Raw genomic sequence first — 56229 nt, forward strand, 5'->3', positions numbered from 1 at the left:
CTGCGGTGCGCGAGGCGGACCTGCCGAACAAGGGCCCGAACGCGGTCATCGTCGTCAAGGACGCCGCGGGCGAACTGCGGGACCTGTCCTGGGTGCCCGAGTTCGACACCGAGGTCGAGGTCGTCACCGCCGACTCCCCGGACGGGCGCAATGTGATCCGCCATTCGGCCGCACACGTCCTGGCCCAGGCCGTGCAGCAGGAGTTCCCGAACGCCAAGCTCGGTATCGGCCCGTACATCAAGGACGGCTTCTACTACGACTTCCAGGTGGACAAGCCGTTCACCCCGGAGGATCTGACCAAGCTCGAATCCCGGATGAAGAAGATCATCAAAGGCGCGCAGCGGTTTTCGCGCCGGGTGGTCGACATCGACGAGGCCCGCATCGAGCTGGAGAAGGAGCCGTTCAAGCTCGAGCTCATCTCCGACAAGTCCGGCATCGACGATCCGGAGGTCATGGAAGTCGGCGGCAAAGAGCTGACCATCTACGACAACCTGGACCCGCGCTCGGGCGAGAAGATCTGGGGCGATCTGTGCCGCGGCCCGCACTGCCCGACCACCAAGTACATCCCGGCCTTCAAGCTGACCCGCTCCTCGGCCGCCTACTGGCGCGGTGACCAGTCCCGCGAGGACCTGCAGCGCATCTACGGCACCGCCTGGGAATCCACCGAGGCGCAGGACGAATACCTGCGGCTGCTGGAGGAAGCCGAGAAGCGTGACCATCGCAAGCTCGGCCTCGAACTCGACCTGTTCTCCTTCCCGGACGAGCTGGGCTCGGGCCTGCCGGTGTTCCACCCCAAGGGCGGCATCATCCGCAAGGAGCTCGAGGACTACTCGCGCCGCCGCCACATCGCGGCCGGATACGAGTTCGTGAACACCCCGCACATCACCAAGGGCCACCTGTTCGAGGTCTCCGGCCACCTGGACTGGTACCGCGAGGGCATGTTCCCGGCCATGCACCTCGATGCCGAACACAACGAGGACGGCACCGTGCGCAAGCCGGGCCAGGACTACTACGTCAAGCCGATGAACTGCCCGATGCACAACCTGATCTTCCGGTCCCGCGGCCGGTCGTACCGGGAACTGCCGTTGCGCATGTTCGAGTTCGGCTCGGTCTACCGCTACGAGAAGTCCGGCGTCGTACACGGCCTGACCCGGGTGCGCGGCATGACCCAGGACGACGCGCACATCTACTGCACCAAGGAGCAGATGCACGCGGAGCTGACCACCACGCTCCAGTTCGTGCTGTCGCTGCTGCGCGACTACGGTCTCGACGACTTCTACCTGGAGCTGTCCACCAAGGACCCGAAGAAGTTCGTGGGTTCGGACGAGCTGTGGGAGGAGGCCACCGAAACCCTGCGCAAGGTGGCCACCGACTCCGGACTGGACCTGGTGCCGGATCCGGGCGGCGCGGCCTTCTACGGCCCGAAGATCTCCGTGCAGGCCAAGGACGCCCTCGGCCGCACCTGGCAGATGTCGACCATTCAGCTCGACTTCAATCTGCCCGAGCGGTTCGAGCTGGAGTACACCGGCTCCGACGGCGCCAAGCACCGCCCGGTCATGATCCACCGCGCGCTGTTCGGTTCCATCGAGCGCTTCTTCGGGGTGCTCACCGAGCACTACGCGGGCGCGTTCCCGGCCTGGCTGTCGCCGGTGCAGGTGGTCGGCATCCCGGTCGCGGAGGCCTTCGCCGAGCACCTGGACAAGGTGATCGAGCAGTTGCGCGACAACGATATTCGCGCCGAGGTGGATCGCAGCGACGACCGCATGCAGAAGAAGATCTTCAACCAGACCGCGCAGAAGATCCCCTTCATGCTGCTGGCCGGCGCGCGCGACGTGGAGAACGACGCGGTGTCCTTCCGCTTCCGGGACGGTACTCAGGTCAACGGAGTGCCTGTGGCGGAAGCGGTTTCGATCATCACGGACTGGATCAAGCGCCGTGAGAACGCATCTCCGACCGCGGAGCGCTTCGAGAAGACGAACGGGTAGGGCATGACTGAACGTACGGCGTCCGGCGGTCTCACCGAAGCTGCTGCCGGGCAAGAGATTCCGGCGCAGCAGATCGTGGACAACGGTGCGGGCGAACCCGATCGCCTGCAGCGGCTGTGGACGCCGTACCGGATGTCCTACATCACCGGCGCGGTCGAGGAGCGGAAGCCGGACGCGCCCAAGACCACCGGGCATCCCTTCACCGACATCCCGCTGATGTCGGACGAGGACGGCCTGGTGCTGGCGCGCGGGCAGTGGGTGTACGCGGTGCTGAATCTGTACCCGTACAACCCCGGCCACATGATGGTGGTGCCCTACCGCCGGGTGGCGAATCTGGAGGACCTGACGCCCGAGGAGAGCGCCGAGCTGATGGCGTTCACCCAGCAGGCCATCCGGGTGATGAAAAGCGTTTCGCGGCCCGAGGGATTCAATGTCGGATTGAATCTCGGGGGCGTCGCCGGCGGTTCACTTGCCGATCACCTGCATCAACACATCGTGCCGCGCTGGAGTGGAGACGCGAACTTCATTACCGTCGTCGGCGGAGTGAAGGTGATGCCGCAGCTGCTCCGGGAAACCCGGGCGCTACTGGCGCAGGCATGGAAGGAATCCGAATAGCGTGCTGAGCTTCTTCGGTCGCGAAACGTTCGCCAAAGCGACTGCGCCCCTGGGCAAAGCGCTGGTGAGCACCGGGCTGACCCCGGACGCGATGACGCTCATCGGCACCACCGCCTCGATCGCCGCGGCGGTGACCCTGTTCCCCACGGATCATCTGTTCTGGGGAACCATGGTGATCTGGCTGTTCGTCATGTTCGACATGCTCGACGGGGCGATGGCGCGGGCGCGCGGCGGCGGCACGAAGTACGGTGCGGTGCTGGACGCCACCTGTGACCGGGTGGCCGACGGCGCCATCTTCGGCGGGCTGGCCTGGTGGGCGGTCTACCACCAGAACTCCAAGGAGCTGTTCGCGGCGACCCTGGTGGTGCTGGTGACCTCGCAGGTCATCTCCTACGCCAAGGCGCGCGCCGAGGCCAGTGGCCTGTCGGCCGACGGCGGGCTCATCGAACGGCCGGACCGGTTGATCATCGTGCTGGTCGGCGCGGGCTTCACCGGCATCGGCCAGTACTACGGCATCGAATGGCTCTCCTACGCGGTGTACGCGGCCATGTACGCGCTCGCCGTGCTCAGCATCATCACCGTTTTCCAGCGGGTGCTGGCGGTGCGCAATTCCCCGGGTGCGCGCGATGTGCTCGCGCCCGCGGTGAAAGCTCCGGAGGAACCGCAGCGGTGAATACCGATTTCACGTCCGCGTTGACCGACAAGGCGTACGCGGCCGGGTGGGCGCTCGTCCGCGCACTGCCGGAGAAGCTGGCGCGCAAGGCTTTCGACGCCGGGGCCGACGCGGGTGCGCGCAAGGCGAATCGCGCTTCGCAGGCGGGGCAGCCGAATCAGTTGCGGCGCAATCTGGCCCGGGTGCTCGGCACCACGCCCGAGCAGGTGCCGGACGCGCTGATCCAGGCCAGCATGCGGTCCTACGCGCGCTACTGGCGCGAAGCGTTCCGGCTGCCGACCATGGACCATGTGGCACTGGGCAAGTCGCTGCGGGTCGAGGGCACCGAATACCTGGAGGCCGGGCTCGCGGCCGGGCGCGGCGTGCTGCTGGTGCTGCCGCATTCCGGGAACTGGGATATGGCCGGGGTCTGGCTGGTGCAGAACCACGGCGGGCTGTCCACGGTCGCCGAGCGTTTGAAGCCGGAAGCGCTGTTCGAGCGGTTCATGGCCTATCGCGAGAGCCTCGGGTTCGAGGTCTTCCCGCTCACCGGCGGCGAGCAGCCGCCGTTCCCGCAGCTGGCGGAGCGGCTGCGCGCCAACAAGGTGGTGTGCCTGATGGGCGAGCGCGACCTCACCGGCAAGGGCGTGCCGGTCACCTTCTTCGGCGAGACCACCTGGCTGCCCGCCGGCGCCGCCAAGCTGGCCATCGACACCGGGGCGGTGCTGCTGCCCGTGCACTGCTGGTTCACCGACGAGGCGGGCCGGGAGGACTGGGGTATGCAGGTCTTCGCGCCCATCGACGTTTCCCGGGGCGTGCAACCGGCTACCCAGGCGCTGGCGGATGTCTTCGCGGCCAATATCGCCGCCCATCCCGCCGACTGGCACATGTTGCAACCGCTGTGGGAAGGTGACTTGTCGCAAGCGCGACTGGACCGCATCGCCGCGGCGCAACAGCAACTGGGGTATTCGGCCGCGGCGGAGCCTGCCGCGGCCGAGGGGGATACGGGAGACGGCGCACTATGAGAATCGGCATGGTCTGCCCGTATTCGTTCGACGTTCCGGGCGGGGTGCAGTCGCATGTCGTGGAATTGGCGCAGGTATTGATCGAACGCGGGCACAAGGTGAGCGTGCTCGCTCCCGCCGCCGACGACACGCCGCTGCCGGATTTCGTGGTGTCGGCGGGTAAAGCGGTCGCCATTCCCTATAACGGGTCGGTGGCGCGTTTGTCGTTCGGGCCCACCGCCTATACGCGTATTCGCAAGTGGATCGCCGAGAACGATTTCGACGTGCTGCATATTCACGAGCCGAACGCGCCGAGCCTTTCCATGCTGGCGTTGAAGATCGCCGAGGGACCGATCGTCGCGACCTTCCATACTTCGACGACGAAATCCTTGGTGCTCAGTACTTTCCAGGGTGTGCTGCGGCCGTATCACGAGAAGATCAGCGGGCGGATCGCGGTGAGCGAACTGGCGCGGCGCTGGCAGGTGGAGGCGCTGGGCGGGGACGCTGTCGAGATCCCGAACGGGGTGGACGTGCCGGCCTTCGCGCACGCGCCGTTGCTGGACGGGTACCCGCGCGCCGGGAAGACCGTGCTGTTCCTGGGCCGTTTCGACGAACCGCGCAAGGGCATGGACGTGCTGCTGGGCGCACTGCCCGAGCTGGTGCGCCATCACCCCGGGCTCGAGGTGCTGATCGTGGGCCGCGGCGACGAGGACCGTTTGCGCCGCGAGGCCGGTGAACACGCTTCACACCTGCGATTCCTCGGCCAGGTCACCGACGCCGAGAAGGCGTCGGCCATGCGCAGCGCCGACGTGTACTGCGCACCCAACCTCGGCGGCGAGAGCTTCGGCATCGTCCTGGTGGAGGCCATGGCCGCCGGAACCGCCGTGGTGGCAAGCGATCTCGACGCCTTCCGCCGGGTGCTGCGCGACGGCACCGCCGGCATGCTGGTCCCGGTCGGCGACTCCGGCCGCCTCGCCGAGGCCCTGAACACCATGCTCACCGACGACGCCAAGCGTGAGGACTACATCCGCACCGCCAATCAGGTTGTCGGCGAATACGATTGGCCGGTCGTAGCCGAGCAGATCCTGCGCGTCTACGAGACCGTGACGGTCGGCGACGTGAGAGTACGGACCGCCGGATGAGCGCGCAGCTCGACTCGGCGGCTCGCCTGAGTCACCGCTTCGGTGCCACTGCGGCCCGCCGGAGCTGCGGCGTCCGCGTGGCAGCGGCATGGCCGAACCACAGCGCCCGCGCCGCTGCATCCGCTTCGAGCGGCTGTGACGTCGTCGTGAGGACGAACCGATGATCACTTTTTCCGCGACCACCATTCTGGTTCTCGCGCTCATCGCCGCCGTGGTCATCACGATCGGCGTCTGGGCGTACACCACCGCCAATCGTCTCGACCGCCTGCACGTGCGCACCGATCAGGCCCGCCATGCGCTGGACGCGGCACTGGCACGCCGGGCGGTGGTGGCGCGTTCGGTCGCCACCACGTTGTCCGGTCTCTACGATCCGGCGCTGGTCGAGCAGGCGCGGCGGCTCTCGGCGCTGGCCGATCGGGCCGAACGGTCCAACTGGCGTGACCGGGAGACCATCGAGAATCAGCTCGCTTCGGCGCTGTCCGCGGTCGATATCGGTTTGCTGCCACCGCAATTGGTGGCCGAGCTGGCCGATGCCGAGGCTAGGGTGCTGATCGCGCGGCGCTTCCACAACGACGCGGTTCGCGACACCCTGGCGCTGCGCACCCGCCGGCTTGTGCGGATCCTGCACCTGGGCGGTACCGCGCCGATGCCGACCTATTTCGAGATCGCCGAGCGGGTGACCCCGGCCGCTTCGACGGGGCTGGAAGTGGATACGGTCCGCACTTCGGCGCGGGTGGTGCTGCTCGACGAGCAGGATCGCGTGCTGCTGCTGCGCGGCTGCGACCCCAAGGTCCCCGATGTGCCGTTCTGGTTCACCATCGGCGGCGGCGTGAATCCGGGAGAAACCCTGCGTGAGGCCGCGATCCGCGAGCTGTGGGAGGAGACCGGCCTGACCGCCGACTCCTCGCTGCTGCGCGGACCGCTCTGGCGGCGCGTGGCGGTGTTCCCCTTCAACGGCGAACTCATCCGCTCCGAAGAACTGTTCTTCGCGCTGCGCACCAAGAACTTCGAGCCCGAGCCCGGCAATCTCGACTACATCGAGCGCCGCTCCATCAACGGCAACAAGTGGTGCACCCCCACCGATATCGCCCACCTCGACCATTCGGGCGAAACGGTCTACCCCTACCACCTGGATCATCTGCTCGCCGAAGCCGTCGCGGCCGCCGACACCGACACCGATCCCGAAGTCCGCTCCATCCGCTGACCTGTCCGCTGGATGGGATGGAACTGCCGTACCACTCCCGGCCCGGCGGCGACGCCGTTACCGTGGGCCCGTCAACGGCGATCTGCGGCAAGGATTTCGGTATGAAGCTGATGTACGCCCTCTGGGGTGACGGTCTGGACGAGCGACTGCACGACGCGGACCTGCGCGACCGCCTGGCCGCCGCGGGCGCGACCGAGTTGCAGGTGAACGTGTCCGATAAGGACGTGGCCGAGGCCCAGGTCAAGCACACCACCTACGACGCCCCGATCGCCGCGATCGTCACCGTGCGCACCGAGGGCGCGCACGAGCCCGTCACCGCCGCGCTCGGTGCGGTGGCCGCCGACGTGAACGGCTGGATCGTGGACGAACGCACCCCGATCGTCCCGCCCCCGGTCGAAAACGGCGTCCGCACCGAAGCCCTCGCGAACTTCGCCCTGCTGCGCATCCCGGCGGACCTCACCCGCGAGGAATGGCTGCACCGCTGGCACGACCTGCACACCACGGTCGCCATCGAAACCCAGGACACCTTCGGCTACGTCCAGAACACCGTCCGCGAGCCGATCACCCCCGGCAATCGCGTCGACGCCCTCGTCGAGGAACTCTTCCCGATGGCGGCCATGTCCAGCCCGCACGCCTTCTACGGCAGCGGCGGCGACGACGCCGAGTTGCAGCGCCGGGTGACCCGAATGATGGAGAGCGTGGTCAGCTTCGGCGCCCACCTCGATCTGGATCTCGTACCGACCAGCCGCTATGTCTATCGGCTGGTCTGAGCGATAACCCTGGGCCGGCGCGCTATCGGGGCAGGTTGCGGTCGAACAGGTCCAGCAGTTCGCGATAGTGCCGTTCGGCGGATTCGCGATCGTAGGCGGCGGTGTCGGCTTGGGTGTAGCCGTGCTGCGCGCCCGGGTAGACCTCGGTGCGGAATCGGACGCCGGCGGCGTCGAGGGCCTTGTCGAAGGCAGCGATGTGTTCCGCGGTCATATGGTGGTCCTCGCCCGCGTGCGCGAAATACAGTTCCGCGGTGATGTTTCCGACGGTGAGATGCGGGCTGTCGGGGGTGTCGGTGACGAGGGGGCCGCCGTGGAACCCGGCCACCGCTCCGACGCGATCGGGGAACATGGCGGCGGTGAGGACCGCGAGCCGCGCGCCCATGCAGTAGCCGGTCACGCCCACTTTGCCCGCCGTGACCTGTGGTGAGGCCGCCAGCCAGGCCAGATACGCACCGGCGTCGGCGCGCAGGGCTTCCGGGGGGAGCGCCCGGATCAACGGGATCACCTGCTGGAAGATCTCCGGGCGGGCGGCCGGGTCGATGTACTCCGGCATCTCGACCACCGGTGCGCGGCCGCTGCGGTAGAAAGCGTTCGGCAGGAGCACGGAATAGCCGTGGGCGGCGATCCGGTCCGCCATGGCGCGCAGGCTGGGGCGCACGCCGAAACCGTCCTGGATCAGCAGTACGCCCGGGTGGGCGGCGCCGTCATCGGGGTGGGTGAAGTACGAGTCGGCGACGCCATCGGGGGTCGTAATGTCCACGGAGGTGCCGTGTACTGCGGTCATGGTCGAATCCTTCTGTCGTAGTTGAGGTTCTGTGTTCAACACAACGAAGGTGGCGCTCGCGGAATACCGCGGTGCGCTCGAGCCGGCGGCGGGCGATGTTCTGCCCGCGCGGTGCTCAGCAGCGCACCGGGTAGCCAATCCGTGTGTGGCGCAAAGCCGTCCCGGTAGTCATCGCCTCACACCGTACCCGACGAGGCGGCGGGTCAGAGGAATCGGGAGCTGCGGACCGGGCCGGGGGAGCGGGCCGGGCTGCGCGGACCCTGCAGCCAGCTGTCACGGGTAGCGGTGACGAAGGCGGCGAGCGCGCTGTCCGGGTCGTCGGGCGTTTCGCCGTCGCCCGGGTCGGGGGTGGTGTCGGCGGCCACGATCTCGGCGGCCAGTTCGGCCTCCGGGCGGTCGTCGCCGGGGACGTCCTCGGGGCCGTTGTCGCCGATGCGGAAGCGCGGGCCCCACGGTTCGACGACGGTTTGTGCGAGCAGGCCGTGCACATCGGCGCTGACCTGGGTGGGATCGGTCCAGCAGGAGGCGTGTTCGTGCAGGATCTGGCCGTCGGCGCGGTGCAGCAGCGAGGTCTGCAGTTCGCTGGGCAGGGCGTTGAGGTGGTAGGCGATCACCGCGGTGTCGGTGCGGTCGGGGTCGTACTCGACGGTGGGCAGGTCGAGCAGCCGCGCGGCGGCCAGGCCCAGGATGCGGTCGGAACGGTTGGGCAGCAGCGACACCGAGCGCGGGGTGCGGCCGGCGGCGGTGAGGATCAGCGCCAGCCGGTCCAGGCCGCGCCGGCAGTTCTCGACGCTGTCGCCCAGATAGGCCCAGCGGCCGGTCATTCCGGCATCGAAACCGTAGGGGGAGTAGGTGGCGAGGTAGCCGCCGTTGAGGGCGAAGTGCCAGCCGCGCAGATCGTGGTGATCCAGCGGCGAGACCGTGGCGGCCCGGTCGGCGCGGGACAGCATGCGGCCGACCCGGTCCCGGGCGTAGAACCAGCGCTCGTCTTCCGGATCGGGCAGCGCGTCGAATTCGGTGCGCGCCGCCGCGACCTGGCCCGACAGCAGCAGGTTGTAGGTCAGCAGATAGCGTTCGGGCCACGGCCGCAGGATGGGCGTGTGGGCGGTCAGCGCCGCCACCGCCTCCCCGTGCCGGTACTCGTCTTCGAGGGCGGTGGTCAGCTCGTTGAGAGCCAGTTGCGAATCCGGTTGCCGGCGCAGCGCTTCCCGGAGCACCGGCACCGCCAGGAAGGAAATGCCGCGTTCGATGCATTCGTACCCGAACACGACCAAAGCCTGCGCGTCCTCGGGTGCGCCGATGACCGCGCGGGCGGCCTGGACGAGCTCGCCGAAATCGACGGCCGCCGCCAATTCCGCGGTGAACGCGGCCAGTTCGGTGATCGGGGCGGTTTCGGCGAGCGGGCGCAGGGCGCGCACCGCGCCGGGCACATCGCCGTCGGTGAGCAGGGTGCGGGCCTGATCGAGTGCATTCGTCATCGCCGAAAATCCTGAACCAGGACCGCGCCCGCCGCAAACGAGTTTCGGGCTGGGACCCGTCGAGCAACCGAGTTCGGGGTGGGGTCGCCGTGAGCGAGTTTCGGGCTGGGACCCGTCGAGCAACCGAGTTCGGGGTGGGGTCGCCGTGAGCGAGTTTCGGGCTGGGACCCGTCGAGCAACCGAGTTCGGGGTGGGGTCGCCGTGAACGAGTTTCGGGCTGGGACCCGTCGAGCAACCGAGTTCGGGGTGGGGTCGCCGTGAGCGAGATTCGGGTTGGGACCGTCGCAACCGAGTTCGGCGAGGGATTGCCGTAAGCGAGTTGGGGCCGGGACCGCCGCCTATGGGAAGCGGTACCGCCGCATCCATTTGGTCATGATCCACTTCTCGCCCGAGAGCACCGGCGCGCCGGCGTGCTTCGTCGCCGGGTCGAGCTGGCCGCGGGCGTTGAAATACCGGAAGTAGACGGCTTGCCCGCGGCGCGGCGACACCGTCACGCCCGCGTCGGCGAAGACGGTTTCGCCGCCGGCCGCCACATCGTTGAGGTAGACGATGAGGGTCGCGGTGCGCTGGCCGCCGACGGTGATCTGGGTGGTGTGACCGGGCTGGTCGGGCGGGAAATAGTCGAAGTGCGAACGGAATTCCTCGCCGACGCCGTAGCGCAGGATCTGCAGGCCCTCGCCGTTTTCCAGCGGCCAGTTCATCAGCGCCGACAGCCGCCGGTCCAGCCGATCGATCAGCGGGGTCTCGGAAATCCGGAACGAGGTGTTGGCGCTGGAGCGATGCGCCACGATGGCCGGCTGCCCGGTGTCCGGATCGACGACTGTCGAGGGCTGTAGCTTCCCCTCGGACAGCGCGATGACCTCATCGCATTCCGCACTGGAGAGCACATTGTCGAACAGGATCACCTGTGGGCGTTCCAGCCGCAGCAGCGCATAGACCTCACGGTCGTAGGCCTGCACGACGCGGCCGTCGGCGACCGGCCACGGGTCGTACCGGTACGCCGATTCGGTGGGCAGCTCGCCCGAGAGCATGGTCCGCACGGCCGTGGCCGCCGCCTCCGGATCGAAGCCGTCCCCGACCATCGCGGCGACCATAGTCTCGTGCGAGCAGCCGCGCTCGATGTTCTCGTGCAGCCAGGCCCGCCACGAATCATCCAATGCCACAGTCACGTCCATAGAGCCTATTGCGCCGGCGGCCGGTCGGCGACCCGTGCGGGCGGGATCGGCGTAACCGGCGCGAAACGTGATCGAGTACTAGACTTCGTTCCAGTCCGGTCGAGCTTGGGGGCCTCCGCCGGGCTTGCGCGTGCGAGTGCCCTCTCGAGGAGTTTCGATCCCTTTGAGCAGCGTCTTCCGCCGCATCTCACCTTCCGAGCGGTTGTATCTGGCCGCGCGAGATCTGCAGCCGCACTTCCTGATCCAGATGGTCGTCCAGGGCGTGGGCGCGCTCGATCCGAAATTGTTGCAGGACGCGGTGGATCGCGCGTCGCGGGTGAATCCCGGTGCGCGCCTGGTGCGTTCGGGCGAGGACTGGCTGGCGGTCTCGGCCACGCCCCGGGTGCGGGTGATCGCGAACGGTGTGCTCGACTACGACCATCTCAGCGACGATGCCGTCCTGAACGGGCCGATCGCCCGGCCGGACTATCTGTCCGAACCGCTTAATTGCGAAGTGCTGCTGCTGACTTCGGAAACCCCGACGCTGATCTTCCGGGCCTTCCACGGTTCGATGGACGCCAAGGGCTTGCAACTGTGGATCGCGGACGTCTTCCGGGCCTTGCGCGGCGAACAGCCCGTCGGTGCGGCAGACCCCGTATCGGAGCTGGAATTCGCACAGCGCCTGGGTATTCCGGGCAAGGCGACCGTCATGCGCCTGAGCTACCGCACCCCCGTCGGTCGCGGCGCGCCGGTGCCGGGCCGCCCATATCTGCTCCGGCATCGCACCGTACCCGCGGTCACCAGCGCCGTCGTCGCCCGCATCGGTGAGATCATCACCACCGCGGTCGACGCACCCACCCGGCTCATGTTCCCCGTCGACCTGCGCCGTCACGACGCCGCGGTGCACTCCACCGCCAACCTCACCCTGCCCCTGCACGTCGACGCCGCACCGGGCGAGAACTGGCAGCAGATCAACGGCCGCCTCCTCGCCGGCCTGCTGCGCGGCGACGAACTCAACCAGATCAACGACCTGGTCCTGGCCAAGAGCCCCGCCGCCATCCAGCGCGCCGTCCTGCGCTTCATCGGCGCCGTAGGCAAACGCACCGACCGAAACCTCTACTCGGCGGTCCTTTCCCACACCGGCAAGATCGACCTCGCCGAATACACCGCCCCCGGTTTCACCCCGACCGCCGTCGCCGTGATCCCCGTCCACCTCCCCATCGCGCCACTGAGTTTCGCCATCGTCGAAGCCGGGGGAGCGACTGCGATCACGGTGTCGTGCCGCAATGGCGAAGGCGTCGCCGAACGATTGGAGCAGCTGCTCGACCGCATCGTCGACGCGATCGAGGCGGCCGGTATCGAGACGGTCCAGGGGGAGGAAGCCGGTGTGGCGGAACGTCGGGAGGTTGTCGCAGCCTCGGCGTCCCTCACCGGATCTGACCCGCACGCCGTCTCCGGTTCGGAGAGCGTTGCCGAGACGGCGGCCCTTCAAGAACTGGAACCGAGCGGGCCGGAGCTGCCGGCGGCGACCTCATCCCGGTCTGGGGGACCGGCGGTTGCTGTCGAGACCGAGACTGCGGCTGTCCAGGTCGCGGAAGACGGTGCCGAGACCGAGACCGCCGCTGTTCCGGTCACGGAAGACGATGGCGTCGTAGGCGAACCGATCCCCGGGCCGGGCCAGTTGCCTGGGCATCCGGTCACGCTCGTGGAACTGTTGCGGGGGCAGGCCGCGCTGCGACCGGAATCGGTGGCGCTCACCGGGCCGGACGGCACGCTCACCTACGCGCAACTGCGGGATCGTGCCGCCGGGATCGCGCAGGCGTTGCGTGACAACGGCATTCGCGGTGGCGATACCGTCGCGGTGGTGGCGGGCCGGACCCTGGCCGGGCAGAGCGGGCAGTGGGGCATTCTCGCGGCCGGGGCGGCCTTCCTGCCGCTGGATCCGCGGCACCCACGGGAGCGGATAGGGCAGATTCTGCGGGACTCCGGGGTTCGGCTGTGCCTGGTCGAACGCGAACTGGCCGAACTGGTCGGCGAGACCGTGCCGACGCTCGTGCTGGAAGATCTGCCGGAGCGGAGCGGTGACCTCGATGTCGAGGTGGCGGCGGCCGATATCGCCTACGTGATCTACACCTCCGGATCGACCGGGCGGCCCAAAGGCGTTCAGGTCACGCATGACAACGTCATGAACTTCCTGCGTGCGGCGGTGGACTGGTACCTGCTGACCCCGGAAACCCGGTACGGGCACTATCACACGCCCGCAGCGGATCTCGCGTGCATGGCCATGGTGACGCCGATGATCGCCGGTGGCGCGGTGGTGCTGGTGCCGGGGGAGATCAACCACCTGTCGCTGACCGAATTGCTCGCCGAGGACGGCGCGAACACCGTGTTCCTGACGCCGAGCCTCGCGGAAGTGATCGTGCGCCAGGGCATTCCGGCCGTCGGTATGCGAGCCGTCGCACTCGGCGGTGAACAGGTCAGCCGTGATCTGGCCCGCCGGGCGCGCAAATACTTCGGCCCGCAGGTGCGGCTGCTCAACAGTTACGGTCCGGCCGAGGTCACCATGGTCTGCGTCTCCCAGGTCCTCGCCGACAGCACACCGGCCGGCGCGACCTCGGCCCCGATCGGCTTCCCCGCGCCCGGCACCACCGTGCACCTGCTCGACGAGGCCGGACAGCGCGTCGCCGACGGGGAGAACGGTGAATTGTATGTGGGCGGACCGCAAGTCGCCGCCGGCTACCTGGACCGGCCGGAGCTGACGGCCGAACGCTTCGTGACCCTGGACGGCGAACGCGTCTACCGCACCGGCGACCTGGTGCGCCGATTGCCCGGCGGCGCACTCGAATTCGTCGGCCGCGTCGACCATCAGGTGAAGATCCGCGGTAACCGGGTGGAACCGGACGAGGTGCGCTGCGTGCTGGAAGCGCACCCCGAGATCGCCGCCGCCGCGGTACTGGGCCGCCGCCGCGAAGACCAGGGCGACCACGTGCTCGAGGCGTACATCGTGCCCGCCGCGAGCGCCACGGCCGGGCAGCCCGGCGATCGAATCCTGCGCGACTACCTGGCCGACGCGCTGCCGGTGTACATGATCCCCGCCGCCTTCCACCGCATCGCCGAACTGCCGCTGACCGACAACGGGAAGATCGATCGCGTGGCGCTCGCCGAATCCGGTGACCCACGAGCCGCCGAGCCCGAAACCACGCCCGATGCGCCGAGCACGACCGACGAAGACGGGACCGGCGGCGACGTGAAGGACCGGGTGGCCGAGATCTGGGGCCGGGTCCTGCACTGCGACCCGGCCATACTGGTGGCCGACTCCGACTTCTTCGCCCTCGGCGGCGACTCCCTCGCCACCATGGAAATGCTGGCGCAGGTCTCCCGCGAGATCGTCGGAAAGCAGGCCGAGCAGGCATTCGTGGCCCAGCTCGAGGGCCTGCTCCAGCGGCTCACCCTGGACCGCGTGTGCGAGGCCGTGACGGTGGCGCTGGCAGGTGCCCGATGATCTTCATCGGCACCGGCGCCCTGCTCTGGCGCGCCGTCGACTTCACCACCGCCGCAGGCCATCCCGTCGATCTGGTGGTGGTGCCCGCCGGGCAGGAAACAGCCGCCGGTCAGCGGCAAGTCCCGCTGCTGGCCACCGCCGACGTGAACGCCGCGGCCGATCGCCTGCGAACCGCGTCCACCGACGGCATCGTGTTCTCGCTCAACAACACCACCGTGCTGCGGGAACCTGTGCTGGACAAGGGGTTCCGCATCTACAACATTCACAACGGGTTGCTGCCCCGGTACCGCGGTCTGCCCGAGGCCGCCATCGTCTACGCGATCCTCAACGGCGACAACACCTATGGCGCGACCCTGCACGAGATCGACGCCGGTATCGACACCGGCGCGGTCCTCGACGTCGAGCGGTTCCCCATCACCGCCACCGACGGATTCCAGGACCTCATGATGCAGGGCCTGCGATCCTGCGCGCTGCTGTTCGAACGCAACCTCGAACCCATCGCCGCCGGCCGCGCCACCCCGCGACCCCAATCCGCCGAAGGCGCTGGATATTACGGCCGCAACGCGCTCCGCGCCCTGCGCGAGCTGACCGGCCATCCCGACTTCGCCCGCGCCACCGCACTCGGCGTCTTCGCCCCCGTCTATCCGGAACTGTCCGGTGCGATCCGAGATTCTCAACTAGGGTCGGCTACGTTCGCCGATTCTCCGTAGCGGCGGACATCGTGTGGAATGAAAGGTTCTCGTGTCCTATCTGCTCTACGATTTTCTGCTTCCGTACATGGGTCCCTCCGCGGCCGAATACTGGGCAACCGTGTTCGTGATCGGACCGCTGTAGTAGCGGTGCGGTAGCCCTCCAGCTGTGACGCCCGTCATGCTCCCTTGGGCGGGCAGTCCAGTCGTGTCCAACTGGCTATGAAGTCGGTAGAAGTGGCCGCCTAGAATCAGGGTGTTCGATTCCGAGCGATCCGATTGGCCCACATGACACAGGAGTTTGCCGTGACTACGCCCGAAGCCACCCCCTCGATCGGAACCGCCCGCGTCAAGCGCGGCATGGCCGAGATGCTCAAGGGCGGTGTGATCATGGACGTGGTCACGCCGGAGCAGGCGAAGATCGCGGAGGACGCCGGCGCCGTGGCCGTCATGGCCCTGGAGCGCGTGCCCGCCGATATCCGCGCTCAGGGCGGCGTCTCCCGCATGAGCGACCCGGACATGATCGACGGCATCATCGAGGCCGTCTCCATCCCGGTCATGGCCAAGGCCCGCATCGGCCACTTCGTGGAGGCCCAGATCCTGCAGTCCCTCGGCGTCGACTACATCGACGAATCCGAGGTGCTGACCCCCGCCGACTACGCCAACCACATCGACAAGTGGAACTTCACCGTGCCCTTCGTCTGTGGCGCCACCAACCTCGGCGAGGCTCTGCGCCGCATCACCGAGGGCGCGGCCATGATCCGCTCCAAGGGTGAGGCCGGCACCGGCGACGTGTCCAACGCCACCACCCACATGCGCACCATCCGCGGCGAGATCCGCCGGCTGACCTCGCTGTCCGAGGACGAGCTGTTCGTGGCCGCCAAGGAACTGCAGGCCCCGTACGAGCTGGTCCGCGAGGTCGCCGAAACCGGCAAGCTGCCGGTCGTCATGTTCACCGCGGGCGGCATCGCCACCCCCGCCGACGCCGCCATGATGATGCAGCTCGGCGCCGAGGGCGTGTTCGTCGGCTCCGGCATCTTCAAGTCCGGCAACCCGGCCCAGCGTGCCGCCGCCATCGTGAAGGCCACCACCTTCTACGACGACCCGGACGTGCTGGCCAAGGTGTCGCGCGGCCTGGGCGAGGCCATGGTCGGCATCAATGTCGAAGAGATCCCGCAGCCGCACCGCCTCGCCGAGCGCGGCTGGTAATTCCCGGGCGCAGCGCCTGAACTCGGACCGCCGGGTGATCCACGTGATCACCCGGCGGTTTTCGTTTGCCCGGACCCCGGTTTTCGTGTGCGGCAGGGACTTTCGGCCCTGTCCGTCAAGGGTGGAATACACGAATGCTGGAGTGCGAGTCGGTGTGTCCGCACCACCGGCTACCTGCGCGCATCCGATCCAGCAAACTCGGCAACATTTCCCGGAATGTAATGCGGCAAATTTACTACCTGGTGGTTTGTCGCTAGTGTTCGGCTCAACCACCGGTGGGAACAGTCGAATCACGCGTTCTGGCAAGGAGTCCGCATGCTGGAAATAGACCAGTTCACCTATGGGTGGTTAACCCCGGCGCTGGCCTACGTCATGTCCGTCACCGGGTCACTGCTGGCCCTGCGCTGCATGGTGCGGGCCCGCAGTCAGAACGGTCATCGGGGGTGGATCGCGACCGGGGCCATCGCGCTGGGCGGCACCGGGATCTGGGTCATGCATTTCATTGCGATGCTGGGGTTTTCGGTGCACGACGCCACCATCCGCTACAACGTGCCCATCACCGTCTTGTCGGCGGTCATCGCCATGGGGGTGGTGTGGCTGGGGCTTTCGATCGTGGTGCATCAGCACGGTGAGGCGTTCGCGCTGATCACCGGCGGCACGATCACCGGGCTCGGGGTCGGGGCCATGCACTATTCGGGCATGTACGCCATGAAAACCGATGTGGCCGTGCGCTACGACGCCTGGGTGGTGCTGCTGTCCATCGTGATCGCGGTGGTGGCGGCCACCGCGGCGCTGTGGTTCGCGCTGCACGTGCAGGGCATCGTATCGACCGTGGGCGCGGCGCTGATCATGGGAATCGCGGTGTGCGGCATGCACTACACGGGCATGTTCTCCATGCGCGCCCACGTCTCCGACCACCTGCACGTCCCCGCCGGGGCGCAGGCGGGCGAACTGCTCACCCCGTTGATCGTCGCGGTCAGCATGGTCACCATGCTCATGCTCTTCCAGGTCGGCATCACCGATGTCGAAGAGCCCGATCTGAGCCGCATTCGCGGCCAGTACGCGAGCCGCTTCTGGCCCAGCCGCGGGGAGTCCCGGCGTATCCCGCCGGACGATTTCCCCACCGAAACCTTCCAGGCGCGGCCGCGTCGCCGCTGGTGACCGCTATTTCGTGGCGGTGACGGCGCGGGTGGCGACGAACGGGCTGCCCCACCACATGCGCCAGCCGAGCGGGCGGACGGCGACGGCCTGGGCGCCGGCCGCTTCCAGCACCGGAACGTATTCGCCGACCTTGAAGATGTCGGCGACGACGAGCCGCCCGCCCGGCCGCAGCACCCTGATCGCTTCGCGCACGGCCGCCGCTCGCCCGTCCGGGGTCGGAATATTGTGGATGGCCAGGCTCGACAGCACCAGGTCGAAGGTGCCGTCGCTGAACGGTAGTCGGGTGATGTCGGCGGTGTGCAGCTGGATGCGGTCGGACACTCCTTCGGCCACGGCATTGCGGGTGGTGGCGGTGATGTCGTTGCCGGACTGGTCGATCGAACGCCACAGATCGACACCGTCGACGCGGCCTCGCGGTAGTCGCCGCGCCGCCGCGATCAGTACCGCGCCCCGCCCGCAGCCGAGGTCCACGGCACGTTCGTCCCCGCGCAATCGCAGCTCGTCGAGCAGTTCCGCCCACACCGCGAACTTGCCGCGGCGCGAGACGTACAGGCACAGGCCGCATTGCGCGGCCATGAAGACGCCCAGCGCCAGCAGTCCCCACCCGGCCGAGGATCCGAGCGCGAACGCGACCACGCCCGCACCCAGGAACCCCGCCGCCATGATGGCGAACGCGGTCGCGACCATGGGTGCGTCGATGCCGTACGACGCGTGCCGGGTCGCCTGCGGAACCGAGGTCATCGAATCTCCCGCCCGTGGAATGGCCTGCCGTCCAGCCTAAGCCGCCGTACCCGGGCGGCGGGAGTGTCGCCGCCCGCTCGGCCTGCCGGTATCCAGCCTCGATGCCACCCGGTAGCGGCCGGAAATCCACGCGACGATTCACCGGCGGTTTGCGACGATGGGCCGGTGACAGTCACCGCTACCCCGCTCTTCCGAGGCGACTTCGAAGCCCATCTCACCGTGCGAGCCGACGGCACGGAACAGGTGGACGCTCTCGAACGGTACGCGGCCGCACACGGATTGAAGTTCGCGCACATCGTATTGGCGCGCGGGCGCATGGTCAGCCAGCCCATGCTGACCGTGCGCGCCTCCGGAACCCTTGCGGCAGTGCGGGACTCGATCGCCGAGCTGCACGACCGGTTGGAAGCGGCCGGATTCCCGGTGGTGCGCGTCAAAATCGAGGCGACACCCTGGAGCGCCGGCGTCCCGTCCACCGATGCGGACGGCATCGCACTCGGCTCGCGGTACTACTTCGAACACCACGTGAAGCTGCTGCTCGACCCGGATTTCGCCGCCGCGGGCCTCACCGCGCTCGCACAAGCCCACTCCGCGCACCTGTCCGCCAATGCCCGCCGCACCCGCCCCGACGGCCGCACCGAACGCTTCGTCACCCAGCGCTGCCGCCTGGTCGGCGATGCGACGGCCATCGCGCGATACGACGAGCTACTGGCGGCTCTCCGCGCGCAGCACCACGAAATACTCTCGGCCGAACGCGAATTCGTCGTTCACGACACCGACGAATCGATCGACGACGGCTGGATCACCGAATCGGGGAAACAACAATGAGCACCGAACCGTGGGACAAGATGGGCTTCGGCCCCTGGGATCCCGATGTCATCGTGCCCGCCACGCCACCGTCCGCGGAGACCCGGGAAAAGGCGGGCCTCCCGCCCACCCTCCACCCGGTCGCCGGCGACGGGATCCGCCAACACCCCGTCTTCGACCCGTCCATACGCGACCACCGAATGGGAATGCGCCTGAGCGAACCGCATTTCGACGATCCGGCTCGCGCCCGCGACTGGTTCGCCACCCGCCGCGCCGCCCTCGACTGCGTACTGGCGGCCATCACCGATTCCCCGTGGTCGGAGCACCTGGTGCTGCGCGGCAGTGTCCTGCTCGCGGCCTGGTGCGGTGCCGCGGCCCGTGAGCCCGGCGACGTGGATTTCATTGTGATTCCCCAGGATTGGGAGTTCAGCAGCGGCCGCACCGACGCCCTGTTCCCCGATATCGCCCGGCGGGTGGCGGCGGTGACCGAACAGTCCGGAAGTCCGCTGCGGATCCGAGCCACCGACGCCGTCGACGACGATATCTGGACCTACGATCGCGTCCCCGGCCGGCGTCTGGTGCTGCCGTGGACCCCGGTCGATTCCCGGATACCCACGGGCACTGTCCAATTGGACTTCGTCTTCAACGAGGCTCTCCCCGACCCGCCGCGGTGGACCGAGGTCCCGCGTCTCGGCTGCCAGGGCCCGTCCGCGCGCCTGCTGGCCGCGACGCCGGAACTCTCATTGGCCTGGAAACTCCTGTGGCTCACCGACGATAAATACCCTGAGGGCAAAGACCTCTACGATGCCGTCCTCCTCGCCGAACACTGCACACCGTCGTCGGCCCTGCTCCGCGAAACCGGCGTCACCGCCACCTTCGCCGCCCTGTCTCGCCTGGACTACGACATCGAATGGGAGGAGTTCGCCAAGGACCGCCCCGACCTGACCCACCACCAGGACCTGTACACCTGGCGTTTGCTCCGCGCCTTGGCCCCGGTGTTCGCCACCGACCCCGTGAACTTCCGCGAAGACCTCGCGCTCGAGGCCGGTTGGGTGATCGACAGCATGACCCACGGCCGCGAAAACTCCGACCCCGCGATACCTTTCGAAGATCGAATCGAAACCTGGGGCCACCCGACCACCGTGGACCGCCTGCGCGCCATCGCCCAGTTCTACGACTGCTCACCCGCCGACGCGGCCGACCGCATCATCGCCGCCCGCCGCCGCCGAACCCCGCACATTCCCGATGCCGCGCGGGTGAATCCCCACGAAGTCGTCGAGAAGATGGCCCAGTGGCGCGCCGCCTCCACCGGGAAGTAATCGCCCCGGTGAGCGAATCATCTTGGGAGAGAGTCGTACACGAGCCGTCAACAGGCTGGGACCGGCCGTGGTATGAGGCACGCTGGGAAGTGATGGACCATCTCCTGGCCGCCGTCGCATCCTCGAACTGGCGTCATCACCTGGCTCTGCGCGGAAGTATGCCGCTCAAGGCCTGGTTCGGTGACAAGGCGCGCGCGCCTTACGATCTGGAATTCGTCGTGACACCGTCGCGCTGGCGTCCGCACGATTCGCCGGCCCAGCGTATGTGCGAGGAGATCCCGGCCCGCGCCGCGGAGCTGGCGGCGGCCGGGACAGTTCGGATCCGCCCGGGACCGTGGTATCGGCCGGACTCCGCGCAACCAGGGCGGGACCGGGGGAGTGCCGAACTGCGCATCGCGGTGGAGTGGGAGTGCGCGGGCGTCGGATCGAGTAATCTCGCAATCGTTTTCGCATTCGGCGAGGATCTGCTCACCCCGCCGATCGATATCGAGATCCCCCGCCTGGGCCGACCGGGACCACCGGCCACCCTGGCCGCCGCCGATCAGCCGCTGAGCCTGGCGTGGAAGCTGCGCAAGCTGTCAGCGCCGGGCCACATCACCGGGAATGACCTCTTCGACGCCGTGCTGCTCGCCGAGCATTGCGCTGTGTCCTCCCGGACGCTGCAAACCTATGTCCTGGAAGGCGATACCGATACGCGAGGCCTGTCCGCGGGTTTTCTCGCTCACCTGGCACGCCGCCTCGAGCACGTCGATTGGTATGACTTCGCCGAGGAATACCCGCTGCTCGAATCCGCGCGTGCGGAATTCGCCGATCGATTGATCCGCGCGCTCAGCTCTGATCGTTCAGGAAGTGGAGGTTGTCGAGGTGCTGGAGGTGGATGAGCCGGATGAGGACGAGGATCCGGTGCCGGTTCCGGGATGGCTGAAGGTGAAATACAGGTTCAGGGAGCCGTCGATGCGGATGGAGCTGATGCCGTTGATGCCGAGCCACCAGCCCCAGTCGTGGGTCAAATAGGCGACCGGGGAGCCGTTCGGGGAGCCGAGGAAGGCGTAGTAGGCGGCGGAGCCCAGGAAGTACTCGGCTGGTTCTACATTGCCGTCCTGTTCGGGGTTGATCAGGCGCAGGTAGTCGTAGATCGGTTGTGTGGGTTTGGAATACGCCTGCTGCTGGATGAGCAGGTCGAGGCGGGGGAGGGGGTTCTGCTGGGTTCCGGCCGCGCGGTAGTACTGGAGGAAGTACACATCGGAGGGATTCAGTTCCTCGTGGACGCCCAGGCGTTGTTCGTCGACCGTCGCTCGCTCCAACTGGAACGACACGATCCGGTGATGGCTGGGTTGCGGGGTGTTCTCGTAATACGCGGTAGGCCCGGTCGCTCGTTTCCATTTCGTCCGCAACGCCCATGTCGCTTGCACGATGAGGTCGGTATGGCTGATGCGATCGGTCCGGTAGCGATCCTCGAAAACTCCGAGCAGTCTCTCGATTTCCCGATCGCCCGCCCGAATAGCCTCCGCGGTGGGCGCGACCATGAACCGCTGTGCGATCCGCTGCGCCCGCCGTATCCCATCCAACCGCCGCGCATTGAACGCCGCCGCCCAGTCCTCGGCGTTGGCCACCGAGTTGGCCCGCTTCGCGAACGGAATATGATCGTCGCCCGGATCGGGCGGCGGCGGTTTCTCCGGCGGCCCCGAATCCGCCTCCTCCTCATCCACCTCGACGGTATCGAACCCGTACTTCTTCAAACTCGGATCATCATCCGGTTCACCGCTGGACGTCATCGGGAATCACCACCCTCCGAGGCCGGCGCACCCACCCGCCTCAACCCTCAGTGTGCGCCGGAAACCCGAGCAGCCCAGCGTTTTCCGGAACCCTGACACCGATGGTCAGTGCCTCGCCCGCCGGGCTTCGTCATCGATAAGGTCGTACCCGAGGACCCGCAAACGGAGGCTGCTTTGACGACCGCACTCATAATCGGCGATATCCAGCACGGAATCACGGACAACTACCCGTTCGCCAAGAACGCCGTGCCGCCCCTGACGGACTTGCTCCCACGCGCCCGCGCCGCCGGAGTACTGGTTGTCTTCGTCCACTTCGCTCTCCGCCCGAACGCCACCGACCTCCCGCCGGACAACGGACTCTTCAAATCCTTCTTCGAAGGCGGGGACACGTTTCACGAAGGTTCTCCCGCAACCGAAATCGCGCTCCCGGTAACCGACGCCGACGTCGTCGTGCTGAAACGCCGGGCCAGCGCTTTCGCCGGCACGGACCTCGATCTGGTCCTGCGCGCCCGTGGCATCACGAACCTCGCCATCGCCGGCGTCGCCACCGGCGCAATGGTCGCCGCGACCTGCTACGACGCGGCGGACCGCGGCTACCGGCTCACGGTGCTGCGGGACGGCTGCGGTGACGGCGATGCCGCCATCCACGACTTCTTCATGGACTCCGTCTTCCCCAGCCGTGGCATCGAGGTGCTGGACTGCGCCGACTGGCTGGATTAGGCGCTGCGGAACTCGTTGTCCCACTGGTCGTCCAGGCGTCGGCGGGCCTCGGGGAGGGGTGGGACGGTGAGGGTGCCGTGTTCGTCCTCGGTGAGGAGTCCGAGGGCGGTGAGGGCGGCGAGGCCGGGGGCGATCTGGAAGTCGAAGGTGGTGTTCCAGTGGTGGTGGAACCACTCTTCTATGCGTTTGTCGAGTTCGGGGGCGGTCATGGGGTGGTCGGCGGTGTGGAGGAAGTGGTAGGCGAGGAGCGTTTCCTTGACTTCGGATTCTTCGGCGGCGTCGAGGAGATGGTGGAAGACGCCGGGGCCGTTGTCGAGATTGCGGAAGTAGAGGTGCTCGGCGACGGTTTTCATGAGTTTGATCTTGCGGTTCTTGAATTTGGAGAATTGGCGGACGAGGTAGCCGGTGAAGGCGGCTATGCCGGCGCCGAGGGTGACGAGAGCGGTCTGGTCCAGGCGGACCGATTCGTCGCGCAGGCCGAGCCAGAAGGCGGCGAGCAGGATGAGCAGGCCGAGCGAAGCGACGAGTTTGGTTACCAGGACGATGATTCCGGAGATGACGGCGGGGACGCCGATGAGGAGTTTGTCCAGCGAGCGCATGCGGACACGGACGCTGGGATAGAGCATTTCGAGGTCGTTGGCGGGGACGTTCTGGAAAAGCTTCAGCAGCACATGGTCTTTGAACGCCACATAGACGAGAACCTTCGAGTAACTGGTGAATTCGATGGACCGGCGACGGAGACCATAGAGCCACTTCACCTGTTCGGTGCGCTGGGATACACCGCGCCGGAAGAACATCACCGTATCGATATCCGTGTCGTCGACCTCCAACCGCACCTTCACCAAGGCATGCTCGGCGAAAGCCTGAGCGATCTCGCTCGCATCGATCCGAGCGAAGTCCGCGTCCTCCGCCAACGCCACCAGCTCCCGCTCCACCGCCTCCCGCGCCGCCGCCTGATCCGCCGCACTCGCCGTATCGATGTTCCGCACATCCTGCGCCGGATCGACCAGCTGATACGCGTCCAGCACCGCATCCCCGCGCCGATGAAACCGATAGTGCACCAACGCCGCCAGCAATCGCGCGAACGCCAGGAACGACTCCCGCTCGGCCTCCGGCACCTCCCCGGCACACAACGAGATCACCGCACTCTTGCGGAACGGAAGGAAGTGCTCGACGGTCATCGGCCCATGCGATCACGAAAGATTCTCGGCGGCAATGGGTGCGGGTTGTTTGCGACAATGATCGCGTGACCACGATGGACGACCCGCGTCTGGCGCACCGCGAGGCGATCGACCTGGTGCTCGCCGCCGTCGCCGCCTCGGAATGGGCCGATAACCTGGTATTGCGCGGCAGTGTGCTGCTGACCGCCTGGTTCGGTGCGCAAGCGCGGGAACCGCGCGACGTGGATTTCGTGGTGACGCCGGTGGATTGGCGGCTCGAGGACGACGCGGTGCAGCGCATGCTCACGGAGATCGACGCAGCCGCTTCCCTCGGAGCAGTCGAGCAATGGTTCCGCGAACTTGAACCGCCTGCGATCGAACAGTTTCATCGTCCTCCGAGAACTATTGGGCCGCACCACCCCTCCTCACGAAATCGCCGAGATCATCACCACCATGCAAGCCCGCTACCTACCCGAACGCCCCTATCCATACTTCAGCTCTGGCTACGGCGACCCGCACCGCATAGCGACCGACCTCGGCCCATTCCTCCCGTAAGAACCCCAACACCGTAGCGATCAGTTCACCGGAACCACATGATGTCGGATAGCGTCCTCAACCGGATTACGGCCGACCGCAGGCGAATTCGGCTGCTCGATCTCATCGAAGATGACACGACCTGTTCGTCATCTTCGACCCCGGGAGATGCCGAGGCCTGGCAGGTCGAGCCCCTCTGCTCCAATTTCAAGGTGCGGAAAGCCCGACTTCTAGATGGAAAGATCCGAGGATGTGTGGCGATACGATGAAATCGGCTCGGCCATAAGAGATGCGACTCTGACCGAGACGCAGTCCAGGGACCTGCACCGGCAGGTAGCGAGGAGCTATGCGACATGAGCGTGGACCTATCCGGCGCTCACTGGTTCAAGAGCAGCCACAGCGAGAGCAGTGGGGCGTGCGTGGAGGTCGCGTGGCTCGGGGAGGGCGCTGTGGGCGTTCGCGATTCGAAGGACCCGGCCGGTCCGGCGCTCGTCTTCACTGCGGATCAGTGGGATGTGTTCACCGCGAGTGTTTTGCCTGGGAGTCAGGAGTAGTCGCGGAAGGTCATGACGAAGCCGACTAGGGCTACCGCGAACAGGATGATGAACAAGGTGATGCGCAGCCACGTCACCGTCAGATCGCGGACCCAGAGGCCGGTGATCATGACGGTGAGCAGCATCAGCACGCCGTAGAACGGGGTGCGTTTTGGGTGGCGGCCCATATGCCCTGCATACGCCCTATCGGTGGGTCTCGCCAGGCGGCGGGGTCAGTCCGGTTTGCGGGCTTGGACGGCGAACATGGTTACGGAGAAGTGGTAGTCGCCGGCCGCCATGCCGGCTTCCAGGTCGGCGAGCAGGCGGTCGCGTTGTTCCTCGGTGATGGTGCCTTGGGCGACGGCTTTCTCCGCGCCGATCGGCATCATGGCGCGGATGCCGTCCGGCTCCCACATGACGGCGTCGGCGCTCATGCCCTCCGCGGTGAGGCCGGCGTGGGTGAGCCAGCCGCGCAGCATGCGGCCCGAGTGCGGGTGCAGTGAGCGGCTCAGGGAGGTCGCGGTCATGGCCGCCACCACTTCGGGGTCGCCGGGGTGGATGATGGTGGTGGACCAGTCGCTGTCGATGACGACGGCGCGTCCGCCCGGTCGCAGGACGCGGGCGATCTCGGCGCTGGCCCGGTCCGGATGGTCGAGGTGCTGGTAGACGCGTTCGCAGCGGACCGCGTCGATACTGCCGTCCTCGAACGGCAGCGCGTAGGCGTTGCCTTCGACGAAATCGGCCGAAATATTTTCCGCCGCAGCGCGTTTGCGTGCCTCCGTCAGCATGCCGGGGTTCGGGTCGACGCCGTAGGCCGCCCCTGTCGGCCCGGCGAGCCGAGCCATCGCGACGACTTCGGATCCGGTCCCGGAACCGATATCGAGCACCCGATCACCGGGCTCGATGCGCAGTGCGTCCAGGGTCCATTGCCGTAGTCTCCGCACCCCGGGCAGCGCGGCTTGGGAATCGAGAATCTCGACGAGCAGTTCACGCTGCGTGACGTCGTCGACCTGATCGGTGTGGAACGAGGGACCCAACCTGTTCTCGGTCATGCCTTCCGTTGTACTCGGGGTGCGAACGCGGCGGTCACCGAGGTCACTTGGTGAGCTTGCCGGTCAGTTTCGCGTCGTTGGCGTCGTGCAGCAGGCATTGCACCTTCGAATCCTGCTGCCAGTCGGTCTTCGAGGGCGGATAGTAGTACGCCCAGGTCAGCTCCGGGTGGGCGCGCAGGATGGGGTCGAGTTGCTCGCCGCAGGTGGTTTGGATGTACTCGTCGACGGATTCCTTGCTGTCCCAGGACGGCAGGTAGATGACCGTCGCGACTTCGGCGTCATGGGGTTTGGTGCAGGCGACGACCGTCATGCCGGTCGCCGATTCGCCCTTCTTCAGGTTGCCGTCGACACAGTCACCGGTTTGGAGATTGCGGATCAGCGTGAAGCCGGTGGGAGAGCGGTAGGTGGTCAACGGCCAGGTGAACGGTGTGAGCGGGGCCGTCGTGGCCGGGCTGCTGGGGATCGCGACCGGCTGCGGGATGGTGGTGAGCAGCGGAAGGTTCGACGGGATCGAGTACGTCGCCTGTGCCGGGTCGGTTTCGCGCGTGGAGGACGTATCGTCCGACAGGGCGATCACCCCGATCGCGAGCGGCGCGCCCACCGCGATCACGGTGATGAACAGCGCCGCCATCCGGAAAGCCGTGCGGCGCTGCGGATTCGATGCGTTCGCTGAACTCGCGGCCCTGATCGACCGCGCGGACGATTCGTCCGGGTGCACGTTTCCCCCTCGATGAACCCGGCGCATACCGCTCGCGCCGACGCGCCCTCACCGTATCGGGCGCCATCGTTTCGCACCAATCAATGCCGACTATCGGGGGGCGTGCACGAACCCGGGGTCAGCCCGAACTCTCGCTGGAGCTCGAACTCGAAGAGTGGCTTCTGCTCGAGGAGGACGATGACGAGGACGACGAGGAAGAGGAACTCGAGGTCGACTTCGAATCGGACATGGTCGACGGGGCCGAGAAGTACCAGTAGGTATTGGACTTCGGGTCGACACCGATGGCGCTGATGCCGTTGATTCCGAGCTCACGTGCCCAGTCGATGACGAGATATGCGGGGCCGCTCCCGTTCTGCGTGCCGAGCAGGGCGTAGTACTCATCGCTGCCGGCCTCGTAGCGTTCGCTCGGGCAAGTGCTGCGCCCGGACAGGTCTCGATCGCGCAGGTAGTCGAGTATCGGCATGATCGAAGTCGAGTAGGACTTCTGCTGCCGGATCAATCGCAGTCGCGGTATCGGCCCGGTGCCGGCCATATGCCGGTATTGGAAGAAGAAGATATCGGAACTGCGGAGTTCGTCCGCGCCTTCACGCTGTAGCTGCCAGGACAGGATCAAGCCCTTGTCGATATGTGGGGTGGCCTTATAGAAGGATTCGCTGTCCTTGGCGGAATTCCAGACCGTGTTCAGCGCCCAGGTGGTGCCGGCGACCTCGGTGTCGCTGTGCGCGATTCGTTCGGTCGTATAGTCCTTCAGGAATTTCGTTGTTCGAGCCGCCTTCTCGATGACCTCGGTTTGCGTTGGCGGACTGGAGAGTTCGGCGACGGCAGCCGACATCTTCAACGCGCGCGCCTGGCCGTCGAGCACCCGCGCTTTGAACGCCTCGGTGGATTTCGCCAACTTTGCGCGCCGTGCCGCGAGGACCTCCTCCTGGCTCGGCGGGGCGGTCGGCGCGATATCCATCGGTGGCGGAGGCGGCGCGTCCGTGGCGATCACGACCGCGGGTTCGCTACCGGTCTCCGCGGCGGGCTCGGACTTCGGTTCGAGCAGGGGTTCTTTCGAGGTCATGAGACTCACTGTCCTCAATCGGCGCATCGGCACCGCACCGATGCTGACCTCATTCTGAGCCGCGTTCCGGGGTCGCCCGGAGTTTCCCGCGGACCTGGCATAACAGGTCAGTGATCGCGTCCGCCGCCCGGCTCCACCTGCAATGCGGGCCGGTCGGGATGATCCCACGCCACCACGAAATCGGCCGTCTCGTACCGCTCCGACTCGTGCTCGCGCAGCGCTTCGAGGGTGAACAGTTCAGCTTCCGGAGTCTTCCGCCGCAATGCCGCCTCCGACATCCGCAGCTCCACGGTCACATCGAATTCCAGTCCCCGCCCGGACAGCATGGGTCCCGCCACGAACACCACCCCCTGCTCCGGCATCTCCCGCACCTTCACCCGCGCCGACCGATCGGCCCGCTCGTCCCACAAAGCCGGCAACCACCGCCCCTGCTCCCGAACCGCCCGCACCACTTCCCGATCCACCGCCGCATAGTCGAACCACGCGGTGCGATAAGACATCTCGTCGTCCCGCCCGAACTCGTACCGTAACGAAGCCGGCCGCACGAAATCATGCAGATCCACCACCCCCGCACTCCACCCGAACCCCACCGCCCGCTCGGAGATCAAGCGCGCCAACCCCACCGGCTCCGCCGCATCCGCCCCCTCCACCGCCACCACCCGCGGCCCGGGCGCGACGAACACCCGCCGCGCGATCCGATCGGCGAGCGCCTGCGGGCTGACAGCAATGAACTCGGGCACCGCCCCATCATGCCCACCACAAGATCACCCGCCCCACGCGGAGGCCTGCACAAAAGCCGACACGTCACGGTATAGGTCACTGTCGATGTGGCGGCCGTGGAGAAATTCGCCGAGCAGCCCATCGAAGAACAAGCTGTTGCCGGAAAGCCTCGCCGGTCCACTGCCCCGGTAGACACGGGCACGATCAACGACGCTCGGAGATCCTTATTTGCCGGATTGCTCGGTCTTGCCGGCAGCGCTCCGGCGGCGGATCTTGATGCCCAGTTTCTCGGCTTCGCGTCGGCGTTCTTCACGCTGCTCTGGCGTCAGTTCGACGCGCTCGACACGCATGGTCTCTCGGGTCAAGGCTCCCACTTCACGCCTCCCTTACGAATCCTTGGATGCGCCACATGTTACGCGCCGCATCCCAGTCGACTCCACTGATGAAGTACGTGCGCGCGTCGATCAGCAGTACCTCCCGTTCGTCTTCGACGGTGGCGAGATCGCCTAATCGCAAGGCGGGGGTGCCAGTGGGGACGATCAGATCCACGATTACCGCAGGACGGTGGCGAATCGATCTGGGCGGATAGGCCAGGCCGCATGTCGATAGGAACCCTCGATGCCGAATTTCTTCTTCGACCAGCGCGAACGCCGATTCTTCGTCGACTATGTCGAAGTCAGCGGCTGCGGCTTCACGTGTGACTCGCACGTGCTCGGGGAGCGGGTACTTCGCCAAACCGGATCGGATCAGGTCGATGTAGCGGTTTACCAAGGGCGACCTTTCACCGCCATCCCACAGCGCAGTGTTGATCTGCTCGAAGAAGTTGCAGGCGTACGCACGTATCGCTCCACGCTCCTCCGCGGTAAGCAAGGAGTGGTCCTGACCCACGAGGGCCATGTCGGCCAGGCGCGTCGTCAGGAAGGCGTCGTCCTCATCGTCCACTCCTGGTATTCGGTGCGTGGGCGGTTGTTGTTCGTAATCGATAGTGACGGAATCGGATTCGATGGCGACGGGGTGGGATCGCTCGCGGCCGACGTGGTCTTGGGGCGGGCACAGCAGGGCATCCCGCGCGGGCCCCGCATCGATTCGGCAAACCGGCCAGGTCCCGGTGAGCGCGAGCGGCCCGGATTGTTATCTTGAGCCGGACGATCCGGGAAGGGATGTGCATGGCGACCATCGAAGAGGCCCTCGAGATAGAGCGCATCGAGCGTGACATCTTCCGGGGCGCGTCCACCAAGACGCAGTTGCCGCGGACGTTCGGCGGGCAGGTTGCGGGGCAGTCGCTGGTGGCGGCGGTGCGGACGGTGGACGCGCGGTATCAGGTGCATTCGCTGCACGGGTACTTCCTGCGGCCGGGCAATCCCAAGGAGCCGACCGTGTACCTGGTGGACCGGATCCGGGACGGGCGGTCCTTCTGCACGCGGCGGGTGACCGGGGTGCAGAACGGGGAAGCCATCTTCACCATGTCGGCCTCGTTCCACGTGGGGGACGAAGGGCCGGAACATCAGGACGAGATGCCGGTGGTGCCCGCGCCGACCGAGCTGCCCGACGCCCGCACCAGCATGAGCCCGGAACGGTTGTGGGCCATGCGGGAATGGGAGCACTGGGATATCCGCACCGTCCCGCAGGAGCAGGTGGGCCGGCGCGACGGGCTGGCGGCGCAGCAGCAGGTGTGGTTCAAGTACCGGCACGAGCTGCCCGACGATCCGCTGTTCCATGTGTGCACGCTCGCCTACATGAGCGATATGACGCTGCTCGGCTCGTCGAAGGTGATCCACCCGGACGAACCCACCCAGAACGCCTCGCTCGATCACGCCATGTGGTTCCTGCGCCCGTTCCGCGCCGACGACTGGCTGCTGTACGACCAGCAGTCGCCGTCGGCGGGCCTGGGCCGCGCGCTGACCGCGGGCCGGATCTGGAATCAGCGGGGCGAACTGGTGGCCGTCGTGGTGCAGGAGGGCCTGATTCGCAACCTGCGGGAGCCGGGCGAATCCTTCCCGCCCGGCACCGCGTAGTTCAGGCGGTCTGCACGCGCAGGTGGCACACGACCGTGTCCGGCATCCTGCGCAGCACTTTCTCCAGCTCGTCACTGCGATGGCTGGGCAGCACGTGGTTCCAGCCCGCGGGCGGTTCCACCTCGGCGATGACCACGACCTTGCGGCGGCCCGGGAAATTGTCGCGCACATAGCGCGCCACCGGCCCGCCCACGGTCGCGTCCCCGTCCTCGAGCAGGATCAGCCGCACGTCCGGGTGCCAGGACTCCCATTCCTTGGTGAAGACCCGGATGTTCTCCCCGGGCAGGCACACGTGCACCGCCACCACGTCGCGGCCCAGGGATATGGCCGCCGACAAGGCTTCCCGGCTCAGTTCCGAGACCTCCGACACCGGCACCACGATGGCGGTATCGGTGGCCCGCGGCGTCGCCGGCAGACAGCCCGCGCCCCGGCAGCCGTCGATCCGGTGGTAGGTCTTGCGGATTCGCTCCATCCCCACCACCAGCAGCGGCAGCACCAGCACGATCAGCCACGCGCCTTCGGTGAACTTCATGGAGGTGGTGACGACGGCCGCGACGAAGGTGAGCGCCGCGCCGAAACCGTTGAGCGCCAACCGCCATCGCCAGCCCGGCTCGCGCGTGGCCGGCCAATGCCGGACCATGCCCACCTGCGCGATGGTGAATCCTACGAACACCCCGATCGCGAACAACGGCACCAGCGCGTTCATGTTCCCGTCGGAGGCGATCAGCTGCACCGCCGCCGAAATACCCAGGGCGAGAACGCCGAACCGATATACCTGCCGCGGCGAGGAGACCGCGAACCGATGCGGCAGGCAATTGTCGTCGGCCAGGATCTTGGTCAGCGTCGGCAGCCCGCCGTAGGAGGTGTTGGCCGCCAGCGCCAACAGGATCACCGTCGCGAATTGCACTACGTAATAGGCGATTCCGTGCCCCAGCGCCGCCTCGGTCAGCTGCGACAGCACCGTGGCGCCCTCGATCGGATGGATCTCGAACTTCTCGATCAGCGTCGCCAGGCCCAGCAGCATGACGCCCAGCAGCACCCCCAGTGCCACTTCCGCCCGCTGCGCCCGCCGCACCTTTGGCTGCGCGAAACTCGGCACCGCGTTGGCGATCGCCTCCACGCCGGTCAATGCCGCGCACCCGGAGGAGAAAGCCTTGAGCAGCAACAGGATTCCGATGGTGTGCGCATCGGTGGCGACGGCCGCGCCGGTGGTCGCACCGGCAGGTTCCGTCCGCAACAGCCCGCCCGCGATCACCGCGAAGATGCCCAGCACGAACACCACGGTCGGCAGCATGAACGCCCGCGCGCTCTCCCGGATCCCGTACAGATTCAGCGCCGTGATCCCGGCCAGGATGGCCAGGCAGATCCACACCGTGTACGGCAGCAGCTCCGGGAACGCGGACGTCAGCGCCGCCACCCCCGCCGCGATCGATACCGCCACATTCAGCACGTAATCCACGATCAGCGACGCCGCCGCAACCAGACTCGTGCGATGCCCGAGCCGTTCCTTCGCCACCGCGTACGCCCCGCCCCCGTTCGGGAAGGCCGCGATCACCTGCCGGTAGGAGGCGATGAGCACCGCGAGCAACACCACGATGGCCGCCGTGACCGGCAGCGTGAACCCCAGCCCGGCCGTGCCGGCCGCGGCCAGCACCAGCACGATCGCCTCGGGACCATAGGAAACCGATGCCATGGCATCTAGGGAAAGCCCGGCCAAACCGGTCGAAACGGTCAGCCCGTGCCGCGGCGGAGGCGCGGCGACACCACCGCGCGGCCCGGGCGAGGTGTGCGGAAGCAGATCAGTCACAGGCGAGAGTGTTCTCCGGAATCACCTGATGGACACTTGTCCTAACGGAACCCTGACACCCGGGTGAGCAGCGCCACAGCCGCCCGGCCGACCGCCCCGCAGCCCGGTGAGCAGTACCGCCGAACGTATGCTCGACGGCGTGAAACCGACTATTGGGGTACTGGCATTGCAGGGTGACGTGCGCGAGCACGTGCACGCGCTGGCGGCTTGCGGCGCCGAGCCGGTGCCGGTGCGGCGCGAATCCGAGCTGGCCGCCGTCGATGGTCTGGTGATCCCGGGCGGCGAATCCACCGCTATCAGCAAGCTCCTGGACGTGTTCGAACTCCTCGAACCGCTGAAGGCGCGCCTGCGCGACGGCCTGCCCGCCTACGGCTCGTGCGCCGGAATGATCCTGCTGGCGTCGGAGGTCCTCGACACCCGCCCGGACATGAAGCCGCTGCACGGCATCGATATGACGGTGCGCCGCAATGCCTTCGGCCGCCAGGTCGACTCCTTCGAAACCGATCTGGACTTCACCGGCCTCGACGACGGTCCGGTGCGCGCGGTCTTCATCCGCGCCCCCTGGGTGGAGCGCGCGGGCGACGGCGTCGAGGTGCTCGCCACGGTCCCGTCCGGTCCCGCGGCCGGTCGCATCGTGGCCGTGCGCCAGGGCAATGTCATCGCCACCTCCTTCCATCCCGAGGTGACCGGAGACCTGCGCGTGCACAAGCTGTTCGTCGACACCGTGGTGCGCCCGCGCGCCGGAGTGTGACTATCGGTGCGAGAGCCGGAAAAACGGCAGCAGTAAACTGGTGCAGTTGTCCGTCCCCGGGCGGGTAGCGTCGCCAGAGACGTAACCGAGCCCCCTGAAACGAGGAAGTAGGGAATGAGCGGCCACTCCAAATGGGCCACCACCAAGCACAAGAAGGCCGGGATCGACGCGAAGCGCGGCAAGCTCTTCGCCAAGTTGATCAAGAACATCGAGGTGGCGGCCCGCACCGGTGGTAGTGACCCGGACGGCAACCCGACCCTGTACGACGCCATTCAGAAGGCGAAGAAGTCGTCGGTGCCCAACGACAATATCGAGCGCGCGCGCAAGCGTGGCGGCGGTGAGGAAGCGGGCGGCGCCGACTGGCAGACCATCATGTACGAGGGCTACGGCCCCAACGGTGTCGCCGTGCTGATCGAGTGCCTCACCGACAACCGCAATCGCGCGGCCGGTGAAGTGCGCGTGGCCATGACCCGCAACGGCGGCAATATGGCCGATCCGGGTTCGGTGTCGTACCTGTTCCACCGCAAGGGCATCGTGACCCTGGACAAGAACGGCCTGTCCGAGGACGACGTGCTGATGGCCGTCCTGGACGCCGGCGCCGAAGAGGTCACCGACCTGGGCGAGCAGTTCGAGGTCATCTCCGAGCCGGGCGATCTGATCGCCGTGCGCACCGCCCTGCAGAGCGCGGGCATCGACTACGACTCCGCCGAGTCCGGCTTCCAGCCGTCCATGTCGGTGTCGGTGGACGCCGAGACGGCCCGCAAGGTGTTCAAGCTGGTCGACGCCCTCGAAGACAGCGACGACGTGCAGAACGTCTTCACCAATGTCGATATCTCCGACGAGGTGCTGGCCGAACTCGACGCCTGAGTTCACGCCTGCGACGGCCGCTCCCGAGAACTCGGGAGCGGCCGTATCGCATTGCGCGCCTGGAGGTTTCGGCCCGTGGAACGGTCAGTAGCCGCCCGGGCCGCGCACGACCGGGCCGGGCCCCGCCGCACCGCTGGTCAGTCGCGGCAGCACCGCGCCCAGCACCACCATGGTCACGCCGAGCACGAAGTGCAGCCAGTCGTCGGCGGTATTGAGCGGCACGAAATTGGCGTCGCTCATCTTGTCGATGACCAACCCGTACAGCCACAGCACCAGGTAGATGACGCCGGCCGCGAGCAGGAAGGTGCGGGCCCCGTTCACCGTGCGGGCGGCCGCCAGACCGGCCACGCCGAAGAGCAGGTGCACGATATTGTGCAGCACCGAAACCTGGAACACGCCGAGCAATTGCGTGGAGGTGTCATGCCCGGCAAAGGTCAGGTCGTCGAGGTTGGTGGTGATCCCGGGAATGAATCCCGCGATCCCCACGATCAGGAACAGCGCTCCCACCACCAGGGACGCCAGCTGTACCGGGGTCCAGCGCGCGGTACTCGTACTGCCGAAAGTGGTCATATCCTTCGCCTTTCCGTGTGCCGGGACCGGGACGCCGGACGCCCGATCCTCGGTATGCCGTTCGCCTACCCGGCGAATACCGGACGAAACGACCGGGAAGCCTGCCGATCCGTGCCGCCCGACCACAGCCCCGCGCACCCGGCCGGATGGAAGAATCCGGGCATGGCCGAATTGCTCGCGGTACGCGGGGACATCACCGAACAGCACGTGGCCGGCGAATTGGGGGCGGAGACGGTGGCGTTCCCGGCCATCTCGACGGGGATCTACCGCTGGCCCCTCGACGATGGCGCGCGCATCGCCGTCGAAACCGTGCGCGCCGCAGCGACTTCCGTGCGCCAGGTGCGGTTCGTGCTGTTCGGGGACGAGGCCGAGGCGGCGTTCCGGGGTGTGCTCGGGGTTTGATCAGGGTTGCGGCCGTGCGATTTTCAGGGTCGACCCCGGAGGCGCCGAAAACGCCTGTGCGACAGGGTTGAAACCAGGTCGGGACGGTCGAGAAGGGAAACGCGCTGATGGTGCAACGGGTGATGATCGCCGGCGGGATCGCGGGCGTGCTGACCGCCGCGGCGGCGATGCTGGCTCCGGAGGCGGCGGCACAGGAACTCGCGCCGGGGCTGTCCTGCGGAGAGTCGAGCTGCCGCAACGACACCGGCGACACCTATCGGGTGGAGGCGACGGCCGTCTGTTCCGGCGGCGCGTATGTCGACGCGACGACCTACGCCGGGCCGCACCGCCGCACCGATGTGGTGGCGTCCTGTCCGTCCACCCTGGGCGCGGGCACCTGGGACTCGCCGCCGCCGACCATGAACCCCGACGGCACTTTCACCACCCAGCCCCCGGTGTACGTCCCGGGTTCCTGGGAGTACGGCTACGTGATCCGGATCGACTACACCCGCGCGGTCGTCGACAACGATCCGCACCGCTGAACCCGCGACACCTCGTAGGCTGCGGGCAATCGCCGTGTCGATGGCCTGATTCACCGCCGCGGTCCGTTAGACTCTCGAACAGTTGTTCGTCTTCGGTGAGAGGGGTTTCGGTGCGGGTGATGGGCGTCGACCCCGGACTCACCCGGTGCGGGCTCTCCATGGTGGAAAGCACCAATGGCCGCACCGTGAAGATGATCCAGGTGGATGTGGTGCGCACCCCGCCGGAAATGGATCTGGCGCAACGCCTGCTCGGGGTTTCCGACGCGGCCGAGGCGTGGATGGACAACCATCGGCCGGAAGTGGTGGCGGTGGAACGTGTGTTCTCGCAACACAATGTGCGCACCGCCATGGCCACCGCGCAGGCGGGCGGCGTCATCGCCCTCGCGGCCGCGCGGCGCGGCATCCCCGTGCACTTCCACACTCCCAGTCAGGTGAAAGCCGCCGTCACCGGCAATGGTTCGGCGGACAAGGCCCAGGTGACCGCCATGGTCACCCGTATCCTCGGACTCGCCGTCGCACCCAAGCCCGCCGATGCCGCCGACGCGCTCGCCCTGGCCATCTGCCATTGTTGGCGCGCGCCCATGCTGGAACGCATGGCCAAGGCCGAAGCCCAGGCGGAACGGATGCGGCGCATGTACGAGGAGAGGCTTGCCCAGCAACGGAAGGCGGTAACGCGGTGATCGCGTCGGTACGCGGCGAGGTGCTCGAGATCGGGCTCGACCATGTGGTGCTGGAGGCGGCCGGAGTCGGATACCGGCTCAACGCCACCCCCGCCACCTTGGCCGCGCTGACCCGCGGCGAGGACGCCCGCCTCTACACGACCATGATCGTGCGCGAGGATTCCATGACGCTGTTCGGTTTCTCCGACACCGAGGCGCGCGAGCTGTTCGTGCTGCTGCAGACGGTGTCGGGGGTGGGCCCGAAGCTGTCCATGGCGATTCTGGCGGTGCTCGAACCGGAGGCGCTGCGCAAGGCGCTGGCCGAAGGCAATGTGGCGGCGCTGACCCGGGTGCCCGGCGTCGGCAAGCGCGGCGCCGAGCGCATGGTGGTGGAATTGCGGGACAAGGTGGATCTGGTTCCGGTGCAATCGGGTCCGCCCGGATCGGGTCCCGCGGCCATGGTCACGCCGATTCGCGATCAGGTGGTCGAGGCGTTGATCGGTCTCGGTTTCCCGGCGCGGCAGGCCGAACCGGCGGTGGACGTGGTGCTGGTCAACGAGCCCGACGCCACCACCTCGGTGGCTTTGCGTGCCGCGCTGGGACTGCTGGGCAAGAACCGATAGGCGATCATGATCGACGAACCCGATTACGGCGCCTCCGACTTCGGCGCACCCGATTTCGACGAGGCCACGGTCAGCCCCGTCTATCAGCAGTCCGACGGTGAGATCGAGGCCAGTCTGCGGCCGAAGTCCCTGGACGACTTCATCGGCCAGCCGCGGGTGCGCGAACAACTCGCCCTGGTGCTGCGCGGCGCGAAACAGCGCGGCGGCACTCCCGATCACGTATTGCTGTCCGGCCCACCGGGATTGGGCAAGACCTCGATGGCGATGATCATCGCGGGGGAGCTGGGCACCGCGCTGCGGCTGACCTCCGGTCCGGCGCTGGAACGCGCCGGTGACCTGGCGGCCATGCTGAGCAATCTGGTCGAGGGCGATGTGCTGTTCATCGACGAGATCCATCGCATGGCACGGCCCGCCGAGGAAATGCTGTACCTCGCCATGGAGGACTTCCGGGTCGACGTGGTGGTCGGCAAAGGCCCGGGCGCGACGTCGATTCCCCTCGATATCGCCCCGTTCACCCTCGTCGGCGCGACCACCCGCTCCGGCGCGCTGACCGGTCCGCTGCGCGACCGCTTCGGCTTCACCGGGCATATGGATTTCTACGAACCCGAAGAGCTGCAACGCATTCTGCTGCGTTCGGCCGGCATTCTCGGCGTGCGCATTGACACCGATGCCGCGGCCGAGATCGCCGGGCGCTCGCGCGGGACGCCGCGTATCGCCAACCGGCTGCTGCGCCGGGTGCGCGACTACGCCGAGGTGAAGGCCGACGGCCTGGTCACCAAGGAGATCGCGCACGCGGCGCTGGCGGTGTACGACGTGGACGCGCTCGGCCTGGACCGGCTCGACCGGGCGGTGCTGTCGGCCTTGATCCGCAGCTTCAATGGCGGACCGGTCGGTGTGTCCACGCTGGCGGTCGCGGTGGGCGAGGAATCGGCCACCGTCGAGGAGGTGTGCGAACCCTTCCTGGTGCGTGCGGGTTTGATCGCCCGCACCCCGCGCGGCCGGGTCGCCACCGCCGCCGCCTGGGAGCATCTCGGCCTGGTGCCGCCGCCGGATTTGGTGTTCGGGTCCATCGAGGTGCGGGCGCGCGAATCTCATCCGGGACTGTTCGATTCGCTCTGATCGACCGCTCTCCGGACCTGTTCCGGAGAGCGCTCTCGATGATCAGATCTGTCGCATTCATCCGGTACGCTTCGGCTCGGCGATCCGGTGGAGGGATCGCACCGATCCGAAGAGATGAGATATGCGCAAGATTCTCGGGGCTGCCGCCCTCGCGGCCGCCGCATTGGTCGCCGTCGCCCCGTCGGCCTCGGCCCAATCCCTGTCCGATGCCGAGTTCTTCGGCCTGCTGCAGCAGAAGAACACCAGCTGGGGAGCGCTCCCCAATACCGCCGACATGATCAGCGCCATCGGTGACGGTGCGCGCGACCTGTGCACCTCGCTGGACAGCTCGGCGTCCAAGGGCACGCTCAATGCCTGGATCGGCGGCTTCCAGGGCGAGATGACCGAATACCTCAGCCTGGAGGATGTCGGTTTCTACGCGGGCGCGGCCATCATGAACTACTGCCCGAAGCACGAGAACCTGACTCGCTGATTCCGGCCCGGCGAGGGAGGCGACGCTCACGGGCGTCGCCTCCCTCGTTTCGTATCAGTCGACCGTGAGCACCAATTTGCCTACGGTGCGCGAGGTTTGGCCCAGGGCGTGCGCCTTGGCGGCTTCGGCGAGCGGGAAGGTGCCCGCGATGATGGGGCGCAGGGTGCCCGCCTCGGCCAGCGCGGCGAGCTCGGTCATGCCGGTGTGGTCGGCTTCGACCAGCATGACTTCGATACGCACGCCGAGCTTTCCGGCCTCGGCCGACAGGTCGGCGGTCATGTTCGCGCGCAATGACACCACGATGCCGCCGGGGCGCAGGGTGCGGGCGGAGCGCACCGCGTGCTCGCTGTCGATGGGGTCGATCACCACATCGATATCGCGCACCGTCTCCGCGAAATCGACTGCGCGATAGTCGATCACCTCGTCCACGCCCAGCTCGCGCAGCACTTCGTGATTGGCGGCACTGGCGGTGCCGATGACGTACGCCCCGCGCGCCTTGGCGATCTGCACGGCGAAATGCCCGACCCCGCCCGCGGCCGCGTGGATCAGCACCCGCTGTCCTGCTTGCAGATCGGCGGTGTCGATGAGCGCTTGCCAGGCGGTGAGTGCTGCCAGGGGAATCGCCGCCGAGTGGATGTGGTCGAGATTGCCAGGTTTCCGGGCGAACGCACGCGCCGGACCGGTCACGAATTCGGCCGCCGCGCCGTGCCCGTGCGGGTAGGGCAGCATGCCGAACACCTCGTCGCCCGGTTTGAACAGCGTCACCCCGGTCCCGGTCGCGACCACTTCGCCCGACACGTCCCAGCCGAGGACGAACGGCGGCGGAGGCAGGAACAGCCCCGCCCGTGCGCGATGCCCCCAATCGGTCGGGTTCAGCGCGGTGGCGCGCACCCGCACCAGCAGTTCGCTCGGCCCGGGCGTCGGCACCGGCAGCCGCACTTCGTGTAGCACCTCGGGTCCGCCCAGCTCGTCCTGGCTGATGGCGCGCATGGTCTCCGGAATCTGATCATCGCTCATGCCATTCAGCCTGCCGTCCGCCCCGGCCCCGGAAAATGGCAAGATAGCCATTATTCGATAGAATCCCGCCATGCCTTCCGAGCCGCACCGCGTGGTCGTCCTGGCGCTCGACGGCGTCTACCCCTTCGAGCTCGGCATCCCCAACCGGGTCTTCGGCACCGCGGACGGCCGCTACGACGTCCGCACCTGCTCCCTCGACGGCCGCCCGGTGCGCAGCAATTCCGACTTCGAGATCGCCGTCAGCCACGACAGCACCCTCCTCGACACCGCCGACACCGTTGTCATCCCGCCCTGCGATGTCCTCCCCATCCTCGAAAACGGCCTCCCGCAACAACTCTCGGCCGCACTGGCCCGCATCCGCCCCGGCGCCCGCCTGGTCTCCATCTGCACCGGCGCCATCGTGGTAGCTGCCGCCGGCCTCCTCGACGACCGCCCCGCCACCACCCACTGGAATTTCTCCGACCGCTTCCGCCGCACCTTCCCCCGCATCCGCCTCGACCCCGACGTCCTCTACGTCGACGACGGCGACGTCCTCACCTCGGCCGGCGCCGCCGCCGGCGTCGACCTGTGTCTGCACCTCATCCGCCGCGACCACGGCAGCGAAATCGCCAATATGGTCGCCCGCCGCTGCGTCGTCCCACCCTGGCGCGAAGGCGGCCAAGCCCAATTCATCGAACAACCCGTTCCCCCAACCACTTCCGCCGGCACCGCCGACGCCCGCCAATGGGCCCTGCAAAACCTGCACCACCCCCTCACCATGGCCGACCTCGCCACCCGAGCCCGCATGAGCGGCCGCACCTTCGCCCGCCGTTTCCGCGACGAAGTCGGCCAGAGCCCGGGCCGGTGGCTGATCCAGCAGCGCGTACTGCGCGCCCGCGAACTCCTCGAATCCACCGATCTGCCGGTGGATCGCATTGCCGCCGAGGTCGGTTTCGCCACCGGGGCTTCGCTGCGTCAGCATCTGCACGAGGCGATCGGGATCAGTCCGCTGGCCTATCGCCGCGCCTTCCGTGCGACGCCTACCGCGAAATCGGGCGATGGTCGGGAAAGATCGGCGGTATGAGTGACTGGAATGCGAGCATCATCGAGGAGTTTCGTGCGAACGAGGGGCGGGTCGGGGGCCCGTTCGAAGGTGCGCCGATGATTCTGGTGCATCACCGGGGGCGGAAGACCGGGCGGGAGCTGGTGACGCCGATGATGTACATGCAGGATGAGCAGGACCCTGGGACCGTGTACATTTTCGCGTCCAAGGCGGGGGCTCCTACCAATCCGGATTGGTATTACAACCTCACCACCGCGGGGAAGGCCGATGCCGAAATCGGTACCGAGACTTTTCCGGTGACGGTGACCGAGGTGACCGGGGCGGATCGGGATCGGATCTATGCCGAGCAGGCGTCCCGGTATCCGGGGTTCGCGGGGTATGCGGAGAAGACCGCGGGGATTCGGACCATTCCGGTGCTGGCTTTGCATCGGGCCTGATCGGTGGTTGTGTACCGATCCCGGCCTTTGTGGTCGGGGTCGGTATTCCTTGCGGCTCGAATGCGGGGCGGGAAATCGGTCCGTGGGTAGACGTGCGGGGTGCGGGGGAATCAATACCGTGCGGGCATGATTCGAAGTCGATTCGGTGTGGCGGTTGCGGCGATCGTGGTTTCGGGGGCGCTGTCGGGATGTGATCCGGCGGCGGGGGATTCGCTGCCGGAATGGATGCGGGGGCAGCCGATCGCGTGGCGGGACTGCCGGAGCGGGGCGGAGGACGAGGTCGGGGCGAAACTCGCGGCGGCCGGGGCGCAATGCGGAGAATTCCGGGCGCCGTTGAACTATGCCGATCCGGCGGGGAAGACCATCACGATCGCGGTGGCGCGGCGGGCGGCGACGGATCCGGCGCATCGGGTGGGGACGCTGGTGGTGCAGACGGGCGGGCCGGGGCCGTCGCGGGACGGGGTGAGCATGGTGCTCGACGGGCCCGAGGGCGGGCATGCGGCGGCCGTGCTCGGGGAACGGTTCGATCTGGTGGGGATGGATCCGCGATTCTTCGGGGCCAGTTCGCCGCTCGAATGTGGTTGGCCGACCGGTGCTTACATCGGGATCGCGCAGGCTGGTCCGCGCGGGCGGGAGGGATTCGACCGGACCGTGACGGTGGCGCGGGAGCTCGTCGCGCGATGTGAGCCTCATCGCGAGTTGCTGCCGTACGCGTCCACCCGTGCGGTCGCGCGGGATATGGATCTGCTGCGCGGGCTGCTGGGGGAGTCGGTGGTGTCGTATCTGGGATGGTCGTGGGGGACGTACCTGGGCGCCGTCTATCTGCAGATGTTCGGTGATCGGGTCGATCGGATGGTCCTCGACAGTGCGCTGGATCCGCGTGCGCCCGGACCCGACCTGACCCGGGAGACGGCGGCGGCCGATGCGGCGGCGCTGGGCGACTGGGCGCGGTGGGCGGGGGAGCGGGACGGCGAATTCGGTTTGGGCACAGGGGAAGAGGCGGTATTACGGACCGTCGACCGGATGTTCGCGGCGATCTCCGAACGGCCGGTCACGCTCGCCGGAGTGACAATAACGGGCGATCTGGTGCCGGGCCTGCTGCTCACCGTGGACGATTCGGAAGAGTCGTATGCCGCGCTGGCGCGGCAGGTGCGCAATCTGGTGGACGCATCGCGCGGTGACGCCATCGAGCCGTCGCCGGAGCTGGCGGCCAAACTGGCGCTGTACGCCGAGACGTCGGTCGCGCCCGAATTCGGTTTCAGCGCAACGGTCGCCAACCAATGCGCCGACCGCCCCTCCCGCACCGCCGACGCCTACTACGCCGACATTCAAGCGCACCTGGACACCGAACCGTTCTTCGGCCCGCTGGCCAGACACCTCACCCCGTGCGCGGTCTGGCCCGTCGATCCCGCCGAACCGGCCACCGAGATCGGAAACCCGCACCCGGCCCTGCTCATCGGCGCCGCAGGTGACCCGGTCGCGCCACTCACCGGACAGCAGGCCCTCCGCAAGGCGTTGACCGGGTCGCGCTCGATCATCGTGGCCGGCGCGTTCCGGCACGGTGTCTACCTTTCCGAGCCCTCCCGATGCGTGGATGGCGCGGTGGAGCAGTATCTGCTGACAGGCGCGCTGCCCACCACCGATATGACCTGTGCGCGTGAGGAATAGCCGCCGGGGCCTCGACGCCTTGGGCCGGCCGTGAGCGAAGGCTGGTGTGGTGAGTGCAGGCCGGCCGGGCGAGTGTAGGTCGATTCAGGTAGGAGGCGGCCCGGGCTACTGGTGACCGGGCCGCATCAGACCGGCTTCGTGGGCGAGGATCACCGCTTGTACGCGATCGCGGACCGCGAGTTTGGTGAGGATATGGCGGACATGGGTTTTCACGGTGCCCTCGCCGATCGACAGGGCGGCCGCGACCTCGGAATTGGAGAGGCCGCGCGCCATCTCGCGCAGGACCGTCGTTTCGCGGTCGGTGAGGGTCGAGACGAGGTGCTGCGCGGCGGCGTCGATGGGTGGGGCGAGGCGGTCGAGCAGGCGGCGGGTGGTGGAGGCGGCGAGGACGGCGTCACCGGCGTGCACCGAGCGCACGGCGGACAGGAACTGTTCCGGCGGTGCGTCTTTGAGCAGGAAACCGCTCGCGCCCGCGCGGACGGCCGCCAGCGCGTAGTCGTCGAGATCGTAGGTGGTGAGCACCAGCACCCGGGGCGGATCGGCGGCCGCGAGAATGCGCCGCGTGGCTTCGAGCCCGTCCAGGCCGGGCATGCGTACATCCATCACCACCACATCCGGCGCGAGCCGCGCCGCCTCGGCGACACCGCCGAGCCCATCACCCGCCTCCCCGACCACCCGCATATCGGGCTGAGAGTCCACCACCATTCGAAAACCCGCGCGCACCAACGCCTGATCCTCGACGAGTAATACCTCGATCACCCGCTACCCCCCGCTTCGCATCGGAATCCGAGCGGCCAGCAGGTGACCGGATCGGCCCGGATGGCGGCGCAACTCGAGCTCGCCACCGTAGACCTCGACCCGCTCCCGCATACCGATCAAGCCGTAACCACCGCGCACGGGCAGGCCCCCGTCCCCTCGGTCCACGCGCCCATAGCCGCCGTCGCCGCCTCGGCCTCCGCGTTCGTGGCCGCTGTCGGCACTCCAGTTCACGCCGATGCGTCCGCCGTCGTCGCTCACATCGACGTGCAGCCAGTGCTCCACGTGACGAATCGAAACATCTACTCGGGCAGTGACTCCCGCGTGTTTGACGGCGTTCGTCAGGCCTTCTTGAACGATCCGGTAAACCACGAGCCCTACGCCCGGATCCAGGGACTCGTCCGGCATCGCCACGTGCAGCTCCACCGCGAGTCCGGACGCCCGGACATCCGCGACGAGCCGCTCGATATCGGAAATCCCCACGCGCGGCGCCGGATCAGGGTCGCTCTCCCCGTTTTCCCGCAATACCCCTATCGCCCTGCGAGTTTCGGTGAGCGCTCGCCGCCCCTGTTCCCCGATGGCGCGCAGCGAAGCGACCGCCTGTCCCGGGTCCTCCGGCGCCGCATAGCGTCCCCCGTCGGCCTGGGCCACGATCACCGCCAGGGAGTGGGCGAGGATATCGTGAATATCCCGAGCGATGCGGGTGCGCTCGGACATCACCGCCAGGCGGGTCTCCTGCTCGCGGGTCTGCTCGAGCAGCGCTGCCCGCTCGGCCAGCGCCGTCAGCTCCCCACGCCGCGCCCGCTGCCACGCCCCGGCGAGCCACGCCGCGAGCACCGTACCGGCCAGAAATCCACCGACGATCACATGCGCCACCACGGGCATCGACAGCTGCGGCCAGCTCCACCCGCCGAGCCCGGCCCCGATCAGCCCCGCCGTCAACCCGATTCGGCTCGCGACTTTGCCACCCCGATCGGCAAGGGTGTAGATGACGATCGGCACCGCGATATCGGCGAGCAGCGCCCCGGTCGTATCGCGCACCATCGCCCATTGCAGCAATGCGACCACGGCTACCGCGACGGCCACCAGTTCCGGTCGACGCCGCCGGAAAGCGAGGGGCGCGATCAAGCCGAGCGAAAACCCGAAGTACGCCCCGTCAGCCCCCACGAGCAGCCCGATGAGCAGGCACCCCACCAGCAGCGTCCCCGCCGCGCCGGCATCCACGAGCGCGGTCCGCCGCCCCAACCAGGTCACCACTCGCTCCTCGGCCACCCCCGCCACCCTAGTTCGCCCCCTACCGCGAATCCTCTCCCGCAAGGAGGACCCGCCACCCCCGATCCCTCCGCCCAGAGAGACACCACCCACCGAGACGCCACTCGTGCCGGGCACCGATCGGGCGGGGGTCAGGCGGTGGCGCCGCCGTCGACTACGAGGTCGTGGCCGACGACGAAACTGGAGTCGTCGGAGGCGAGCCAGAGGACGGTGGCGGCTATTTCGGCGGGGGCGCTGACTCGGCCGGCGGGGACGGCGGACTGTATGCGGGCGTCGCGGTCGGAGCGGGATTCGCCGGGGCGGTAGGACATCGGGGTGTCGCTGGCGCCGGGGCTGACGGCGTTGATGCGGATGCCCTCGGCGATGTGGTCGCGGGCGGCCGTTCGGGTGAGGACGCTGACCGCCGCCTTGGACGCGGCGTAGGCGGCCAGGCCGGGGCGGCGGCCGTGGGCGCCGATGTTGGAGGCCATATTGATGATGACGCCGCCGCCGTGGGTGCGCATGTGGGCGATCTCGTGCTTCATGGCGAGGAAGACGCCGGTGAGGTTGACGTCCAGGACTGTCTGCCAGGTGGTTTCGTCGAGGTCGGCGGTGGGGGAGTTCTTGCCGAAGACGCCCGCGCTGTTGAAGGCGATGTGCAGGCCGCCGTGGCGGCGCACCACTTCGGCGACGGCGGCGGCGAGTTGGGCGCTGTCGGTGACGTCGGCGCGCACCCAGTCGATCTTGCCGCCGTTGGAGGCGAGGCGGGCCGCGGCGGCGGCGACCTTGTCGGGGTTGCGGTCGGCGAGGACTACGGTCGCGCCGCGGTCGGCGAACGCCTGCGCGGTGACGCCCGCGATCGCGCCCGCGCCGCCGGTGATGAAGACGACCTTGTCGTCGAAACGCGCGTTCATGCTCGGGTTCCCTTCGTGCTGTAGCGAATTCGATTGGTTCGGTAGAGGTCTCGGTGCCGTCGAGGGTGCCGGCGGGCAGCAGTGTCAGCCGTCGCCGTCGAAGGCGCTCGAGGGCACGAACGCCAGCCGTCGTTACCGGTCGAGGCATGGACTGGTCGGCTTCGCCGGACACTGTCGCGTATCGGTCAGGTGCGGCGGATGGTGAATGCGGCCAGGGCGGCCAGTGCCGGTGCGGCGGCTATGACGAGGACGCCGGTTCGGTAGCCGAAGGTCTCTGCGAGTGGGGCGGTCAGGGCCAGGACCAGGGGTGGGCCGATCTCCATGGCGGTGTTCGCCAGGCCGCTGAGGAGTCCGCGATCGGTGTCGGTGGCGGCGGCCATGACCGTCACCATGGCCGCCGCGAGCGACAGTCCGATGCCGAGCGGGAAGATCAGGAGGGCCGGCCACTTGCCGAGCGGGATGGCGGCGGTCGCGCCGAGGAGGAGCAATCCGGTTGCGGCGGTGGTCAGTCCAACGGTGAGAACGAGACGGGGTGAGCGGTGGGCGAGTAGACGCGCGGCGATCGGACCCGCGGCGAGCACGGCCGCTGCCGGTGCGAGGAAGACCAGGGAGATCGCGGCAGGGCTGTAGCCGGCGGCGGCCAGTCGGAGGGTCAGCAGGTAATAGGTGGCGGCGTTCGCGCCCGCTGCGACGAGAATCGCGAGCAGGCCCACCGCCATGGCGGCGGTCACGCGGGGCCACAGCGGAATCGTCGTGTAGCGCTGGGTGAATGCGAATCCGGCCAGCAGCACCGCGCCGGCCGCCACCACCGGTATCCATGCCGCCGCGAGCCCGCCCAGAAGAGCGGTGAGACCGGCCATCAAGAGCGCCGCCGGGAATGCGGCAACCCCGGTCCGTGGTCCGGCTCCCGCGGTCGATGGAAGGACGTTCGCTCGATGTAGAGCAAACCTCGTCCGTTGTCGAACCGCCCTGGCGCGCTGTGGAGCAACGTACGCGGGCCGAGCAACGTGCGCGGGCAGTGGAGAAACGTGCGCCGTCCGTGGAGTAACGGGTGCGGGCAGTGGAGCAACGTTCGATTGCTGTGGAACTACGTTCGCGCTTGCCAGGACCGTGCTTCGAACCGGCTGTTCCGGAACTGGATGATCTCTTGGGACGCGCCGGGCGATCACCCAGGCCGCGGCCGTCGCGACAGCCGCCGTGAATACGAAAAGCCAACGCCAGGAGACGAACTCGACGACGAAGCCGGAAGCAACCGTGCCGGTGATCGCGCCGGTGACGGACAGTGCGCCCCAGATCGAGGTCGCTCGTGCGCGCCGGGCGGGATCGTCGAAAACCGCCGGTATCAGGGCCATTGCCGCGGGGATCGCGAAGGCCGCACCGGCTCCTTGGAGGAAGCGGGCCGCCACCAGGACGGCGGGTCCGGTCGCCGCCGCCGCGAGCAGGGATGCCGAGGTGAATACCAGCAGCGCCCCGAGGAGCACTCGCCGATGTCCGAGGCGATCCGCCAGGCGTCCGGCGACCAGGAGCAGCGCGCCGAACGTCACGCTGTAGGCGGTCGAAATCACTACCAGCAGTGTGGAACTCAGGTACCAGCGGGTTTGCAGGCCGGGCAGGGCGACGGTGAGCATCGTGATCGAGGCGATCGTGACCACCTGTACGGCGGCCAGTGCGGCGAAGCCACCGGCCTTGCGAGCCAACGGCATCGGGGTCGCCATAACCATCGCGTTCATGCGAACCACTGCTTTCTGGAACGATTAGTCTTGAATTGGCGCAAAAGAAAAGCTAGATCGCTGATGGAAGGTGTTCGCGCTCAGCCGAGTATCGACAGCGCGACCTTGGCCGCGTCGCGCAGGCGGACCGCCGCGTCGGGTGCGCGTTCCAGGACGCGCACGCCCTGGAAGAACACCAGCAGGAAGCGGGCCAGTGCGCGCGGGTCGGCGTCCGCGGACAGTTCGCCCTGTGCCCGGGCGCGCAAGAGGGCCGAAGTCAGCGCCGTTTCCAGGTAGGCCCAACTGGATTCGACCAGCCGCGCCACATCCGGATCGTGCCCGGCCAGCTCGACCGCGCTGTTGACCACCATGCAGCCGCGCCGCCGCTCGTCATCGCTTGCCTCGGCGACGTATCGCTCCACCAGCGACTTGACAGCCGGCAGCACCGGCCCGGGCTGCGACAGCTCGCCCATGATCTTCGGATCGGTGATGTCCAGGTACCGCCGCAGCGCTTTGGCGTACAGCTCCTGCTTGTTCCCGAACGTCCCGTAGATGCTGGCCTTGGCAATCCCGAGGTGCTCGACCAGATCCGCCATCGATGTCGCCTCGTACCCGCGCTGCCAGAACAGCTCCAGCGCCCGCTGCAACACCGAGTCCGGATCGAACTCCTTGGTCCTCGCCATGACCGCCACCCTACGCATATCGAGACCGACCGGTCAAGAATTGGTGCTGAGTTCCCGGACCTCGCGCAGGTGCTGTTCCATCGCCACCGCCGCGGCGGCGCCGTCGTGCCGGGCCACCGCCTCGAAAATGGATTGGTGCCCGCGCGCCGAGGCTCGCCGGCCGGTGCGGGTACGGTGCGACAGTGTGCGGGTACGGCGAGTCCATTCGGTGGTCATCGCGGAAAGGGTGATGAGCAGCGGGTTCTGGGCGGCGTGCGCGAGCAGGGCATGGAACTCGATGTCCAAGCGCAGGGAGTCGGCCGCGGTGCAGCCGTCGGTCGAGTGCAGCAGCACTTCCTCGAGCGCCAGCAGATTGGATTCGACCGCGCGCACGGCGGCCAGGTGTGCGATGCGCGGCTCCACCAGGTCGCGCAGTTCGGTGGCATTGCCGAGTTCGACATCCAGGGCCGACAGGTTCCCGGCCAATTCCATGGCGTCGGGCGGGGTTTCGGTGACGGTGCTGCCGCGCCCCTGCCGGCGTTCGATGAGTTTCTTGGACTCGAGTTCGAACATGGCCTGGCGCAGGGACGAGCGGGAGATGTTCATGGTGGTGGCGAGTTCGCGTTCGGGCGGGAGCTTATCGCCGGCCCGGAGTTCGCCGCTGATGATGAGGCCCTCCAGGTGGGCCGCGACCTCGGCGCTGACGCTGCGCGGGCGGCGGCGCAGCGGGGGAATCGAGGCTGTCATCGCCCCAACTCTAAATCCGTTCGTATGCAGGCTATTTCGGGGTCGTAAACCGTTCGTTACGTTAGGTTACCGGTGCCGACGCTATTCGTTCGCCCGGCTTATGGTCGGTAGATCGGATGGTCCGACCAATGCGGGGCGGGCCGGGTAGAGAAGGTGTTCGATTGATGGCGATCGTGTCGGGGGACGCCCCCGCGTTTCCGGTGCTGCAACAGGGCGACGGAGTCGCGAGCGATGTGCTGTACGTGCCCGCCGAACCGGGCAATGTGCTGTGGGGACGGCTGCCGTGCACGGGGGACACCCCGATCGCGACGGTGGAGCCGGGGCGATCGCTGATCGTGGACACGGTCAGTCACGAAGGGCTCCTGGACGATCAGGGCTCGAATCCGCTGGCCTACTTCGGATCTCACGGGGTGGCGGCGGATCAGGTGCTGGCCGACGCGATCGAGATCAGTACCGTCCGCAAGCGGGATTCGCTGGCCGGGCCGCACATCGTGACCGGGCCGATCGCGGTGGCGGGGGCGCGGCCGGGTGATCTGCTGGCCATTCGCATCGACGATCTCGTCATGCGTGCGCCGTACGGGGTGGTGTCGACCCGGCATGCGAAAGGTGTACTGGCGCACCGGCTCGGCTTCGACGGGAACTACGGGCAGTTCTGCTCTGTGCAGGACCGCGACGGGGAATGGTTCGGGACCATGCCGTTGCATGCCGGGCAGGCGCATCGGGCGGCGTTTCCGCTCTCGCCGTTCCTGGGCATCACCGGGGTGGCGACCGATACCGATACGCGGGTGTCGTCGGTGCCGCCGGGGTTGCACGGTGGCAATCTCGATATCCGGCGGCTCACTCCCGGCGCGACACTCTTTCTGCCGGTACAGGTTCCGGAAGCACTGTTCTACATCGGCGACCCGCACTTCGCGCAGGGCAATGGCGAGGTCGCGCTGACGGCGCTGGAAGCGCCGCTGCGGGCCCGGCTCACCGTGGATGTGATCCCGGCCGCCGAGGTGGCGGCGGGACTCGGCCGCAGCGTAGGGCCGTTCGCCGCCGCACCCGGATTCGTACTGCCGACCGGTCTGGACGCCGACCTGAACAAAGCCCTCGAACAGTGCGTGCGCAATGCGGTGGAGCTGGTGGTGTCGCTGTTCGACGCCGACCCCCGGCAGGCATACCTTTACCTAAGCGCCGCAAGCGATTTCACCATCTCGCAGGCGGTGGATCAGGTGCGTGGAGTGCACGGGGAGATCCGCGTCGCCGACTTCGCGCACTATGCCGGAAGCGATCTCGCCAAGCGAATCCTGGAGCGGGCCAGGTGAATTCGAGCATCGACACGGCGGTGTGGCGGGAGTACGGCACACCGCTGGTCGCCGCCACTGGCGCGGGCCCGCTCACCGGCCACACCGTCGCCGTCAAAGACCTCTACGCGGTGGCGGGCTACGCGATCGGCGCCGGCGTGCGGGAATTCCCCCGGCAGCCGGAAACCGCCCACTCGGCAGTCGTCACGGCGCTGCTGGCCGCCGGCGCCGATATCGCGGGAATCGCCCAAACCGACGAATTCGCCTACAGCATCACCGGAGCCAACGGCCGCTACGGCATGCCGCTCAACCCCGCCGCCCCCGACCGCATTCCAGGCGGTTCCTCCAGCGGCTCGGCAGTAGCCGTGGCGCGCGGCGAAGCAACCATCGGCCTCGGCACCGACACGGCAGGCTCCATCCGCGTACCGGCGGCCTACCAGGGCCTCTGGGGCATCCGCACCACCCACGCCCGAATCGACCGCCGCGGACTGCTACCCCTCGCCCCGCCCTTCGACGCCGTCGGCTGGATCGCGCGGGACCCGGCAACCCTCCGCGCGGTCGCCGAAATCCTCCTCCCCGAACTCGATTCGGCCCCGGTAGCCTCGCCCGCCGGGCCGGATCCGGCGTCTTCGGTGCTGGGCAGCGGGGTGAATTCGGCCGCGGCAGCGCCGCTCGCCGAGCTGGATCCGCTGGTCGGCGGGGTGGATGCGGCTTCGGCGACGCTGCACTCGGAGCTCTGCACGGCTACTTCAGTACTGGGCAGCGGCGCGAACTCGGCTGCGGCGCTGTCGCTGCCCGGGTCGAAAGCCTTCAATACCACGCTGTACGAAGCAGTTTCGGTGCCGGCCGAGCTGGTGGTGGACCCCTCCGTCTGTGCGGTGGCCGACCCCGAGATCGCGGAGACCGTGCTGGCTGCGGCGACCCTGCTCGGAGCGGCGGCCATCGACTTGGGTGCGGAGCTGGATGGCTGGTTCTCGGCGTTCCGGACCGTGCAGGCTCACGAGGCTTGGCGGTGTCACGGCGCTTGGATCACCGATCATCCGGGAGCGTTGGAACCCGAAGTGGCGCAGCGGTTTGCGTATGCCGCCACGGTTGGGGAGGCGGCGGCGGAATCAGCGCGTCTGGTGCTTGTGGATGCGGCTGCCGCGTTGCGTGGCGCGCTCGTTGGGCGGGTGCTGATGCTTCCGACCGTCGCGACCTTTCCGCCCGAGCGCACGGCGAGTGCGGTCGAGTTGGAGAGCGGGCGGGCTCGCACGTTGACGCTGACTTGCCTGGCGTCGCTGGCGGGATTGCCTGCCGTTGCGATTCCCTTGCCGCACAATGCGAGTCTGCCGCTGTCGCTCTGCATGGTCGGAGCGCCCGGCACCGACCATACGCTGTTGCGGTTCGCCGAAACCAGTGCTGCCGCGCTGACCGGTGCGGATCAGTCGGCGGCGCGGGTGTAGCGGTGTTTGACGCCCGGTGGGAAGTAGGCGGGGTCGGCGTGGGGCAGTAGCACTACGCGGGGGTGACGGCGTGGGGCGGGCACGTAGTGGGCGAATTCGCTGTTGAGGCGGCACAGTTCGGATTGGACCGAGTGTGAGATGTGGTCGGCTAGGTGCGCGGGCGGGGTTGCGGCGGGCGCCAGTTCGACGGTGAGGAGCAGGTAGCGGTCTTCGTCCGCGTCGGCTGCTGCTTCCAGTACGAATTTGCCGGTTACGTGATCGCTGATGCCGGGTTGCTCCAGACCGACCGTAATGTTCTCTGGGTAGACGTTCGCTCCGTAGAACGACACGGTGAAATGACTGCGTCCGAAGACGTAGACGAAGGGCTGCTCGGGATGGGCGGTGGTGGGCGTGAAACCGTGGCCGCGCAGGAAATCGAGGAGTTCGGTGTACGTGAACAAGCCGCCCTCATCGGCGATGTGGTAGCGCACCAGAGGGATTCCGCCGTCCGCGGACACCACCAGGGTGCCGCCCTCGGTTTCGAAGAAGCGGTGGTACGGGTCGTATTGGGCCAGCGTCGGCAGGCGCGATTCACCGAACAGCTCACGCGCCACGGTAGGCTGCGCGGCCAGATACCGGCGGATCTCCACTGACAGCGGGGTCTCGTTGGCGAGCACGCCGCCGTCGGCCGTACCGTACAGCGAGGCAATATCGGTGCCGGGGGAGATGTTCCCGGCCCGCCGCGCCACCAGCGTCCGCCATTCCTCACTGAACACCTCGCCCGCGGTGACCAGTTTGATGCGATAGTCCGCCCACGGGACGCCTTCGGCGCGGCCGGTATCGATGACGTCCTTCAGGAACGGCGGATAGCCGAGCAACACCACCTGGTCGAAATACGGTGCCAGGGTGGGCAATACGCGCAGGATCTCCCGCTTGTCGTTGCCCGGCGCGACCACCGTCACCGGATATCCGCGCTCGGCCAGCTCGCGCACGCAGCCGATGGTGTACAGCCCGCCCACCCAGGTGCCCAGCGCGAAGCACACCACCGCCAGGGTGGAGCGTTCGCCCGCGTGGAAGGCATCGCGGAAGATCTGCTCGAAGCGGGCGGCGGTGCGGCGTTCGTCGGCCAGCGCACGCGGCCACGGGGTGGGTTCGCCGGTGGAACCGGAGGAGACGGCCACGATATCGCCCAGCCGGCCGTCGCGGCACAGGTCGGCGAGCGGATGCCGGCGCAGGTAGCCGGGTTTGTCCACGAGGGGGAGCTTGCCGAAATCCGCGAACGTGGTCACCGCGGCCGGATCGACGCCGTGTTCGGCGAGGAAGGCGCGATAGGCGGGGACGGTCGCGGCGGTGCGCTCGAACAGGGTGACGACGGCTTCTTCCGGGGTGAGGGACATCGGGGCTCCTGGGGCGAGAAGGTCACTCGACCATAAGGAGTACGCGGGTGCGGCGCCGGCGGTTCGCGGCGGTCAGGCCGGGACGGCGGGCAGCAGTTCGCGGATGCGGGTGGTGCGGGCCACGATCCGGCCCGCTTTGAGGACGTAGCAGCGGTCGGGGCGGTCCAGCAGGACGTCGGAGAGGCGATGGCAGGAGAGCACGACCAGGTCGGCTGGCGCGCCCGGATGCAGGCCGTAACGGTCCAGGCCGATGACGCGGGCGGCGCCGGTGGTGGCCATGGCGAGCACTCTGCCCAGGTCCTCGGGGCCGGAGAGGTGGCAGGTCTGGGCCAGGAACAGGCCGATGTCGAGGAGGTCCGCATTGCCGTAGGGGGTGAAGGCATTGCGAATGTTGTTGGAGGAGTATGCGGTGGTGATGCCCGCCGCCCACAGTTCCCGTACGGGGGCGATGCCGCGGCGGATATTGGCGGTGTCGGCGCGGCCGCCCAGATGCATGTCGGTGGCGGGGAGCGGCACCACGGCGATGCCGGCCGCCGCCAGCCGGGTCAGGGTCGCGGTGCGTCGTGCCGGGTCCTGTCCGGCCAGTGATGTCATGTGGCCCAGGGTTACCCGGCCCTGGCGGCCGGTGCGTTCGGTGACCTCGGCGATGTAGTCGGCCATGGCGAAGCGCGGGTCGGTGGCGTCGTCGGCGAAATCGGCGTGGATATCGAGGGGGACGTCGAATTCGGCTGCCAGATCGAATATCCGGTCGATATGGCGGCGGCAGTCGGCGACGTCGCGCTCGTTGTAGGAGCAGCCGCCGAGCACGTCGGCCCCGCGCATCAGGCTCTCGCGCAGCAGGTCCAGGGTTCCGGGCGCTTGGATGATGCCCTCCTGCGGGAAGGCCACGATCTGCAGGTCCAGGCGGCCGCGGTACTCCTCGCGCAGTTCCAGGAGCGCTTCGACGCCGCGCAGGCCGACGATGGGATCCACATCGGGGTGGGCGCGAATCACGCTGGTGCCGTTGCCGATCGCCAGATCCAGGACCCGGCGGGCGCGGTCGCGGATGGACGCGACGGTGAATCCGCGTTTGAGCTCGGCGGTGACCGAGATGGCCCCGGCCAGGGTGCCGTCCCGGTTCGGGCGCTCGTCGTCCAGCAGCGCCTTGTCCAGGTGCAGATGGGATTCGATCAAGCCGGGAATGACCACCCGTCCCGCGCAATCGATTTCGTCGATTCCCGGCCTCGGCAGGTCCGGCCCGATCTCGGTGATCACACCGCCCGCGACCGCGATATCCACCGGTACGGACGCATCGTCGATGCGCGCGCGCCGCAAGACCAGATCCGCCATACCCGCCTCCTGAAACCCCGATCGCTACCCGATTTGTATACGACCCGAATGTTTCCGTGCGGCAGGCGAATTGCTGCGCCGATGTTACGAACGATCCCGGCGGCGATAGGCGTAGGTGGCGTGCGCGATGTGCTCGGCCACCACCGCGGCCGCCCGATCCGGATCCCCGGCTTCCAGTGCGGCGCAGATCTCCTCGTGCTCACGCCAGGAATCCCCGGCCCGGCGCGGCAGCTCGACCGCGTACACCCAGGCGATCTTCCAGCTCAGCTGGGTGATGAGCTGCGCCAGCAGGGTACTGCCGGAGGCTTCGGCGAGCACCTCGTGGAAACGGCTGTTGAGCCGGGTCAATTCATCGAGCCGCCCCGAGCGCACGGCGTCCTGGCCGAGCGCGGTCAGCTCCTTGAGCCGGCCCAGCTGTTCGGGAGTGCGGCGCACCGCGGCGCGGGAGGCGCACAGCGGTTCCAGGCGGGCCCGGATCTCCAGCAGATCGGCGGCCTCGTCCTCGGTCAGCTCCGCCACGAACACCCCGGCATAGGGGCGTGACGAGGCGAAACCCTCGGCCTCCAAGGTGCGCAGCGCTTCCCGCACCGGCACCCGGGAGACGCCGTAGCTCTCCGCCAGGGACTCCTCGGTCAGGCGCTGACCGGGCGTGAACACGCCCCGGACGATGTCGTCGCGGATGGCGCGGCACAGCTGCTGCGGGGTCATGCGGCGGACGGTGTCGCTCATCGCGGGCTCGCCGGCATGGGGGCGGAGGGTTGCATACGATCCATCGTGGGGCCGCCCGGTGCAAAGCCGCAAATCGGCTGCGGCGTGCGGGCGGTCACAGTGCGGCCGATCGGAAACCGTTGCGTAACTTGCGGCTCCGAACCGTGCGGGTCCGACCGCCGGGTTCGCGCTCGGCTCGCCGGGAGCATCGCGTTTGTATACGATGCCGCCATTCTGTCCGGAAGGATTTCATGGATCCCGCGCATCTTGTGCTGCTGCTCGTCGCCGGTTTCGGGGCGGGCGTCTGCAATGCCATCGCCGGTGGTGGCAGTCTGCTCTCATTTCCCGCATTGCTGGCCACCGGATTACCGCCGGTCACCGCGACGGTCACCAATTCGGTGTCGGTGTGGCCGGGTTATCTCGGCGGCGCGGCGGCGCTGCGCAAACGGCTCGACGAGCATCGGGCGCTGCTCCCGCAATTGGTGCTCACCGGGGTCGCCGGGGCCGGCGGCGGGGTGATCGCGCTGCTGGCCGCGCCGCCCAAGGTGTTCGCGGCGCTGGTGCCCTACCTCATTCTGTCCGCCACCGCGCTGTTCGCGGCCCAGCCGGTGCTGTCGAGGAAACTGGCGGCGCGGCGCGGTGATTCGCGGACGCTGCTGTTCCTCGGGGTGTTCCTGGGGGCCATGTACGGCGCGTACTTCAACGGCGGCATGGGGATCGTGCTGCTCACCGCGCTGGCGCTGGGCATCGACGCCTCGGTGACCATGCTCAACGGGCTGAAAAGCGTGCTCACCCTGACGGTGTCGACCACCGCCATGATCGCGGTGGCGCTGTTCGGGCCGGTGCAGTGGACGGCCGTGCTGGTGCTGGCGCCCGCCTGCCTGCTCGGCGGGGTCGCCGGGGCCAAGATCGCCGATCGCCTGCGGCCGGGCGCGTTCCGCGCGGTCGTGATCGTATTCGGCGTCGGGGCCGGAACCGCCATGCTGCTCACCTGATTCGACGTTCTCCCACTACGAAAGGCAATGCTGTGAACGATCTGCTGTTGCGCGGCGGACGGCCCTGGACACCCGGGGCGCCGGTGGAATCCGCCGATATCCTGATTCGCGACGGGCGCATCGCGGCGATCGGGGCCGGGCTCACCGCGCCCGCCGCCGAAACCGTCGAACTGGCCGGGGCGCTGGTGTTTCCGGGGCTGGTGGACTCGCACTGTCACTTGGACAAGACCATGTACGGCGGGCCGTGGGTGCCGAACTCCGGCGGGCGGACCCTGTCCGGGCGGATCGCCAATGGGGAGGGGCGGCGCGAGGAACTCGGGCTGCCGAACGCCGACTATGCCGCGAACCTGCTGGGGGCCATGGTTTCCGGGGGCACCGCGCATGTGCGCAGCCATATCGACATCGATCCCGAGGTGGGGTTGCGGGGTGTGGATGCCGTGCGGGCGGCGGCGGAACGGCATCGGGACCGGGTGGACGTGCAGCTGGTGGCGTTTCCGCAGGGCGGGCTGATGAACCGGCCGGGGACCGGGAAGCTCCTGGAGGCCGCGCTGGCGGACGGGGTGGAGGTGATCGGCGGGCTGGATCCGGCGGGG

The 56229-nt window shown here is 68.0% G+C and carries 58 protein-coding genes (2 of these 58 only partly in view); 33 read left to right on the forward strand and 25 right to left on the reverse strand.

Translation table 11 applies throughout. The annotated features are described in order from the left end of the window. The 7 genes from thrS to LTV02_RS05715 form a co-directional block, all read left to right on the forward strand. Positions 1 to 1985, forward strand: partial view of a threonine--tRNA ligase gene (gene thrS, locus LTV02_RS05685; RefSeq protein WP_233038844.1) — the 3' portion only. It extends 67 nt beyond the left edge of the window; the window shows 1985 of its 2052 coding nt (coding positions 68-2052); its start codon lies beyond the left edge, outside the window; the stop codon is at positions 1983 to 1985. A 3-nt stretch (positions 1986 to 1988) separates the two neighbouring features. Continuing rightward, positions 1989 to 2600 (forward strand): HIT family protein, encoded by a 612-nt coding sequence (locus LTV02_RS05690; protein ID WP_084536193.1) that lies wholly within the window; start codon positions 1989 to 1991, stop codon positions 2598 to 2600. Position 2601: 1 nt separating this feature from the next. Continuing rightward, the gene (gene pgsA, locus LTV02_RS05695) at positions 2602 to 3273 is read left to right on the forward strand and encodes a phosphatidylinositol phosphate synthase (protein ID WP_067722570.1); all 672 of its coding nucleotides are present in this window, start codon (positions 2602 to 2604) and stop codon (positions 3271 to 3273) included. After that, a complete protein-coding gene (locus LTV02_RS05700; protein ID WP_233038845.1) occupies positions 3270 to 4277 on the forward strand; it encodes a phosphatidylinositol mannoside acyltransferase in 1008 nt (335 codons plus the stop codon). The genes pgsA and LTV02_RS05700 overlap by 4 nt, the downstream gene beginning before the upstream one ends. Further along, the gene (locus LTV02_RS05705; RefSeq protein WP_233038846.1) at positions 4274 to 5398 is read left to right on the forward strand and encodes a glycosyltransferase family 4 protein; all 1125 of its coding nucleotides are present in this window, start codon (positions 4274 to 4276) and stop codon (positions 5396 to 5398) included. The genes LTV02_RS05700 and LTV02_RS05705 overlap by 4 nt, the downstream gene beginning before the upstream one ends. A 163-nt stretch (positions 5399 to 5561) precedes the next feature. After that, positions 5562 to 6602, forward strand: coding sequence for an NUDIX hydrolase (locus LTV02_RS05710; protein WP_233041492.1), 1041 nt, complete (start codon positions 5562 to 5564; stop codon positions 6600 to 6602). A gap of 17 nt (positions 6603 to 6619) precedes the next feature. Next, positions 6620 to 7372, forward strand: coding sequence for a hypothetical protein (locus LTV02_RS05715; RefSeq protein WP_233038847.1), 753 nt, complete (start codon positions 6620 to 6622; stop codon positions 7370 to 7372). 22 nt (positions 7373 to 7394) lie between these two features. On the opposite strand, the gene LTV02_RS05720 is transcribed toward LTV02_RS05715, so the two are convergent. From LTV02_RS05720 to LTV02_RS05730, 3 genes are all read right to left on the reverse strand, one after another. Continuing rightward, on the reverse strand, positions 7395 to 8156 hold the full coding sequence (locus LTV02_RS05720; protein WP_233038848.1) for a dienelactone hydrolase family protein: 762 nt from the start codon (positions 8154 to 8156) through the stop codon (positions 7395 to 7397). Positions 8157 to 8359: 203 nt separating this feature from the next. After that, complete coding sequence (locus LTV02_RS05725; RefSeq protein WP_233038849.1) at positions 8360 to 9634, reverse strand: hypothetical protein; 1275 nt, start codon at positions 9632 to 9634, stop codon at positions 8360 to 8362. Positions 9635 to 9972: 338 nt separating this feature from the next. After that, positions 9973 to 10803 carry a 2OG-Fe(II) oxygenase gene (locus tag LTV02_RS05730; protein WP_233038850.1) on the reverse strand — a complete coding sequence of 277 codons (831 nt, stop codon included), beginning with the start codon at positions 10801 to 10803 and terminating at the stop codon, positions 9973 to 9975. 169 nt (positions 10804 to 10972) lie between these two features. On the opposite strand from LTV02_RS05730, the gene LTV02_RS05735 reads away from it, so the two are divergent. From LTV02_RS05735 to LTV02_RS05750, 4 genes are all read left to right on the forward strand, one after another. Continuing rightward, on the forward strand, positions 10973 to 14290 hold the full coding sequence (locus LTV02_RS05735; protein WP_233038851.1) for a non-ribosomal peptide synthetase: 3318 nt from the start codon (positions 10973 to 10975) through the stop codon (positions 14288 to 14290). Next, positions 14287 to 15000, forward strand: coding sequence for a formyltransferase family protein (locus LTV02_RS05740; protein ID WP_233038852.1), 714 nt, complete (start codon positions 14287 to 14289; stop codon positions 14998 to 15000). The genes LTV02_RS05735 and LTV02_RS05740 overlap by 4 nt, the downstream gene beginning before the upstream one ends. Positions 15001 to 15285: 285 nt before the next feature. Then, positions 15286 to 16188: a pyridoxal 5'-phosphate synthase lyase subunit PdxS gene (pdxS, locus tag LTV02_RS05745; RefSeq protein ID WP_067722585.1), complete on the forward strand. Its 903-nt coding sequence runs from the start codon at positions 15286 to 15288 to the stop codon at positions 16186 to 16188. 315 nt (positions 16189 to 16503) lie between these two features. Beyond that, positions 16504 to 17349 carry an MHYT domain-containing protein gene (locus LTV02_RS05750; RefSeq protein ID WP_233038853.1) on the forward strand — a complete coding sequence of 282 codons (846 nt, stop codon included), beginning with the start codon at positions 16504 to 16506 and terminating at the stop codon, positions 17347 to 17349. Between the two features lie 3 nt (positions 17350 to 17352). Here LTV02_RS05750 and LTV02_RS05755 read toward each other — a convergent pair whose 3' ends face one another. Then, positions 17353 to 18090 carry a class I SAM-dependent methyltransferase gene (locus LTV02_RS05755; RefSeq protein ID WP_233038854.1) on the reverse strand — a complete coding sequence of 246 codons (738 nt, stop codon included), beginning with the start codon at positions 18088 to 18090 and terminating at the stop codon, positions 17353 to 17355. A gap of 165 nt (positions 18091 to 18255) precedes the next feature. Here LTV02_RS05755 and LTV02_RS05760 point away from each other — a divergent pair, with 165 nt between their 5' ends. From LTV02_RS05760 to LTV02_RS05770, 3 genes are all read left to right on the forward strand, one after another. Continuing rightward, complete coding sequence (locus LTV02_RS05760) at positions 18256 to 18915, forward strand: hypothetical protein (protein ID WP_233038855.1); 660 nt, start codon at positions 18256 to 18258, stop codon at positions 18913 to 18915. Next, entirely contained in the window at positions 18912 to 20213 is a 1302-nt protein-coding gene (locus LTV02_RS05765; RefSeq protein ID WP_233038856.1) for a nucleotidyl transferase AbiEii/AbiGii toxin family protein, read from the forward strand. The genes LTV02_RS05760 and LTV02_RS05765 overlap by 4 nt, the downstream gene beginning before the upstream one ends. 92 nt (positions 20214 to 20305) lie before the next feature. Then, a complete protein-coding gene (locus tag LTV02_RS05770; protein ID WP_233038857.1) occupies positions 20306 to 21094 on the forward strand; it encodes a nucleotidyl transferase AbiEii/AbiGii toxin family protein in 789 nt (262 codons plus the stop codon). Here the strand turns inward: LTV02_RS05770 and LTV02_RS05775 are convergent. Beyond that, positions 21056 to 21988 (reverse strand): hypothetical protein, encoded by a 933-nt coding sequence (locus LTV02_RS05775; RefSeq protein ID WP_233038858.1) that lies wholly within the window; start codon positions 21986 to 21988, stop codon positions 21056 to 21058. The genes LTV02_RS05770 and LTV02_RS05775 overlap by 39 nt on opposite strands. A 174-nt stretch (positions 21989 to 22162) precedes the next feature. On the opposite strand from LTV02_RS05775, the gene LTV02_RS05780 reads away from it, so the two are divergent. Next, positions 22163 to 22708: a cysteine hydrolase family protein gene (locus LTV02_RS05780; protein ID WP_233038859.1), complete on the forward strand. Its 546-nt coding sequence runs from the start codon at positions 22163 to 22165 to the stop codon at positions 22706 to 22708. Here LTV02_RS05780 and LTV02_RS05785 read toward each other — a convergent pair. Continuing rightward, positions 22705 to 23889, reverse strand: coding sequence for a TMEM143 family protein (locus LTV02_RS05785; protein ID WP_233038860.1), 1185 nt, complete (start codon positions 23887 to 23889; stop codon positions 22705 to 22707). The genes LTV02_RS05780 and LTV02_RS05785 overlap by 4 nt on opposite strands. 74 nt (positions 23890 to 23963) lie before the next feature. On the opposite strand from LTV02_RS05785, the gene LTV02_RS39575 reads away from it, so the two are divergent. Both LTV02_RS39575 and LTV02_RS05795 read left to right on the forward strand, forming a co-directional pair. Beyond that, positions 23964 to 24440, forward strand: a complete 477-nt coding sequence (locus tag LTV02_RS39575) for a nucleotidyl transferase AbiEii/AbiGii toxin family protein (protein WP_408639390.1) — start codon at positions 23964 to 23966, stop codon at positions 24438 to 24440. Between the two features lie 315 nt (positions 24441 to 24755). Continuing rightward, positions 24756 to 24956 carry a DUF397 domain-containing protein gene (locus tag LTV02_RS05795; protein WP_233038862.1) on the forward strand — a complete coding sequence of 67 codons (201 nt, stop codon included), beginning with the start codon at positions 24756 to 24758 and terminating at the stop codon, positions 24954 to 24956. Here the strand turns inward: LTV02_RS05795 and LTV02_RS05800 are convergent. The 7 genes from LTV02_RS05800 to LTV02_RS05830 form a co-directional block, all read right to left on the reverse strand. Then, positions 24947 to 25123: a hypothetical protein gene (locus LTV02_RS05800; protein WP_233038863.1), complete on the reverse strand. Its 177-nt coding sequence runs from the start codon at positions 25121 to 25123 to the stop codon at positions 24947 to 24949. The two genes, LTV02_RS05795 and LTV02_RS05800, sit on opposite strands and share 10 nt — an antisense overlap. A gap of 45 nt (positions 25124 to 25168) precedes the next feature. Further along, complete coding sequence (locus LTV02_RS05805; protein WP_233038864.1) at positions 25169 to 25987, reverse strand: methyltransferase domain-containing protein; 819 nt, start codon at positions 25985 to 25987, stop codon at positions 25169 to 25171. Positions 25988 to 26030: 43 nt separating this feature from the next. Next, a complete protein-coding gene (locus LTV02_RS05810) occupies positions 26031 to 26705 on the reverse strand; it encodes a septum formation family protein (RefSeq protein WP_233038865.1) in 675 nt (224 codons plus the stop codon). A gap of 118 nt (positions 26706 to 26823) precedes the next feature. Continuing rightward, positions 26824 to 27768: a hypothetical protein gene (locus LTV02_RS05815; protein ID WP_233038866.1), complete on the reverse strand. Its 945-nt coding sequence runs from the start codon at positions 27766 to 27768 to the stop codon at positions 26824 to 26826. Between the two features lie 107 nt (positions 27769 to 27875). Then, entirely contained in the window at positions 27876 to 28508 is a 633-nt protein-coding gene (locus LTV02_RS05820; RefSeq protein ID WP_233038867.1) for a nucleoside/nucleotide kinase family protein, read from the reverse strand. A gap of 204 nt (positions 28509 to 28712) precedes the next feature. Continuing rightward, complete coding sequence (locus LTV02_RS05825) at positions 28713 to 28862, reverse strand: hypothetical protein (RefSeq protein ID WP_233038868.1); 150 nt, start codon at positions 28860 to 28862, stop codon at positions 28713 to 28715. A gap of 1 nt (position 28863) precedes the next feature. Beyond that, positions 28864 to 29430 carry an ADP-ribosyltransferase gene (locus LTV02_RS05830; protein WP_233038869.1) on the reverse strand — a complete coding sequence of 189 codons (567 nt, stop codon included), beginning with the start codon at positions 29428 to 29430 and terminating at the stop codon, positions 28864 to 28866. Between the two features lie 224 nt (positions 29431 to 29654). Between LTV02_RS05830 and LTV02_RS05835 the strand changes: the two genes are divergently transcribed. Continuing rightward, positions 29655 to 30503, forward strand: coding sequence for an acyl-CoA thioesterase (locus LTV02_RS05835; RefSeq protein ID WP_067722310.1), 849 nt, complete (start codon positions 29655 to 29657; stop codon positions 30501 to 30503). A gap of 1 nt (position 30504) precedes the next feature. Here LTV02_RS05835 and LTV02_RS05840 read toward each other — a convergent pair whose 3' ends face one another. Continuing rightward, positions 30505 to 32196 (reverse strand): APC family permease, encoded by a 1692-nt coding sequence (locus LTV02_RS05840; protein ID WP_233038870.1) that lies wholly within the window; start codon positions 32194 to 32196, stop codon positions 30505 to 30507. A 241-nt stretch (positions 32197 to 32437) separates the two neighbouring features. Here LTV02_RS05840 and pdxT point away from each other — a divergent pair, with 241 nt between their 5' ends. Next, positions 32438 to 33061 carry a pyridoxal 5'-phosphate synthase glutaminase subunit PdxT gene (gene pdxT / locus LTV02_RS05845; protein WP_233041494.1) on the forward strand — a complete coding sequence of 208 codons (624 nt, stop codon included), beginning with the start codon at positions 32438 to 32440 and terminating at the stop codon, positions 33059 to 33061. A gap of 114 nt (positions 33062 to 33175) precedes the next feature. Beyond that, the gene (locus LTV02_RS05850) at positions 33176 to 33928 is read left to right on the forward strand and encodes a YebC/PmpR family DNA-binding transcriptional regulator (RefSeq protein WP_067722260.1); all 753 of its coding nucleotides are present in this window, start codon (positions 33176 to 33178) and stop codon (positions 33926 to 33928) included. Positions 33929 to 34012: 84 nt separating this feature from the next. On the opposite strand, the gene LTV02_RS05855 is transcribed toward LTV02_RS05850, so the two are convergent. Beyond that, entirely contained in the window at positions 34013 to 34498 is a 486-nt protein-coding gene (locus LTV02_RS05855) for a DUF4383 domain-containing protein (protein ID WP_233038871.1), read from the reverse strand. A 162-nt stretch (positions 34499 to 34660) separates the two neighbouring features. Between LTV02_RS05855 and LTV02_RS05860 the strand changes: the two genes are divergently transcribed. From LTV02_RS05860 to LTV02_RS05885, 6 genes are all read left to right on the forward strand, one after another. Next, positions 34661 to 34900: a macro domain-containing protein gene (locus LTV02_RS05860; protein ID WP_408639337.1), complete on the forward strand. Its 240-nt coding sequence runs from the start codon at positions 34661 to 34663 to the stop codon at positions 34898 to 34900. Positions 34901 to 35007: 107 nt separating this feature from the next. Next, the gene (locus LTV02_RS05865) at positions 35008 to 35421 is read left to right on the forward strand and encodes a hypothetical protein (protein ID WP_233038872.1); all 414 of its coding nucleotides are present in this window, start codon (positions 35008 to 35010) and stop codon (positions 35419 to 35421) included. A 110-nt stretch (positions 35422 to 35531) separates the two neighbouring features. Beyond that, the gene (ruvC, locus tag LTV02_RS05870; RefSeq protein ID WP_233038873.1) at positions 35532 to 36101 is read left to right on the forward strand and encodes a crossover junction endodeoxyribonuclease RuvC; all 570 of its coding nucleotides are present in this window, start codon (positions 35532 to 35534) and stop codon (positions 36099 to 36101) included. Further along, positions 36098 to 36703, forward strand: a complete 606-nt coding sequence (ruvA, locus tag LTV02_RS05875) for a Holliday junction branch migration protein RuvA (RefSeq protein ID WP_067722252.1) — start codon at positions 36098 to 36100, stop codon at positions 36701 to 36703. The genes ruvC and ruvA overlap by 4 nt, the downstream gene beginning before the upstream one ends. Positions 36704 to 36709: 6 nt before the next feature. Continuing rightward, positions 36710 to 37822, forward strand: coding sequence for a Holliday junction branch migration DNA helicase RuvB (gene ruvB / locus LTV02_RS05880; RefSeq protein ID WP_233038874.1), 1113 nt, complete (start codon positions 36710 to 36712; stop codon positions 37820 to 37822). A gap of 121 nt (positions 37823 to 37943) precedes the next feature. Continuing rightward, on the forward strand, positions 37944 to 38294 hold the full coding sequence (locus LTV02_RS05885) for a DUF732 domain-containing protein (RefSeq protein ID WP_067722249.1): 351 nt from the start codon (positions 37944 to 37946) through the stop codon (positions 38292 to 38294). Positions 38295 to 38348: 54 nt separating this feature from the next. On the opposite strand, the gene LTV02_RS05890 is transcribed toward LTV02_RS05885, so the two are convergent. Then, a complete protein-coding gene (locus tag LTV02_RS05890; protein WP_233038875.1) occupies positions 38349 to 39311 on the reverse strand; it encodes an NADP-dependent oxidoreductase in 963 nt (320 codons plus the stop codon). Positions 39312 to 39381: 70 nt separating this feature from the next. Between LTV02_RS05890 and LTV02_RS05895 the strand changes: the two genes are divergently transcribed. The 3 genes from LTV02_RS05895 (at position 39382) to LTV02_RS05905 (ending at position 42458) form a co-directional block, all read left to right on the forward strand. Beyond that, a complete protein-coding gene (locus LTV02_RS05895; RefSeq protein ID WP_233038876.1) occupies positions 39382 to 40374 on the forward strand; it encodes a GlxA family transcriptional regulator in 993 nt (330 codons plus the stop codon). Then, positions 40371 to 40790, forward strand: a complete 420-nt coding sequence (locus LTV02_RS05900; protein ID WP_233038877.1) for a nitroreductase/quinone reductase family protein — start codon at positions 40371 to 40373, stop codon at positions 40788 to 40790. The genes LTV02_RS05895 and LTV02_RS05900 overlap by 4 nt, the downstream gene beginning before the upstream one ends. 126 nt (positions 40791 to 40916) lie before the next feature. After that, positions 40917 to 42458 carry an alpha/beta hydrolase gene (locus LTV02_RS05905; RefSeq protein ID WP_233038878.1) on the forward strand — a complete coding sequence of 514 codons (1542 nt, stop codon included), beginning with the start codon at positions 40917 to 40919 and terminating at the stop codon, positions 42456 to 42458. 105 nt (positions 42459 to 42563) lie between these two features. Here LTV02_RS05905 and LTV02_RS05910 read toward each other — a convergent pair whose 3' ends face one another. The 6 genes from LTV02_RS05910 to LTV02_RS05935 form a co-directional block, all read right to left on the reverse strand. Next, positions 42564 to 43163: a response regulator gene (locus LTV02_RS05910; protein ID WP_233041496.1), complete on the reverse strand. Its 600-nt coding sequence runs from the start codon at positions 43161 to 43163 to the stop codon at positions 42564 to 42566. Between the two features lie 57 nt (positions 43164 to 43220). Next, positions 43221 to 44486: a sensor histidine kinase gene (locus LTV02_RS05915; protein ID WP_233038879.1), complete on the reverse strand. Its 1266-nt coding sequence runs from the start codon at positions 44484 to 44486 to the stop codon at positions 43221 to 43223. A 131-nt stretch (positions 44487 to 44617) separates the two neighbouring features. Beyond that, entirely contained in the window at positions 44618 to 45379 is a 762-nt protein-coding gene (locus tag LTV02_RS05920; RefSeq protein ID WP_233038880.1) for an SDR family NAD(P)-dependent oxidoreductase, read from the reverse strand. Between the two features lie 185 nt (positions 45380 to 45564). Further along, entirely contained in the window at positions 45565 to 47109 is a 1545-nt protein-coding gene (locus LTV02_RS05925; RefSeq protein WP_233038881.1) for an MFS transporter, read from the reverse strand. Between the two features lie 80 nt (positions 47110 to 47189). Beyond that, a complete protein-coding gene (locus LTV02_RS05930) occupies positions 47190 to 47771 on the reverse strand; it encodes a TetR/AcrR family transcriptional regulator (RefSeq protein WP_233038882.1) in 582 nt (193 codons plus the stop codon). Positions 47772 to 47804: 33 nt separating this feature from the next. Then, positions 47805 to 48497 carry a FadR/GntR family transcriptional regulator gene (locus LTV02_RS05935; RefSeq protein WP_233038883.1) on the reverse strand — a complete coding sequence of 231 codons (693 nt, stop codon included), beginning with the start codon at positions 48495 to 48497 and terminating at the stop codon, positions 47805 to 47807. Between the two features lie 164 nt (positions 48498 to 48661). Between LTV02_RS05935 and LTV02_RS05940 the strand changes: the two genes are divergently transcribed. Continuing rightward, the gene (locus tag LTV02_RS05940; protein ID WP_067722233.1) at positions 48662 to 49804 is read left to right on the forward strand and encodes an acetamidase/formamidase family protein; all 1143 of its coding nucleotides are present in this window, start codon (positions 48662 to 48664) and stop codon (positions 49802 to 49804) included. Beyond that, positions 49801 to 51228, forward strand: a complete 1428-nt coding sequence (locus tag LTV02_RS05945) for an amidase family protein (RefSeq protein WP_233038884.1) — start codon at positions 49801 to 49803, stop codon at positions 51226 to 51228. The genes LTV02_RS05940 and LTV02_RS05945 overlap by 4 nt, the downstream gene beginning before the upstream one ends. Here LTV02_RS05945 and LTV02_RS05950 read toward each other — a convergent pair. The 3 genes from LTV02_RS05950 to LTV02_RS05960 form a co-directional block, all read right to left on the reverse strand. Next, on the reverse strand, positions 51207 to 52604 hold the full coding sequence (locus tag LTV02_RS05950) for a phenylacetate--CoA ligase family protein (protein ID WP_233038885.1): 1398 nt from the start codon (positions 52602 to 52604) through the stop codon (positions 51207 to 51209). The genes LTV02_RS05945 and LTV02_RS05950 overlap by 22 nt on opposite strands. A gap of 72 nt (positions 52605 to 52676) precedes the next feature. Next, positions 52677 to 53933, reverse strand: a complete 1257-nt coding sequence (locus tag LTV02_RS05955; RefSeq protein WP_233038886.1) for an amidohydrolase family protein — start codon at positions 53931 to 53933, stop codon at positions 52677 to 52679. A gap of 84 nt (positions 53934 to 54017) precedes the next feature. Next, positions 54018 to 54662, reverse strand: a complete 645-nt coding sequence (locus LTV02_RS05960) for a GntR family transcriptional regulator (RefSeq protein WP_233038887.1) — start codon at positions 54660 to 54662, stop codon at positions 54018 to 54020. A gap of 230 nt (positions 54663 to 54892) precedes the next feature. Between LTV02_RS05960 and LTV02_RS05965 the strand changes: the two genes are divergently transcribed. Both LTV02_RS05965 and LTV02_RS05970 read left to right on the forward strand, forming a co-directional pair. After that, positions 54893 to 55636 (forward strand): sulfite exporter TauE/SafE family protein, encoded by a 744-nt coding sequence (locus tag LTV02_RS05965; RefSeq protein ID WP_233038888.1) that lies wholly within the window; start codon positions 54893 to 54895, stop codon positions 55634 to 55636. A gap of 32 nt (positions 55637 to 55668) precedes the next feature. Beyond that, positions 55669 to 56229, forward strand: the start of a protein-coding gene (locus LTV02_RS05970; RefSeq protein ID WP_233038889.1) for an amidohydrolase. Its footprint extends 639 nt past the window's final position; only the first 561 of its 1200 coding nucleotides appear in the window; the start codon lies at positions 55669 to 55671; the stop codon falls past the right edge of the window.

The sequence above is a fragment of the Nocardia yamanashiensis genome (genome assembly GCF_021183565.1).
Taxonomy (GTDB): domain Bacteria; phylum Actinomycetota; class Actinomycetes; order Mycobacteriales; family Mycobacteriaceae; genus Nocardia; species Nocardia yamanashiensis.

Bases quoted from the DNA above. Each gene is read 5' to 3' on its own strand.
- LTV02_RS05750 (WP_233038853.1), top strand. From the start codon at position 16,504: ATGCTGGAAATAGACCAGTTCACCTATGGGTGGTTAACCCCGGCGCTG.
- LTV02_RS05705 (WP_233038846.1), top strand. From the start codon at position 4,274: ATGAGAATCGGCATGGTCTGCCCGTATTCGTTCGACGTTCCGGGCGGG.
- LTV02_RS05755 (WP_233038854.1), bottom strand. From the start codon at position 18,090: ATGACCTCGGTTCCGCAGGCGACCCGGCACGCGTCGTACGGCATCGAC.
- LTV02_RS05925 (WP_233038881.1), bottom strand. From the start codon at position 47,109: ATGAACGCGATGGTTATGGCGACCCCGATGCCGTTGGCTCGCAAGGCC.
- LTV02_RS05900 (WP_233038877.1), top strand. From the start codon at position 40,371: ATGAGTGACTGGAATGCGAGCATCATCGAGGAGTTTCGTGCGAACGAG.
- LTV02_RS05920 (WP_233038880.1), bottom strand. From the start codon at position 45,379: ATGAACGCGCGTTTCGACGACAAGGTCGTCTTCATCACCGGCGGCGCG.
- LTV02_RS05905 (WP_233038878.1), top strand. From the start codon at position 40,917: ATGATTCGAAGTCGATTCGGTGTGGCGGTTGCGGCGATCGTGGTTTCG.
- LTV02_RS05690 (WP_084536193.1), top strand. From the start codon at position 1,989: ATGACTGAACGTACGGCGTCCGGCGGTCTCACCGAAGCTGCTGCCGGG.
- LTV02_RS05855 (WP_233038871.1), bottom strand. From the start codon at position 34,498: ATGACCACTTTCGGCAGTACGAGTACCGCGCGCTGGACCCCGGTACAG.
- LTV02_RS05930 (WP_233038882.1), bottom strand. From the start codon at position 47,771: ATGGCGAGGACCAAGGAGTTCGATCCGGACTCGGTGTTGCAGCGGGCG.
- LTV02_RS05840 (WP_233038870.1), bottom strand. From the start codon at position 32,196: ATGGCATCGGTTTCCTATGGTCCCGAGGCGATCGTGCTGGTGCTGGCC.
- LTV02_RS05835 (WP_067722310.1), top strand. From the start codon at position 29,655: ATGGCGACCATCGAAGAGGCCCTCGAGATAGAGCGCATCGAGCGTGAC.
- LTV02_RS05865 (WP_233038872.1), top strand. From the start codon at position 35,008: ATGGTGCAACGGGTGATGATCGCCGGCGGGATCGCGGGCGTGCTGACC.
- LTV02_RS05950 (WP_233038885.1), bottom strand. From the start codon at position 52,604: ATGTCCCTCACCCCGGAAGAAGCCGTCGTCACCCTGTTCGAGCGCACC.
- LTV02_RS05785 (WP_233038860.1), bottom strand. From the start codon at position 23,889: ATGACCGTCGAGCACTTCCTTCCGTTCCGCAAGAGTGCGGTGATCTCG.
- LTV02_RS05965 (WP_233038888.1), top strand. From the start codon at position 54,893: ATGGATCCCGCGCATCTTGTGCTGCTGCTCGTCGCCGGTTTCGGGGCG.
- LTV02_RS05885 (WP_067722249.1), top strand. From the start codon at position 37,944: ATGCGCAAGATTCTCGGGGCTGCCGCCCTCGCGGCCGCCGCATTGGTC.
- pdxT (WP_233041494.1), top strand. From the start codon at position 32,438: ATGCTCGACGGCGTGAAACCGACTATTGGGGTACTGGCATTGCAGGGT.
- LTV02_RS05910 (WP_233041496.1), bottom strand. From the start codon at position 43,163: ATGGTGGTGGACTCTCAGCCCGATATGCGGGTGGTCGGGGAGGCGGGT.
- LTV02_RS05850 (WP_067722260.1), top strand. From the start codon at position 33,176: ATGAGCGGCCACTCCAAATGGGCCACCACCAAGCACAAGAAGGCCGGG.
- LTV02_RS39575 (WP_408639390.1), top strand. From the start codon at position 23,964: ATGGACGACCCGCGTCTGGCGCACCGCGAGGCGATCGACCTGGTGCTC.
- LTV02_RS05715 (WP_233038847.1), top strand. From the start codon at position 6,620: ATGGAACTGCCGTACCACTCCCGGCCCGGCGGCGACGCCGTTACCGTG.
- LTV02_RS05955 (WP_233038886.1), bottom strand. From the start codon at position 53,933: ATGGCGGATCTGGTCTTGCGGCGCGCGCGCATCGACGATGCGTCCGTA.
- LTV02_RS05795 (WP_233038862.1), top strand. From the start codon at position 24,756: ATGAGCGTGGACCTATCCGGCGCTCACTGGTTCAAGAGCAGCCACAGC.
- LTV02_RS05800 (WP_233038863.1), bottom strand. From the start codon at position 25,123: ATGGGCCGCCACCCAAAACGCACCCCGTTCTACGGCGTGCTGATGCTG.
- LTV02_RS05935 (WP_233038883.1), bottom strand. From the start codon at position 48,497: ATGACAGCCTCGATTCCCCCGCTGCGCCGCCGCCCGCGCAGCGTCAGC.
- LTV02_RS05765 (WP_233038856.1), top strand. From the start codon at position 18,912: ATGAGCACCGAACCGTGGGACAAGATGGGCTTCGGCCCCTGGGATCCC.
- LTV02_RS05960 (WP_233038887.1), bottom strand. From the start codon at position 54,662: ATGAGCGACACCGTCCGCCGCATGACCCCGCAGCAGCTGTGCCGCGCC.
- LTV02_RS05740 (WP_233038852.1), top strand. From the start codon at position 14,287: ATGATCTTCATCGGCACCGGCGCCCTGCTCTGGCGCGCCGTCGACTTC.
- LTV02_RS05770 (WP_233038857.1), top strand. From the start codon at position 20,306: ATGGACCATCTCCTGGCCGCCGTCGCATCCTCGAACTGGCGTCATCAC.
- LTV02_RS05805 (WP_233038864.1), bottom strand. From the start codon at position 25,987: ATGACCGAGAACAGGTTGGGTCCCTCGTTCCACACCGATCAGGTCGAC.
- ruvB (WP_233038874.1), top strand. From the start codon at position 36,710: ATGATCGACGAACCCGATTACGGCGCCTCCGACTTCGGCGCACCCGAT.
- LTV02_RS05860 (WP_408639337.1), top strand. From the start codon at position 34,661: ATGGCCGAATTGCTCGCGGTACGCGGGGACATCACCGAACAGCACGTG.
- LTV02_RS05890 (WP_233038875.1), bottom strand. From the start codon at position 39,311: ATGAGCGATGATCAGATTCCGGAGACCATGCGCGCCATCAGCCAGGAC.
- LTV02_RS05815 (WP_233038866.1), bottom strand. From the start codon at position 27,768: ATGACCTCGAAAGAACCCCTGCTCGAACCGAAGTCCGAGCCCGCCGCG.
- LTV02_RS05725 (WP_233038849.1), bottom strand. From the start codon at position 9,634: ATGACGAATGCACTCGATCAGGCCCGCACCCTGCTCACCGACGGCGAT.
- LTV02_RS05940 (WP_067722233.1), top strand. From the start codon at position 48,662: ATGGCGATCGTGTCGGGGGACGCCCCCGCGTTTCCGGTGCTGCAACAG.
- LTV02_RS05720 (WP_233038848.1), bottom strand. From the start codon at position 8,156: ATGACCGCAGTACACGGCACCTCCGTGGACATTACGACCCCCGATGGC.
- LTV02_RS05895 (WP_233038876.1), top strand. From the start codon at position 39,382: ATGCCTTCCGAGCCGCACCGCGTGGTCGTCCTGGCGCTCGACGGCGTC.
- LTV02_RS05775 (WP_233038858.1), bottom strand. From the start codon at position 21,988: ATGACGTCCAGCGGTGAACCGGATGATGATCCGAGTTTGAAGAAGTAC.